Origin of the sequence: Streptomyces sp. 142MFCol3.1 (assembly GCF_000424945.1) — a bacterium.
Taxonomy (GTDB): domain Bacteria; phylum Actinomycetota; class Actinomycetes; order Streptomycetales; family Streptomycetaceae; genus Streptomyces; species Streptomyces siamensis.
This window is the reverse complement of record NZ_AUKV01000003.1, coordinates 114067-171737: the sequence shown is the minus strand read 5'-3', so window position 1 is coordinate 171737 and position 57671 is coordinate 114067. Positions and strand designations below refer to the sequence as shown.

The 57671-nt window shown below is 71.9% G+C and carries 46 protein-coding genes and 2 pseudogenes (2 of these 48 only partly in view); 26 read left to right on the top strand and 22 right to left on the bottom strand.

The features are described 5' to 3' along the window. A protein-coding gene (locus H305_RS0105380; RefSeq protein WP_028799514.1) for a 5-dehydro-4-deoxyglucarate dehydratase crosses the window boundary here: on the bottom strand, positions 1 to 624 show its 5' portion. 339 nt of this gene lie to the left of the window's left edge; the window shows 624 of its 963 coding nt (coding positions 1-624); it begins with the start codon at positions 622 to 624; its stop codon lies off the left edge, out of view. Between the two features lie 103 nt (positions 625 to 727). On the opposite strand from H305_RS0105380, the gene H305_RS0105375 reads away from it, so the two are divergent. After that, positions 728 to 1516 carry an IclR family transcriptional regulator gene (locus H305_RS0105375; RefSeq protein WP_028799513.1) on the top strand — a complete coding sequence of 263 codons (789 nt, stop codon included), beginning with the start codon at positions 728 to 730 and terminating at the stop codon, positions 1514 to 1516. Positions 1517 to 1576: 60 nt separating this feature from the next. On the opposite strand, the gene H305_RS0105370 is transcribed toward H305_RS0105375, so the two are convergent. After that, positions 1577 to 3694: a sulfatase gene (locus H305_RS0105370; RefSeq protein WP_028799512.1), complete on the bottom strand. Its 2118-nt coding sequence runs from the start codon at positions 3692 to 3694 to the stop codon at positions 1577 to 1579. Between the two features lie 142 nt (positions 3695 to 3836). After that, positions 3837 to 5456, bottom strand: coding sequence for an acyl-CoA synthetase (locus tag H305_RS0105365; protein WP_028799511.1), 1620 nt, complete (start codon positions 5454 to 5456; stop codon positions 3837 to 3839). A gap of 175 nt (positions 5457 to 5631) precedes the next feature. Between H305_RS0105365 and H305_RS0105360 the strand changes: the two genes are divergently transcribed. From H305_RS0105360 to H305_RS0105320, 9 genes are all read left to right on the top strand, one after another. Next, complete coding sequence (locus tag H305_RS0105360; protein ID WP_028799510.1) at positions 5632 to 6432, top strand: crotonase/enoyl-CoA hydratase family protein; 801 nt, start codon at positions 5632 to 5634, stop codon at positions 6430 to 6432. A 227-nt stretch (positions 6433 to 6659) separates the two neighbouring features. After that, on the top strand, positions 6660 to 7607 hold the full coding sequence (locus H305_RS0105355) for a Zn-ribbon domain-containing OB-fold protein (protein ID WP_028799509.1): 948 nt from the start codon (positions 6660 to 6662) through the stop codon (positions 7605 to 7607). Next, positions 7608 to 8663 (top strand): thiolase domain-containing protein, encoded by a 1056-nt coding sequence (locus H305_RS0105350; RefSeq protein WP_037762498.1) that lies wholly within the window; start codon positions 7608 to 7610, stop codon positions 8661 to 8663. It abuts the gene before it with no gap. Then, positions 8660 to 9826, top strand: a complete 1167-nt coding sequence (locus H305_RS0105345) for a thiolase domain-containing protein (protein ID WP_028799507.1) — start codon at positions 8660 to 8662, stop codon at positions 9824 to 9826. The genes H305_RS0105350 and H305_RS0105345 overlap by 4 nt, the downstream gene beginning before the upstream one ends. 83 nt (positions 9827 to 9909) lie before the next feature. After that, complete coding sequence (locus H305_RS0105340; protein ID WP_028799506.1) at positions 9910 to 10152, top strand: DUF397 domain-containing protein; 243 nt, start codon at positions 9910 to 9912, stop codon at positions 10150 to 10152. A gap of 147 nt (positions 10153 to 10299) precedes the next feature. Continuing rightward, a complete protein-coding gene (locus tag H305_RS0105335) occupies positions 10300 to 11205 on the top strand; it encodes a universal stress protein (RefSeq protein ID WP_028799505.1) in 906 nt (301 codons plus the stop codon). 519 nt (positions 11206 to 11724) lie between these two features. Continuing rightward, positions 11725 to 12324, top strand: a complete 600-nt coding sequence (locus H305_RS0105330) for a CGNR zinc finger domain-containing protein (protein WP_028799504.1) — start codon at positions 11725 to 11727, stop codon at positions 12322 to 12324. Positions 12325 to 12502: 178 nt separating this feature from the next. Next, complete coding sequence (locus H305_RS0105325; protein WP_028799503.1) at positions 12503 to 15406, top strand: ATP-binding protein; 2904 nt, start codon at positions 12503 to 12505, stop codon at positions 15404 to 15406. A gap of 170 nt (positions 15407 to 15576) precedes the next feature. Continuing rightward, the gene (locus H305_RS0105320; RefSeq protein WP_028799502.1) at positions 15577 to 16074 is read left to right on the top strand and encodes a hypothetical protein; all 498 of its coding nucleotides are present in this window, start codon (positions 15577 to 15579) and stop codon (positions 16072 to 16074) included. Positions 16075 to 16164: 90 nt separating this feature from the next. On the opposite strand, the gene H305_RS0105315 is transcribed toward H305_RS0105320, so the two are convergent. Beyond that, the gene (locus tag H305_RS0105315; protein ID WP_028799501.1) at positions 16165 to 18144 is read right to left on the bottom strand and encodes an N-acetylmuramoyl-L-alanine amidase; all 1980 of its coding nucleotides are present in this window, start codon (positions 18142 to 18144) and stop codon (positions 16165 to 16167) included. A 266-nt stretch (positions 18145 to 18410) separates the two neighbouring features. Beyond that, positions 18411 to 19547 (bottom strand): aminoglycoside phosphotransferase family protein, encoded by a 1137-nt coding sequence (locus H305_RS0105310; RefSeq protein WP_028799500.1) that lies wholly within the window; start codon positions 19545 to 19547, stop codon positions 18411 to 18413. A gap of 233 nt (positions 19548 to 19780) precedes the next feature. On the opposite strand from H305_RS0105310, the gene H305_RS0105305 reads away from it, so the two are divergent. Beyond that, positions 19781 to 21283, top strand: coding sequence for a hypothetical protein (locus H305_RS0105305; protein WP_028799499.1), 1503 nt, complete (start codon positions 19781 to 19783; stop codon positions 21281 to 21283). A 129-nt stretch (positions 21284 to 21412) separates the two neighbouring features. On the opposite strand, the gene H305_RS0105300 is transcribed toward H305_RS0105305, so the two are convergent. Both H305_RS0105300 and H305_RS53225 read right to left on the bottom strand, forming a co-directional pair. Continuing rightward, on the bottom strand, positions 21413 to 22882 hold the full coding sequence (locus tag H305_RS0105300; RefSeq protein ID WP_028799498.1) for a PP2C family protein-serine/threonine phosphatase: 1470 nt from the start codon (positions 22880 to 22882) through the stop codon (positions 21413 to 21415). 236 nt (positions 22883 to 23118) lie between these two features. Next, positions 23119 to 23943, bottom strand: a complete 825-nt coding sequence (locus tag H305_RS53225) for a TetR/AcrR family transcriptional regulator (RefSeq protein WP_051370376.1) — start codon at positions 23941 to 23943, stop codon at positions 23119 to 23121. Positions 23944 to 24070: 127 nt separating this feature from the next. Here H305_RS53225 and H305_RS0105290 point away from each other — a divergent pair, with 127 nt between their 5' ends. Continuing rightward, positions 24071 to 25198: a medium chain dehydrogenase/reductase family protein gene (locus H305_RS0105290; protein ID WP_234020626.1), complete on the top strand. Its 1128-nt coding sequence runs from the start codon at positions 24071 to 24073 to the stop codon at positions 25196 to 25198. A gap of 345 nt (positions 25199 to 25543) precedes the next feature. Here H305_RS0105290 and H305_RS0105280 read toward each other — a convergent pair whose 3' ends face one another. Beyond that, positions 25544 to 26557 (bottom strand): Gfo/Idh/MocA family protein, encoded by a 1014-nt coding sequence (locus H305_RS0105280; protein ID WP_028799496.1) that lies wholly within the window; start codon positions 26555 to 26557, stop codon positions 25544 to 25546. A gap of 57 nt (positions 26558 to 26614) precedes the next feature. Beyond that, entirely contained in the window at positions 26615 to 27709 is a 1095-nt protein-coding gene (locus H305_RS0105275; protein ID WP_028799495.1) for a chemotaxis protein, read from the bottom strand. A 128-nt stretch (positions 27710 to 27837) separates the two neighbouring features. Between H305_RS0105275 and H305_RS50150 the strand changes: the two are divergent. Next, positions 27838 to 28206, top strand: a pseudogene (locus H305_RS50150) (amino acid permease); the annotation flags it as partial. After that, positions 28196 to 28450 (top strand): annotated as a pseudogene (locus H305_RS50145) (arginine deiminase family protein); the annotation flags it as partial. The pseudogenes H305_RS50150 and H305_RS50145, both read left to right, overlap by 11 nt. 20 nt (positions 28451 to 28470) lie before the next feature. Here the strand turns inward: H305_RS50145 and H305_RS0105265 are convergent. The 3 genes from H305_RS0105265 to H305_RS0105255 all read right to left on the bottom strand — a co-directional run bounded on the left by H305_RS0105265 (position 28471) and on the right by H305_RS0105255 (position 32393). Then, positions 28471 to 30021, bottom strand: coding sequence for an FMN-binding glutamate synthase family protein (locus H305_RS0105265; protein WP_199791344.1), 1551 nt, complete (start codon positions 30019 to 30021; stop codon positions 28471 to 28473). Between the two features lie 113 nt (positions 30022 to 30134). After that, the gene (locus tag H305_RS0105260) at positions 30135 to 30656 is read right to left on the bottom strand and encodes a DUF4232 domain-containing protein (protein ID WP_028799493.1); all 522 of its coding nucleotides are present in this window, start codon (positions 30654 to 30656) and stop codon (positions 30135 to 30137) included. A gap of 162 nt (positions 30657 to 30818) precedes the next feature. Then, complete coding sequence (locus H305_RS0105255; RefSeq protein ID WP_028799492.1) at positions 30819 to 32393, bottom strand: alpha/beta hydrolase; 1575 nt, start codon at positions 32391 to 32393, stop codon at positions 30819 to 30821. A gap of 278 nt (positions 32394 to 32671) precedes the next feature. Here H305_RS0105255 and H305_RS55965 point away from each other — a divergent pair, with 278 nt between their 5' ends. Further along, positions 32672 to 33328, top strand: coding sequence for a chaplin (locus tag H305_RS55965; RefSeq protein WP_028799491.1), 657 nt, complete (start codon positions 32672 to 32674; stop codon positions 33326 to 33328). 439 nt (positions 33329 to 33767) lie between these two features. On the opposite strand, the gene H305_RS44525 is transcribed toward H305_RS55965, so the two are convergent. Continuing rightward, positions 33768 to 34355, bottom strand: a complete 588-nt coding sequence (locus H305_RS44525; RefSeq protein WP_078628884.1) for a GNAT family N-acetyltransferase — start codon at positions 34353 to 34355, stop codon at positions 33768 to 33770. A gap of 212 nt (positions 34356 to 34567) precedes the next feature. Here H305_RS44525 and H305_RS0105240 point away from each other — a divergent pair, with 212 nt between their 5' ends. Continuing rightward, a complete protein-coding gene (locus H305_RS0105240; protein ID WP_028799490.1) occupies positions 34568 to 35425 on the top strand; it encodes a GNAT family N-acetyltransferase in 858 nt (285 codons plus the stop codon). A 29-nt stretch (positions 35426 to 35454) separates the two neighbouring features. On the opposite strand, the gene H305_RS0105235 is transcribed toward H305_RS0105240, so the two are convergent. Next, positions 35455 to 36204, bottom strand: coding sequence for an MBL fold metallo-hydrolase (locus H305_RS0105235; protein ID WP_028799489.1), 750 nt, complete (start codon positions 36202 to 36204; stop codon positions 35455 to 35457). Positions 36205 to 36996: 792 nt separating this feature from the next. Between H305_RS0105235 and fusA the strand changes: the two genes are divergently transcribed. Then, entirely contained in the window at positions 36997 to 39096 is a 2100-nt protein-coding gene (gene fusA, locus H305_RS0105225; RefSeq protein WP_028799488.1) for an elongation factor G, read from the top strand. On the opposite strand, the gene H305_RS55960 is transcribed toward fusA, so the two are convergent. After that, positions 39029 to 39418 (bottom strand): hypothetical protein, encoded by a 390-nt coding sequence (locus H305_RS55960; RefSeq protein WP_158690476.1) that lies wholly within the window; start codon positions 39416 to 39418, stop codon positions 39029 to 39031. The genes fusA and H305_RS55960 overlap by 68 nt on opposite strands. Positions 39419 to 39592: 174 nt before the next feature. Between H305_RS55960 and H305_RS0105215 the strand changes: the two genes are divergently transcribed. Both H305_RS0105215 and H305_RS0105210 read left to right on the top strand, forming a co-directional pair. Continuing rightward, a complete protein-coding gene (locus H305_RS0105215; RefSeq protein WP_028799486.1) occupies positions 39593 to 40369 on the top strand; it encodes a GNAT family N-acetyltransferase in 777 nt (258 codons plus the stop codon). Positions 40370 to 40479: 110 nt separating this feature from the next. Continuing rightward, positions 40480 to 41394: an NAD-dependent epimerase/dehydratase family protein gene (locus tag H305_RS0105210; protein WP_028799485.1), complete on the top strand. Its 915-nt coding sequence runs from the start codon at positions 40480 to 40482 to the stop codon at positions 41392 to 41394. Between the two features lie 110 nt (positions 41395 to 41504). On the opposite strand, the gene H305_RS0105205 is transcribed toward H305_RS0105210, so the two are convergent. Both H305_RS0105205 and H305_RS0105200 read right to left on the bottom strand, forming a co-directional pair. Continuing rightward, positions 41505 to 42395, bottom strand: coding sequence for a GNAT family N-acetyltransferase (locus tag H305_RS0105205; RefSeq protein ID WP_028799484.1), 891 nt, complete (start codon positions 42393 to 42395; stop codon positions 41505 to 41507). A 126-nt stretch (positions 42396 to 42521) separates the two neighbouring features. Beyond that, positions 42522 to 42785 carry a GlsB/YeaQ/YmgE family stress response membrane protein gene (locus tag H305_RS0105200; RefSeq protein ID WP_028799483.1) on the bottom strand — a complete coding sequence of 88 codons (264 nt, stop codon included), beginning with the start codon at positions 42783 to 42785 and terminating at the stop codon, positions 42522 to 42524. Positions 42786 to 43018: 233 nt separating this feature from the next. Between H305_RS0105200 and H305_RS0105195 the strand changes: the two genes are divergently transcribed. Continuing rightward, positions 43019 to 44458, top strand: coding sequence for a hypothetical protein (locus tag H305_RS0105195; RefSeq protein ID WP_028799482.1), 1440 nt, complete (start codon positions 43019 to 43021; stop codon positions 44456 to 44458). Between the two features lie 101 nt (positions 44459 to 44559). Here the strand turns inward: H305_RS0105195 and H305_RS0105190 are convergent, their stop codons facing one another. Both H305_RS0105190 and H305_RS0105185 read right to left on the bottom strand, forming a co-directional pair. Next, on the bottom strand, positions 44560 to 47289 hold the full coding sequence (locus tag H305_RS0105190) for a glycoside hydrolase family 2 protein (RefSeq protein WP_028799481.1): 2730 nt from the start codon (positions 47287 to 47289) through the stop codon (positions 44560 to 44562). A 409-nt stretch (positions 47290 to 47698) separates the two neighbouring features. Next, positions 47699 to 48880 (bottom strand): ROK family protein, encoded by a 1182-nt coding sequence (locus tag H305_RS0105185; protein ID WP_028799480.1) that lies wholly within the window; start codon positions 48878 to 48880, stop codon positions 47699 to 47701. Positions 48881 to 49110: 230 nt separating this feature from the next. Here H305_RS0105185 and H305_RS0105180 point away from each other — a divergent pair, with 230 nt between their 5' ends. After that, positions 49111 to 50565, top strand: a complete 1455-nt coding sequence (locus tag H305_RS0105180; RefSeq protein ID WP_028799479.1) for an APC family permease — start codon at positions 49111 to 49113, stop codon at positions 50563 to 50565. 254 nt (positions 50566 to 50819) lie between these two features. On the opposite strand, the gene H305_RS0105175 is transcribed toward H305_RS0105180, so the two are convergent. Beyond that, positions 50820 to 51398, bottom strand: a complete 579-nt coding sequence (locus H305_RS0105175; RefSeq protein ID WP_028799478.1) for a GNAT family N-acetyltransferase — start codon at positions 51396 to 51398, stop codon at positions 50820 to 50822. A 179-nt stretch (positions 51399 to 51577) separates the two neighbouring features. On the opposite strand from H305_RS0105175, the gene H305_RS0105170 reads away from it, so the two are divergent. After that, positions 51578 to 52345, top strand: coding sequence for an ArsR/SmtB family transcription factor (locus tag H305_RS0105170; RefSeq protein WP_028799477.1), 768 nt, complete (start codon positions 51578 to 51580; stop codon positions 52343 to 52345). A 173-nt stretch (positions 52346 to 52518) separates the two neighbouring features. Here the strand turns inward: H305_RS0105170 and H305_RS0105165 are convergent, their stop codons facing one another. Next, complete coding sequence (locus H305_RS0105165) at positions 52519 to 52956, bottom strand: SPW repeat protein (protein WP_028799476.1); 438 nt, start codon at positions 52954 to 52956, stop codon at positions 52519 to 52521. A gap of 176 nt (positions 52957 to 53132) precedes the next feature. Beyond that, positions 53133 to 53735, bottom strand: coding sequence for a TetR/AcrR family transcriptional regulator (locus tag H305_RS0105160; protein ID WP_028799475.1), 603 nt, complete (start codon positions 53733 to 53735; stop codon positions 53133 to 53135). Positions 53736 to 53872: 137 nt separating this feature from the next. Between H305_RS0105160 and H305_RS0105155 the strand changes: the two genes are divergently transcribed. From H305_RS0105155 to H305_RS0105140, 4 genes are all read left to right on the top strand, one after another. Next, positions 53873 to 54685, top strand: coding sequence for an MBL fold metallo-hydrolase (locus tag H305_RS0105155; RefSeq protein ID WP_028799474.1), 813 nt, complete (start codon positions 53873 to 53875; stop codon positions 54683 to 54685). A 187-nt stretch (positions 54686 to 54872) separates the two neighbouring features. Further along, entirely contained in the window at positions 54873 to 56141 is a 1269-nt protein-coding gene (locus H305_RS0105150; RefSeq protein WP_037762573.1) for an NAD(P)/FAD-dependent oxidoreductase, read from the top strand. After that, the gene (locus H305_RS0105145) at positions 56138 to 56866 is read left to right on the top strand and encodes a DUF1365 domain-containing protein (RefSeq protein WP_199791343.1); all 729 of its coding nucleotides are present in this window, start codon (positions 56138 to 56140) and stop codon (positions 56864 to 56866) included. The genes H305_RS0105150 and H305_RS0105145 overlap by 4 nt, the downstream gene beginning before the upstream one ends. Then, positions 56863 to 57671, top strand: partial view of an SAM-dependent methyltransferase gene (locus H305_RS0105140; protein ID WP_028799472.1) — the 5' portion only. Its footprint extends 460 nt past the window's final position; the window shows 809 of its 1269 coding nt (coding positions 1-809); it begins with the start codon at positions 56863 to 56865; the stop codon falls past the right edge of the window. Before H305_RS0105145 ends, H305_RS0105140 begins: the two co-directional genes overlap by 4 nt.

Here is a 57671-nt window from a genome sequence, read left to right as displayed (position 1 = left end):
GGCCTGGATCTCGGCGGTGGCGGCGCCGTTGAAGAAGAGGAAGCCGTCGGGGGCGGCGAGCGTCAGTCGCTGCAGCCGGTCGAGGTCGCAGTGCCCGTCCTTCAGGCCGATGACCGTCGGGATTCCGGCGATCCGGCGCAGGCCTTCGGGTGTGAAGGCGACCGGGCCGCGCTGGTACGCGATGAGTGGCAGCCGGGTGCCGGCGGCGATCCGGCGCAGCTGCTCGACCAGGCCGTCCTGCGGGGCCTCGACCAGGTAGTGCGGGAGCACGAGCGCGGCGTCCGCGCCGGCCTCCTCGGCGATGCGGGCGAACCGCCGTGCCTGGGCCCACCCGTAGCCGATGCCGGCGACGACGGGGAGCCGGCCGTCGGCGACCTCGACAGTTGTCTCGACGACCGTGCGGTACTCGTCCTCGTCCAGCGCGCCGAACTCACCGGTCCCGCAGGCGGGGAACACCGCGCCCGGTCCGGTGGCCAACTGGTCCGTCAGATAGGCCCGGTACGCCTCCGGGTCGAGGTCGCCGTCCTCCCGGAAGCTCGTGAGCGGGAAGGACAGCACCCCGCCCGCCATGCCGTCCCGCAGTCGCTGCGCCACGGCTTCGGCCTCCACGCTGAACCCTGTCATCTCTCATCCTCGTATGCAGATGGTGTCCATGTATGAGAATGGAGGCTAGATTCGTGAACCGTGAAGGTCAATGGGTGCGGCGACGCGGATCTACGATGGGCCCATGCCGGAGAGCTCAGGGGTCCGCGGCGTGAAGTCGGCGGCCCGAACGGTCGCGTTGCTGGAGCTGCTGGCAGACCGTGGCGACCACCCCTCACGCTTGGACGAGCTGGCCGAGGAACTGGGGGTGCCGCGCAGCAGCATGTACCAGCTGCTCCGGACACTCGTCGACTGCGGCTGGGTGCGCACGGACTCCACGGGATCCCTCTACGGCATCGGGATCCGGGCTCTGCTCACGGGCACCAGCTATCTCGACAGCGACCGCCGCGTGCGCATGGTCCGCCCGTACCTCGACGAGGCCTCGGACGCCCTCGGAGAAACCGTCCACATGGCGCGGCTCGACGGATCCGACGTCGTCTACCTCGCGACCCGCGAGTCCCATGAGTACCCGCGCACCATCAGCCGCGTCGGCCGGCGGATCCCCGCCCACGCCAACGCCCTCGGCAAGGCGCTGCTCGCCGAACGCCCGGACGACGCGCTCCCCTTGCCCACCGGACCGCTGGCGGCCCTCACCGAGAACACCCGCACGGAGCGCACCACGCTGCTCGCCGATCTGGCGGCGGTACGCGAGCGCGGCCACTCCGTCGACCGGGAGGAGACCGTCACCGGCATCGCGGGCTTCGGCTTCGCCCTGCGCTACGACACCCCGGCCGTCGACGCCGTCAGCTGCTCCGTCCCTCTGGACCGGCTGACCGCGGACCACGAGCTCCTCGTCGTCTCCGTCATGGGGGAGATCCGATCGAGGATCGAAGCACTGGTGCCGCCCGCTTCGGGGGCTCCGGACTGGCGGTGACCGGGCAGCTGCGGGCCCGGTCACCGATCGGCGCGCTCCCGCCGGGCGGCGGATCGTGCGTCAGCGTGCGGAGGCCGCCCCGGATGTGCCGGGACGCGAGCCGTACGCCGTCATGAAGCGGTCGCGGAAGGTGTCCATGCGCCACTCCGGGGCGTTCTTCGCCGGCTTGAGGCCGTCCGTCCAGCCCCAGTCGGATATCCGGTCCAGGATCTTGGAGTCGTGCGCGACGATGGTGACGGGCACGTCGCGGCTCGTACTGCCGGCCGTGACGGTGGGGACGGGCTGGTGGTCGCCGAGGAAGACCAGCACGGTGTTCTTGTCGCCGTACCGCTCCACGTACTCGATGAGACTGTGCAGCGAGTACTCGATGGCGTGCCGGTACTCGGTGCGCACGCTCTCGTGGTTCTTCCAGACCTCCTTGGGGTCCTTGCCCTCCTTCTTGATCTGCTCGAAGACCGATCCGTCACCGAGGGCGTTCCAGTCGATCATGTGGGCGACCGGAGCCCAGGGGTTGTGGCTCGACGCCAGGATGATCTCCGCCATCATCGGCTTGCGGTCCTTCTTGCCGTGCTCCAGGCGCTCGAAGGCCTCCAGGCTGAACTGGTCCGGCACGGGCGTCCAGCTGAAGTACGGGCCGTGGTAGCCGAGATGCTCGGAGTCGTAGATGTGGTCGAGGCCGAAGAACTTGCCCTCGGGCCACGCGCGGCGGACACCCGGCACGATGCCGACCGTGCGCCAGGCCCCGGACTTCTGGAAGTAGCTCGTCAGGGTGTGCCGGTCGCTGGTGGTCAGACTCCGGTAGCGCTGCTGGTTCTTGATCCACAGGCCGGACAGGAAGGTGGAGTGCGCGAGCCAGCTCCCGGCGCCCGTGACCGGGGAGCGGAGCCAGGCGCTGCGGGAGGCGAACCCGGCCGCCTTCAGCGACTTCGTCCCTTCGGACAGCACCGAGCCGACCTGGCCGGCCATCGCGGGGTCGTCGATCGCCGTGCGGCCGTAGCTCTCGATGAAGGTGAACAGGACGTCCTTGCCTCGCAGGCCCGTCAGCAACTGGTCGGGCGGTGTGTCCGCGAACGCGTCGACGGACGCCTGCTCGGCGAACACCTTCCCGTCGCGCAGGCCCGCCCGCACCTGGTGCACGCGGTTCTTCACCAGCTCCGCGTTGATCTGCGAGGCCACGGGTACGTCGGTGAACTGCACGCCGACCGTCACGCAGGTGATCCACGCGGTACCGAGGACGAGCACGGTGCGCGTGGCGACGGGGCGGTGACGGGCCATGAGATCGCTCAGGCGCACGACGGCGAGGGTCATGAGGGCGAGCAGGACGACGACCAGTGCGAGGACCGCGATCACGGCGACCACCTCGCCGGTCTTCCCGAAGGACTCCTTGACCCACTCGGCGGCGTCGTCGAACAGGATCCAGTCCAGGACGAGGTCGAAGGGCCTCGCCAGCACCGAGTAGAAGCCCATGTCGACGAACTTCAGGATGGTCACCAGGCCGAGGAGCAGCCCGACCACGACCGCCGCGATCCGCCGGGGCCGCGGTGGCAGCACCAGCAGCAGACCGGCGAGCAGGACTCCCTCGACGGGGATCCGCAGGAAGGCGTCGGGCGCGAGGCGGTCGAGCTGGTTCGGCACGAGCAGGGCGAAGAGCACCAGGACTCCGGCCAGGGCCGTGGTGCCGACGGTCACGGCGCGCGCCGCCCGCGGGTACCTGAACCGCCAGCCCCACCAGCCCGGCCGTCCTGACGGCCCGTCGGCCTGCACGGCAAAGGCGTCGGCTTCCGTGGGCGCCTCCGGCTCCTCGTCGATCGCTGCGGGCGCCTCGGGCTCGTCGTCGGTCGAGGTGTCCGTGCCCGGCTCCGGTGCCGTGTCCGGCTCCGTGACCACGTCCGGCTCCGGTGTCGTGTCCGCCTCCGGCCTCGTATCCGGCTCCGACTCCGTCTCCCGCTCCGAAGTGCCGTCCGCGTACTTCTCGGTGGCCGTGTCCGCGTCCGCGCCGGCGTTCGCGTCCGAGCCGGAGGTCCCGTCCGCGTCTGCGCGCACACCGGCGTCCACGTCCGCGCCGGAAGCCCCGTCGCCGTCCGTGCGCGCCGCGACCCCCGTACCGGCGTCCGTATCCGGTTCCGGTTCCGTGTCCGGCCGTTGCGGCAGCTGACGAGTGCGCGTGGAGTGCGACACCGAAGGTCCTTCCGTGCGAAGCCCGGCGTCGACGCGGCAGACCGGGCTCGGGGCAGATCAGAGGCCGCGATCATGCGTACGTCCGGGGTTCACCTGGTGTTCAAGCGGAAGGTCAATGCCGTGCAAAGACTGCGGAGTGAGGTCAGTGGGCCGCCTCCACGACGACCGACCGGGCCCAGCGGTAGTCCGCCTTGCCGCTGGGGGAGCGCTGGATGATGTCCGCGAGCACGAGCTGCCGGGGGATCTTGTAGCCCGCCAGGCGGGTGCGGCAGTGCGTCTGGATGTCCTCCAGGGACGGTCGCGGCGCGCCCTCGCGGAGCTGGACGACGGCGGCCACGTGGCTGCCCCACTTCTCGTCGGGAACGCCGGCGACCAGGGCGTCGTACACGTCCGGATGCGACTTGAGCGCCTGCTCGACCTCCTCCGGATAGACCTTCTCGCCACCGGTGTTGATGCACTGCGAACCGCGGCCGAGGACGGTGACGATGCCCTCCTCGTCGACCGTGGCCATGTCGCCGAGCAGCACCCAGCGCTCGTCGCCCCGCCGGAAGAAGGTCTCGGCGGTCTTCTTGGGGTCGTTGTAGTAGCCGAGGGGCACATGGCCGCGCTGGGCGATACGGCCCGGCTCGCCGACGGCGACCGGCTCGTGCGTGACCGGGTCCACCACCTGCGTACGGGAGTTGACCTGCACGCGGAAGCCGCGCCGCGGGCCGGAGTCCGCCGTGGCGGTGCCGTTGAAGCCGGATTCCGAGGAGCCGAAGTTGTTGAGCAGCATCACGTTCGGGACGAGTGCCTGGAACTGTTCGCGCACCGTGTCCGACATGATCGCGCCGGAGGAGGAGACACTGAACAGGGCGGAGCAGTCGGTGTCCTTCATGGGCCCGCTCAGCGCGTCGACGAGGGGCCGCAGCATCGCGTCGCCGACCAGGGACATGCTGGTCACCCTCTCCTTCTCGACGGTCCGCAGGACTTCCTCGGGCACGAACTTGCGGTGGAGCACCACGCGCTGGCCGAAGTTGAAGCCGATGAACGCGGTGAGCGTCGATGTCCCGTGCATCAGCGGAGGGGTGGGGAAGAAGGTGATCCCCTCGCCTCCGGCCGCGACCCGCTCGGCGAGTTCCTCCGGCCTCCTGACCGGCTCGCCCGTCGGGGCGCCGCCGCCGAGCCCGGCGAAGAACAGGTCCTCCTGCCGCCACATCACGCCCTTGGGCATGCCGGTGGTGCCGCCGGTGTAGATGATGAACTGGTCGTCCGCCGAGCGCGCCGGGAAGCCCCGGCCGGGGGAGGCCGCGGCCTCGGCGTCCTCGAACGCCACGGCGTCGAGCACGGCCGCCCCGGGCGCAGCGTCCCCCACGCGCACGAGGTGCCGCAGCGCCGGGGCGTGCGGCAGGGCGGCCGCCACCCGGTCGGTGAACTCCGCGTCGAAGACCAGGGCCGTCAGGCCGGCGTCCTGGTAGAGGTAGGCCAGCTCCTCCTCCACATAGCGGTAGTTGACGTTGACGGGGACGACCCGCGCCTTCAGGCAGCCGAGCACGGTCTGGATGTACTCGACACCGTTGTAGAGGTGGAGGCCGAGATGCTCACCCGGGCGTACGCCGCTGTCGGCGAGATGGTGGGCGATCCGGTTCGCCGCCTCGTCCAGCCGCGCGTAGGTCAGCCGGCGCTCCGCGCCCGTGCCCGGGTGGTCGACGTAGACGAGCGCCTCACGGTCCGGGACGACGTCGACGACCGACTCGAACAGGTCGGCAAGGTTGTACTCCACCGCTCCTCCTGACGCCGAACGTCCGTGGCTGCCCCCGGCTCGACGGTCATCAGAGCAAAGCCCGACCCAACTGTGAAGGGTCCTGGCGAAGAAATCTGACTGTCTGTCAGAAAACTCTTGTACTGACTCCACGCCTACTGCAACCTGTTCTCGTTCCTGAGACGGGAGGACGGCAATGGGTGGGACGGAACACCTCACCGTGCAGCGCGAAGGCGCCACACTGGTGCTCACGCTCAACAGGCCCGAGGCCAAGAACGCGCTCTCGCTGCCGATGCTGGTCGGCCTGTACGACGGCTGGCTCGAGGCCGACGCGGACGACGCGATCCGCTCGGTCGTGCTCACCGGGGCGGGTGGTGCCTTCTGCGCCGGCATGGACCTCAAGGCGCTGGCGGGCAGGGGGATGGAGGGCCAGGAGTACCGGGACCGGCTCAAGGCCGACCCCGATCTGCACTGGAAGGCGATGCTGCGTCACCACCGTCCCCGCAAGCCGGTGATCGCCGCCGTCGAAGGACACTGCGTCGCGGGCGGCACGGAGATCCTCCAGGGCACCGACATCCGCGTCGCGGGGGAGTCCGCGACCTTCGGCCTCTTCGAGGTCAGACGCGGTCTGTTCCCGATCGGCGGCTCGACGGTCCGGCTGCAACGCCAGATCCCACGCACGCACGCCCTGGAGATGCTGCTCACCGGTCGCGCCTACCCGGCGCGCGAGGCCGTCGCCATCGGCCTGATCGGGCACGTCGTCCCCGACGGCACGGCTCTCGACAAGGCCCTGGAGATCGCCGAACTCGTCAACGCCTGTGGTCCGCTCGCCGTCGAAGCCGTCAAGGCGGCGGTCTACGAGACCGCCGAGATGACCGAGACCGACGGTCTGGCCGCCGAACTCAAGCGCGGCTGGCCGGTGTTCGACACCGCCGACGCCAAGGAGGGCGCACGCGCCTTCGCCGAGAAACGTCCGCCCGTCTACCGGCGCGCCTGAACCCGCGGCTCCCGTCCGCGCGCCGCCCCGAGGAACGGCACGGACGGGCACGACAGAGCCCGCACTCGGGCCCGAGGCCCGGCATCGGGGCACACCGCCCCGAGCGCCGGGGCCGCCCGGACCCGACTCCCCTCACCGGCGCGCCCCGGTCCTCGAAGTCCGTCACCGGGTTCGCCCGGCCCGGCCCACGCGGCCGGCACGCCCGACCTCCGAAGGAGACATCCGGGATGCCCGAAGTCCTCAAAGCCCCCCTCGTCGTCGAATTCCCCTTCACCCGCTCGCTCGGCCCCGTGCAGAGCGCCTTCCTCACCGGCCTGCGCGAGCGCGTCGTGCTCGGTGTACGGACGGCCGACGGCCGCACACTGGTCCCGCCCGTCGAGTACGACCCCGTCACGGCCGAGGAGATCGGCGACCTCGTCGAGGTCGCCCCCACCGGCACGGTCACCACCTGGGCCTGGAACCACGAGCCCCGCCGTGGCCAGCCCCTCGACACACCCTTCGCCTGGGTGCTGGTCAGGCTCGACGGCGCCGACACCGCCCTGCTGCACGCCCTCGACGCCCCCGGCCCCGACGCCGTACGCACCGGCATGCGCGTCCGAGTCCGCTGGGCCGCCGAACGCTCCGGTGCCATCACCGACATCGCCTGCTTCGAACCGTACGACGGCAGTGCCACGGGCGAGGAACCCGCCGCCCACAGCGGTGAGTTCGCGGACAAGGTGACCGGCATCGTCGCCCGGGCCCGCCTCGACTACGTCTACTCTCCCGGCCGGGCCCAGACCGGCTACATCCACGCCCTGTCCGGCCGGCGGACCGTCGGCGAACGATGCCCGTCGTGCCGCAAGGTCTACGTGCCGCCCCGGGGAGCGTGCCCCACCTGCGGAGTCGCCACCGGCGAACAGGTCGAGGTGGGCCCCCGCGGCACCGTGACCACGTACTGCATCGTCAACATCAAGGCCAAGAACCTCGACATCGAAGTGCCCTACGTCTACGCGCACATCGCCCTCGACGGCGCCGACCTCGCCCTGCACGGCCGCATCGGCGGCATCGCCTACGACCAGGTGCGCATGGGCCTGCGTGTGGAGCCGGTGTGGACGCCGGGCGCCCGTTACCCCGACCACTACCGGCCCACCGGCGAACCGGACGCGGACTACGAGACGTACAAGGAGCTGTTGTAGATGCGGCCCATCAGGGACATTGCCGTCGTCGCGTTCGCCCAGACCGACCACCGGCGCACCAGCGACGAGCTCTCCGAGGTGGAGATGCTCCTTCCGGTCCTGCACCAGGTGCTCGACGCGACGGGCCTGAAAGCGGGCGACATCGGCTTCACCTGCTCCGGGTCCTCCGACTACCTCGCGGGCCGTGCCTTCTCCTTCACCATGGCGCTCGACGGGGTCGGCGCCTGGCCCCCCATCTCCGAGTCGCACGTCGAGATGGACGGCGCCTGGGCCCTCTACGAGGCGTGGACGAAACTCCTCACCGGCGACGCCGACACCGCGCTCGTCTACGGGTACGGCAAATCCTCCCCCGGCTCCGTGCGGGACGTCCTCACGCGGCAGCTCGACCCGTACTACCTGGCCCCGCTGTGGCCTGACTCCGTGGCCCTCGCCGCCCTCCAGGCGCAGGCACTCATCGACGCGGGCGAGACCGACGAGCCCTCGCTCGCAGGCATCGCCGCACGCAGCCGTGCCTCGGCCTCCGCCAACCCCCATGCCCAGCTGAGCGGTCCGGTGGACCATGGCGACCACCTCGTACGCCCCCTGCGCACCGGCGACTGCCCGCCGATCGGCGACGGGGCCGCCGCCGTGATCCTCGCGGCCGGCGAACGTGCCCGTGAACTGTGCGAGCGTCCCGCCTGGATCCGGGGCATCGACCACCGCATCGAGGCGCACGGCCTCGGCGTCCGCGATCTGACCGACTCGCCGTCCACGCGGCTGGCCGCCGAGCGGGCCGGCGCGTTCGAACGGCCCGTCGACACGGCCGAGCTGCACGCCCCCTTCACCTCCCAGGAGGTGGTCCTGCGCAAGGCGCTGCGCCTCGACGACAGCGTCGACGTCAACCCGTCCGGGGGCGCACTCGCAGCCAACCCCGTCATGGCGGCCGGACTCGTCCGCATCGGCGAGGCAGCCGCCCGTATCCACCGCGGCGCCTCCGACCGGGCACTCGCCCACGCCACCTCAGGTCCCTGCCTCCAGCAGAACCTGGTCGCCGTACTCGAAGGGGACGCCCGATGAGCAAGGAGCCCGTGGCCGTCGTAGGCATCGGCCAGACCAAGCACGTGGCGGCCCGCAGGGACGTCTCCATCGCGGGCCTGGTCCGCGAGGCCGCCCGGCGGGCACTCGACGACGCCGGACTGACGTGGGCCGACATCGACGCCGTCGTCATCGGCAAGGCCCCCGACTTCTTCGAGGGCGTCATGATGCCCGAGCTCTACCTCGCCGACGCGCTCGGCGCGGTGGGCAAACCCATGCTCCGGGTGCATACCGCCGGCTCCGTCGGCGGTTCGACGGCTCTGGTCGCCGCCAACCTCGTAGCCGGACGCGTCCACGGCACCGTCCTGACCCTCGCCTTCGAAAAACAGTCCGAGTCCAACGCGATGTGGGGCCTGTCCCTGCCCATCCCCTTCCAGCAGCCGCTGCTCGCCGGGGCGGGCGGCTTCTTCGCGCCGCACGTGCGCGCCTACATGCGGCGCACCGGCGCACCCGACACGGTCGGCTCCCTCGTCGCCTACAAGGACCGCCGCAACGCGCTCAAGAACCCCTACGCCCACCTCCACGAGCACGACATCACCCTGGAGAAGGTCCAGGCCTCGCCCATGCTGTGGGACCCGATCCGCTACTCGGAGACATGCCCCTCCTCCGACGGCGCCTGCGCGATGGTCCTCACCGACCGGGCGGGCGCGGAACGCTCCCCGACGCCGCCCGCGTGGGTGCACGGCGGCGCGATGCGCAGCGAACCCACCCTCTTCGCGGGCAAGGACTTCGTCTCGCCGCAGGCCGGCAAGGACTGCGCGGCGGACGTCTACCGGCAGGCGGGCATCGCGGATCCACGCCGTGACATCGACGCCGTGGAGATGTACGTGCCGTTCTCCTGGTACGAGCCCATGTGGCTGGAGAACCTCGGTTTCGCCGAGGAGGGCGAGGGCTGGAAGCTCACCGAGTCCGGGGTGACCGAACTCGACGGAGACCTGCCCGTCAACATGTCGGGCGGCGTCCTCTCCACCAATCCGATCGGTGCCTCCGGCATGATCCGGTTCGCCGAGGCCGCCCTCCAGGTGCGCGGACAGGCCGGAGAACACCAGGTCGACGGCGCTCGCAGGGCCCTCGGGCACGCCTACGGGGGCGGTTCCCAGTTCTTCTCCATGTGGCTGGTCGGCTCCGCACCCCCCGCCTCCTGATTCCGGCCCCCTCACGTGGCCTGTCCGCCGCCCGGACCGATCGCTAGGCTGGCGGCGGACGACGAACCGGGAGGAGCACGGACGTGGCCGAAAGCACCATCGAGCAGCACCCGCTCGCGGGCTGGGACAAGCCGGAACTGGACCTCAGCAACGCCGAGTGGCAGTCCAGCAGCCGAGGGCGGGGAGACGTCCAGATCGCCTTTGTCGAGGGCTTCATCGCGATGCGCAACAGTGGCCGCCCGCAGAGCCCTTCGTTGATCTTCACGCCCGCGGAGTGGGGAGCGTTCGTTTCGGGAGCGCGCGAGGGGGAGTTCGACCTGACGTGAGCCGGCGCGTCACTCCGGGGTGACGCGCCCGAAGGTGAATCCTTCTCCTTTTTCCGGACACTCGGCCCACGAGCCCTTCCTGGGGATCGGGCCTGCGTCAGGCTGGCCCCAGGAAGATCGGAAGTCTGTGCCGGAGGCGAGGATTCCATGAGTACCCTGCCGGTCATCGCGGCGGTCGACGGATCGGACGACAGTCTGCGCGCCCTGGAACTGGCGTTCGCCGCGGCCCGGACCCGCGAGGCGCCCCTGCGCGTGGTCCACGTGCGGCAGTACGCGCCCTGGGGGCAGCCCGACGTGCTGGTCGCGGGCCCGCCGGACCCCGCCGACGACCCGGTGCTCGGCCAGGTGAGCGCCCACCTGGCCGACCGGACCGGGCCGCCCGGCCCGGAATACGTCGCCCTGGAGGGCGCCCCGACCGCCGTGCTGCCCGAACTCGGCGCAGAAGCCCAGCTGTTGGTGCTCGGCTCGCGGGGCAGGGGCGGTTTCGCGAGCCTGCTGCTCGGCTCCACCTCCATGGCCGTGGCCACCGACGCGGCATGCCCCGTCGTCGTGGTGCCGCGCCCCGGACGCGAGGTGCCCGACGCGCCCGCCGCCGAACCCGGGCCGCGTGTCGTCGTCGGTCTCCACGTCGACGGTCCGGACGAGGCCACCCTCGCCTTCGCGTTCGAGGAGGCGGGCCTGAGCGGGGCCCGCGTCCAGGTGATCGCCGCCTATCCCTGGCCGGTCCAGATCTGGTCCGCACCCGGCGACTTCGTGCCCGCCGCTCCCGACCGGGACGTCATCGAGGGCGAGACCCGCACCCTGGCCGACGGCTTCGTCGCCCCGCACCGGAAACGGCACCCCGGCGTCCAAGTCGATCTGACCGTGGCGCCGGGCGACGCGGCCGGCCACCTCGTCGCCGCCTCCAAGGACGCGGACCTCGTCGTCGTGGGCCGGCACCGGCGCCGCCTGCTCGCACCCGCACGGATGATGGGCTCGGTCACCCGGGCCGTCCTGCTGCACGCGGCGAGCCCGGTGGCGGTGGTGCCGCCGAGCGGGGCCGACGAGAGCTGAGGCCGCGGTGGTGCCGCGGCCCGGCGTGAAAGAGCCGGTGCGGGACTGGGGCGCGCCGGGGCGCGGGCCGGCGGGGCGGCAGCGACCGCCGTGGCGCGCCGGCGGCCCCGCCGACGTCTCTGCGCGCCGGCGGCGTGGCCGAGGTCTCTGCGTGCGTGCGGTGTCGTCGAGGCCTCTGCGCGCGAGCGGTGTCGGTGAAGCCTCTGCGTGCCTGCGGTGTCGCCGAAGCCTCTGCCCGCTCGCGGTGTCGCCGAAGCCTCTGCGTTCTGCGGTGCCGCCGAAGCCTCTGCGTTCTGCGGTGCCGCCGAAGTCGCTGCGCACCTGGCGAATCCCCTGCGTACCCGTGGCGCCGCCGAATCCCCTGCGTACCCGTGGCGCCGCCGAAGCCCCTGCGCGCTCGTGGCGCCGCCGAAGCCCCGGTGACAGAGACCGGGCCGGGCACGCCGGTGACGGTGTCGCCGTCCGGACCGGGACGACCGCCAGGTGCTAATGGAATCCGGCCGACCTATCATTAGTGACATGGACGACTCGATCAGCGGCGACGCACGGCTCGCCCTCGACCTCGCCCTGACCGTGCGGCACGACGGGAACGGCGGAGTCGCGGACGACCTGGCCGCACCCGCCGGGCTCACCGCCTGGGTCAGGGACCACCCCGGACTGCTGCCGGACACTCGGACGTACGTCGCCGACGATCGCGCGCTGAGCGCGGTGCGTGAGCTGCGCGCGGCGGTCCGGGCGCTGTTCGCCCGCGCCGTACGCCCCGGCGAGCCCAGCCCCGCGGACGCCGCCCGCCTGCTGCCCCTGCCCGAGGCGGTCGAGCGGCTCAACACGGCCGCCGCCCGCACCCCGACCGTCCCCGTCCTGTCCTGGGCCGACGGCGCCGACCCCGTCGTACGACAGGAGTCTCCGGACGGCCGGACGGAGCTCACCGCGACGCTGGCCCACGCCGTCCTCGCCTTCCTCGCGGGCCCCGAGCGGCAGCGGCTGCGTGCCTGCCACGCGCCGCGCTGCGTGCGGTACTTCATCAAGGAGCACCCGCGACAGGAGTGGTGCAAACCGTCCTGCGGCAACCGGGCACGGGTCGCCCGCCACCACGCGCGACACCGCACGAGCGCCTGATGAGTGACCCCTCGGTGCCGGAACGCGCGCCGGGTCACCGGATGTCGTCCCGCGTTCGTGGTCAGTCCTGCTCCAACGACCCCATCGGAGAAGATCCGGGCGTACGCTGAGGTGCCTGAACGTCACGGTGCGCACCCGCTCCCCGCGCCGGCTGCATCACCGTGGCAGGGGGTGGATCATGACACAGCGCGCCGTCCGCAGCCGTCGGACCATGTTCGAGCGCGAGAACGAACTCGCCGCCGTCGAAGAGGCGTTGAGCGAGCTCACCGGCCTGCGCAGGGACGGAGGTGAGCCGCCGGACCGCCCGCGCGGCGCACTCCTCGCCTTCGCCGGACGAGCCGGGATCGGCAAGACCACCCTCCTCGCGGAAGTACGCCGCCGCGCCGCCGCCAAAGGATGCACGGTGCTGTCCGCGCGCGGCGGCGAACAGGAACAGCACGTCGCCTTCCACGTGGCCCGCCAGCTCCTCCAGCCCCAGCTCGCCGGCGCCGCCGAGTCCGAACTCCGCAGCTCGCTGGGGAGTTGGTACGCGATCGTCGGACCGGCGCTCGGGCTGTGCGCGCCCTCCGAGGGTGCCCCGCCCGACCAGCAGGGCCTGCGCGACGGACTCGACTGGGTGCTCACCCACCTCGCGGTGCAGCGCGCCCCGATGGTCCTCGTCCTCGACGACGCGCACTGGGCCGACGCCGAATCGCTGAGCTGGCTCGCCGCTTTCGCGCCCCGCGCCGAGCAGCTCCCGCTGCTCCTCGTCGTCGGCTACCGGCCCGACGAACTCCCCGACCACGCCGAGGCGTTCAGAGGACTGCCCGGCCGCGCCGGCCAGCGCCCCCTCGGCCTCGAACCGCTCAGCGCCGCGGCCGTCGCCAGCCTCGTGCGCGAGGACCTCGGTGACCAGGCCGACGACGCCTTCTGCCGCGAGTGCTGGGCCGTCACCGCGGGCAACCCCTTCGAGGCGGTCGAACTGACCGCGAAGGTCCGTGACCGGGGACTGACCCCGACCGAGGACGGCGCACACCTGCTGCGCGACCTCGCCGCCGCGGTCAAGGGCAGTGGCCTCATCGCCCGCCTAGAACGCCTCGGCACCTCCACCGTCCGCTTCGCCTGGGCCTGCGCCGTGCTCGGCACCGAGATCCACCCCACGCTCGCCGCCGCAGTCGCCGGACTCGGCCCCGAGGAAGCCGCCGACGCCGCGGACGCCCTGCGCGGCGCCCGCATCCTCACCGGCGCACTGAACGCCGCGGGCACGCTCGAATTCGTCCACCCCCTCATCGCCACCGCCGTCTACCGCGCCATCCCCGGCGGTGTCCGCGTCGCCCTGCACGGCCAGGCCGCCTGGTGCATCGTCGACGAGGGACTCGGCCCGTCGGCCGCCGCCCGCCACCTCATGGAGACCCACCCCGACGGAGACACCTGGATCGTCCAGCAGCTGCGTGCCGCCGCCCGCGAGACCCAGCGCGCCGGAGCCCCCGACGCCGCACGCCGCTACCTCGCCCGCGCCCTGCGCGAACCGCCGCCCTTCGAGGACCGGGCCGCCGTCCTGTACGAACTGGGCTGCGCCTCCCTGCTCACCGAACCGGCGACCACCGTCAACCATCTGCGGGCCGCACTCGAAGAACCCATCGCCGACCCCGAGCTGCGCCACAACACCGTCTACCGCCTCTCCCAGGTCCTCGCCCACAGCGACCGCCTCGCCGAGGCCTCGGCGACCCTCGCCCACGAGATCCGCCAGACGGGTGACGCCCGGGTACGCCTCCGCATGCAGTCCGAGCAGTTCATGTGGGACGCGTTCCGTGCCGACGAACCCGACTCGCCCGCCCGCTCCCGCCGTCTGGCCCGCCTCGCCGACCGGCTCACCGGACGCGACCTCACCGAGCGGTACGTCATCGGCCTGCGCGCCTGGGACGCCACCCTGCGCGGCGAGCCCGCCCACGTCGCCCTTCACCACGCCGAACGCGCCCTGGCCGGCGGATTCGGCTGGGCCGAGGCCGACCGCGGCTTCGAGGTACCCGTCCTGGTCGCCCTCACCTTCATGTACGCCGACCGCCCGGGCCGCACCGAGGAACTGTTCGCCACCGGGATCGCCGACTTCGAGGCCCAGGGCTGGCACGGCGCCCACCTCTCCTTCGGCTACACCCTGCTCGCCTACCTGCGCTACCGCCGGGGCCGGCTCGCCGAGGCCGAGGACTTCGTGCGGGCGGGTCTGCGGCTCGCCGAACGGGTCGGGCCCCGGGTCCCGGCGCTCTGGTACGCGGTGGGCGTCCTCATCGAGGTCCTGCTGGCCCGTGGCCGGGTCGCCGAGGCAGCGCGCACCGCCGAGGACTACGCCTTCGGCGCGCCGTTCCCCGCCGCCGTCGTCTTCCCCGACGCCCAGACAGTGCACGGCGAACTGCTCCTCGCCCGCGGCCTTCTCAAGGAGGCCTCCGCCGAGCTGACCTCCGCCGGGCGCCGCCTCGACCCGCGCGGCATCCGCAACCCCGCCTGGTGCCCCTGGCAGCTCCACCTCGCCCGGGCCGAGAGCCACGACGCACCGGAACGCGCCGTCACCACTGCACTCGAAGCGGTGAACCGTGCCCGCCAGTACGGAGCGCCCTCAGGGATCGGCCAGGCGCTGCGCGCCGCCGCCGACGTCTCCACCGGTTCGCACCGCGTGAAACTCCTCGAAGAGGCCGTCTGGCACCTGGAGCGCTCACCGGCCGCCTACGAACTGGCCTGCGCCCTGGTCGCGCTCGGCACCGAACTGCGGCGCGCCGGGCGCCCCGAGGAAGCCGCCGAACACCTCTACCGAGGCCTCGACGCCGCCGTCCAGTGCGGGGCCGACGGCCTCGTCGAGGAGGCACGCGACGAACTCACCGCCGCCGGACTGCGCCCACGCCGCCTGCACGGCACCGAGACGGACACGCTCACGGCCCGCGAGCGGACCGCCGCCGCGCTCACCGTACGGGGCCGGACCACGGCGCAGGTCGCCGAGGAACTGCGCACCGAGGAGCCCACCGTCGTACGTCTGCTGTCGGCCGTCTACCGCAAGGTCGGCACGGACCTGACGGGGCTGCCCGCCGCCCTGGGAGAAGCGACGGAACGCTGACCCGGACGGCCGACCCGGGGATCCGGACGGCAGTCGGCGTGCCCCGGCCGACAGCCGTCCCGTCACCGGCGGCGACACCCCAGCCCACACCTCGGGACCGGGCCCCTTCGCACCGGTCCGCGTCGAGCGCCCCGAGGCCCGACACCCGCCCGTGCACGTACCATTGCGGCATGTCCTTCCTCCGCCGCCGCAGCGCCACGCCCGCCGGGCCCGACTTCGACGTCCTGGCCATGGACCCGGGCGACTGGCCGGGCAACCTCGGCGCGGGCCTGCTGCCCGCCCCCGACGGCAGCTGCCAGGGCGTCTTCCTGCGCTACGACCTGTTCGGCGGCCGCGGCCCCGCGATGATCATCGGCAATCTGCCCGAGGGCTCACCGGCCCGCGACGTCGCCGAGGGCGAGGTCCCCTTCGAGGTGGCCCAACTGCTGCTCGCCCTGGAGAACGACGAAGAGGTCACCGTCACCGGAACCGAGGACATGCCGGTGATGCAGGGCGACAACCTGATGATCGTGCGGCGCCTGAAGCTCTCCGAGACGCGCATCTCGTGCGTCCAGTTCGACCGCAGCGACAACGTCCTGGTGACCATCGCCGCCTGGGACCGCCCCATCACGGACGACCTGTACGCCCTCCTGAAGCCGCTGCCGGCGGAGCTTTTCCAGCAGGGCTGACCGCCGGGCGCCCGGCGACCGAACGGGGGTGACCGTGGCCCCCGGCCCATGGACGGCCGGGCCCGCTTTTGGCGGGCCCGGCCGCTCGTCTCACGAGTGTGACGGGAGCACGGTCACGTCCACGGCCCGGACGAACGCCACCCGGTGCCCGAACTGGATCTCGTAGTACATGTCCGAGCCGATCACGACCTTGTGCGGAGCCGTGTCGAAGGTCGGCGAGTAGAAGTACTCGCCCGGCACCTTGTCGCCCACCGCGTACCGCTGGCCCTGGAGCAGCTTGTACGGCAGCGGCGACACCGCCTGGACGGGCACACCCGCCGGGTACGCCTCCTTCTCCGGGTAGGCACGCCCGTACACCGGGATCTCCGCCTGGCCGGCCTTGGGCGTGACGACCAGCCCGGACGCGTTCACCGCCGTCGGCTTGTTCGCCGGGTTCTTGAACCAGGCCTTCTGCCCCAGGTACCAGATCGCCGTCCAGTCGCCGTCGCGTTCCGCGACCGCGTACTGCTGACCCGTGGAAACGCGGGAGGCGATGTCGTTCACGTCGATGGTCGAGTCGGCGCCGCTCGGATACAGGCCGATGTCCTTGACCAGCGGCGCGTTCTCGTCGGGCTGCGTGTGCAGCCGCACCTCACCGGAGCCGTGCGCCGCGCAGGGCTCTCCCTTGGTCACGCAGCCCGTGTACTCGGGACGGTTCTCGTCGAAGTCCGGCAGCACGGTCACCAGCCCGCCGCCCTGCTTCACGGTCCGGTGCAAGGGGTGCCCGAGCAGGGTGAAGTAGTGCTGCCAGTCCCAGTACGGACCCGGGTCCGTGTGCATCCCCGGGATGGTGGAGGCCGTCGGGCCCGGCACGTTCTCGTGCCCGAGGATGTGCTGCCGGTCCAGTGGAACGGAGTACTTCTTCGCCAGGTACTTCACCAGCCGCGCCGAGGCACGGTACATCTCCTCCGTGTACCAGGCGTCCGGCGAGGCGAGGAAGCCCTCGTGCTCCAGGCCGATCGACTTGGCGTTGATGTACCAGTTGCCCGCGTGCCAGGCCACGTCCTTGGCCTTCACGTGCTGGGCGATGTGACCGTCGGTCGAACGCAGTGTGTAGTTCCACGACACGTACGTGGGGTCCTGCACCAGGTTCAGCACACCGTCCCAGGTGCCTTCGGTGTCATGGACGACGATGTACTTGATGCTTTGCGCCCCCGGCCGGTCGCCGAGGTCGTGGTTGCCGTAGTCGCCGTCCCCGAACTCCTCGTACGGAGCCGGGATCCATTCGCAGGACACCTCCGCGGGACACTCCGTGCCCTCGGCGGAGGCTGTCCGCAGTCCGGCCGGCCGCAGTGTCGCCGTGTCGGGGCTGAGCGCCGGCTGGGCGGCGAGCTCGACGCGCTGACCGGAGTCCGTGGTGCGCTCCGCGCCTTCGCGCATCACCTCGTAGACGTCCTGTGCGTACGTCGCCGCCGTCGAACTGTCGTCAGCGCCCGAGAAGCGCGCGACGGCGCCGTACCAGTCGGCCGCATCGGCGCTGAGCGGCTCGCCGAGGTCCCGCTGTGCCGCGGCGAGGAGCGCGGCACCGCCCTCCACGTTCGCCGCCGCGTCCGTCCGCAGCGCCTCGGCAGGCAGACCGGTCAGCCCGGCCGCCTTCGGCAACGTCTCCAGGCGGTCGGGGATTTCGGAACTCTCCGGCAGCTTCGCGGTGGGGACGCGGGCCGGGCGCGAGCTGTCGCCGCGGGCGTCCTCCGTCCCGTCGCTGTGGTGCGGGACCCGCGCGATCGCCGTCCGGGCGTCGGTCAGGTGCATCGGGCCGTAGCCGCCGGTGACGCTCGGCGCACCGTCGTGCCCGTCCCAGCGGGACTGGAGATAGGAGACGGCGAGCAGCACGCTCTGCGGCACGTGGTACTCCGCGGCCGCGGCCGCGAAGGCGCGCTGGAGCCGCGCCGAGGACTCCGCCTCGGCCTGACCGGACGGGGCGGCACCGAGCAACGGCAGCAGCAGCGCCGCGGAGGCGACGGCGCCCGCCGTCCTGCGCGTGCGTCTGCGCCTGTTGGGGGCCTGGGGAGCGGTGGCGGACCTGGGCAATGCAGCCTCCTGGGACGGTCGGGCGCGGTGGGGCGTGCGGGGCCGAACTGCGTCAGTGCTACCGGCTCTCCGACGATCCGTCAATCATGCCCATTGGCAGGCGATTTCCCATGTCAGCGCAGGTTGTGAACGTTTTCGTGGCGGAGGTGACGCGGCCTGCGCGGCGTCAGTGGCGTGGACCAATGGACCGAACGGGTGAGGTCGCGACACGACAGAGGTCCGCGGCGCGCCCCTGTCCCTGGCGCGACCGCGGACCTCCGTCCCCGTCAGCGAGTGCCGACCGCCGCTCGTACGGCCCGGCGGGCCATCTGGCAGTCGTCGTGCAGCCGCCTCAGCAGCAACCGCTGTTCCTCGCCCGACGGCGCGGCACCCGGGTGAGCCGGACCGGGCGCCGCCGGGGCCGTGCCGTGCATCGAACGCTGCACGGCCGTCTCGTAGGTGCGGATCTCTCGTGTCAGCACGAGCATCAGATTCACCAGGAAGGCGTCGCGCGCGGCGGGCCCCGCCGACTGGGCGAGCTGGCTGATCTGCCGCCGCGCCACCGGCGCGTCACCGAGGACCGCCCACAAGGTCGCCAGGTCGTACCCCGGCAGATACCAGCCCGCGTGCTCCCAGTCCACCAGCACTGGACCGGCCGGTGAGAGCAGGATGTTCGACAGGAGGGCATCACCGTGGCAGAACTGCCCCATGCCCTGACGGCCCGCCGAATGGGCGATGCCGTGCACCAGCTTCTGCAGATCGCCCATGTCCCGGTCCGTGAGCAGACCCAGCTCGTGGAATCGGGAGATCCGCTCCGCGTAGTCCAGCGGGGCGTCGAACGTGCCCGCCGGCGGCCGCCAGGCGTTCAGCCGGCAGATCGCGCCCAGTGCCGCCCGGATGTCCGCGCGGGGCGGGGCCTCGGCGGGATGCCGCTGGAGCGCGGCGACCCGGCCCGGCATCCGCTCGATGACCAGGGTGCCGTTGTCCGGGTCCGCCGCGATCAGCCGCGGCACCCGGACCGGCGGCCGGTGCCGGACGAACGAGCGGTAGGCAGCTATTTCGTGCCGGATCCGGTCGGCCCACATCGGTGACTGGTCGAGTAAACACTTGGCGACGGCCGTGCTGCGCCCCGTCGTGCCCACGAGGAGCACGGAACGTCCGCTGCGGCGCAGCACCTGTACCGGAGCGAACTCCGGACAGATCCGGTGCACCGACGCGATCGCCGTGCGCAGCTGCGCGCCCTGAGGGCCGGACAAGTCGATTCTCCCGCTGAGCGGCTGGGTGCCGAGCCCCGGGACGCGTCGCGTCCGGCCGGCACCGAGCACGGGTGCCTGGCGAGCGGGGTCGAGGTAGGGGCCGCTGCCCGCCGGGCGGGTGTGCAACGACCGGGGCGGAGCGGACACGGAGGACGATGCTGCGTACATGGGCGATACAGATCCCTTCGTGTGCCTGCGAGTTGCCGCGCTACCCTCCCCGGCCGCGCCGGAACACCCTGGGGAGTGTCCCTGCGGCAACCGGGTCGGGGTGGCGCGTTCCTACCTGACACCCGATGTCCACTGGCACACCATCTGGCGCACCCTGGCGAACCCTGGCGAATAGTCGCTCAGCAACTGACAGGCGGTTACTGTCAAATCAGCCGAGAACCTGGGGGCTTGACGTGAACGGACAACCCAACACCCGCCTGTCGGACCTGTTCGGCCTGGCCGGCTGGTCCAAGGGCGAACTCGCGAGGATGGTCAACCGGCAGGCGGCGGCCATGGGCCACCCCCAACTGGCGACCGACACCTCGCGGGTGCGGCGTTGGATCGACATGGGAGAGATCCCGCGCGATCCGGTGCCGCGGGTGCTGGCGGCCCTGTTCACCGAGCGTCTCGGCCGTGTCGTGACCATCGAGGACCTCGGTCTGGTCCGGCACGGGCGTACGGGAAAGCGGCAGAGCGGCGGGAGTGCGGAACATCCCGACGGAGTGCCGTGGGCGCCCGAACGGACCGCCGCGGTCCTCACCGAATTCACGGGAATGGACCTCATGCTCAACCGACGCGGCTTGGTGGGCGCGGGTGCCGCGCTCGCCGCAGGATCCGCACTCAGCACGGCCATGCACGACTGGCTCCACACCGATCCGGCCCTCACGGCCGACGCTCCCCGATTCGAAGATCCCCTGCACGCCGACCCCGCTGGGTTCGACCGGTACGAGGCCGCCCCCATCGGGTCGCAGGAGATCGAGGAACTGGAGCGCTCGGTCGAGGTGTTCCGGGCCTGGGACGCGGCTCGCGGCGGCGGGCTGCAACGCAAGGCCGTGGTGGGCCAGCTGAACGAGGTGGGAGGCATGCTCTCCTACCGGCACCCCGACCATCTGCAGCGACGCCTCTGGGGTGTCGCCGCCAACCTCGCCGTCCTCGCGGGCTGGATGTCGCACGACGTCGGCCTCGAGCCCACGGCTCAGAAGTACTTCATCATCGCCGCACACGCGGCCAGAGAAGGCGGTGACCGGCCCCGCGCCGGCGAGGCGCTCTCGCGAGCGGCTCGTCAGATGGTGCATCTGGGCCGGCCCGACGACGCACTCGACCTCATGAAGCTGGCGAAGTCGGGTTCCGGCGAGGAGGTGCTGCCCCGCACCCGGGCCATGCTCCACACCATCGAGGCCTGGGCGCAGGCCTCCATGGGCAAGGGGCAGGCGATGCGGCGCACCCTCGGCCAGGCGGAGGACCTGTTCGTCTCCGACCGGGGCGATGTCCCTCCGCCGAGCTGGATGCAGCTGTTCGACGAGGCCGACATGCACGGCATGCAGGCTCTCGCGTACCGCACCCTCGCCGAGCACGAGCCGTCGGCGGCGGCCACGGCTCAGCGCCATGCGAAGGAGGCGCTGAAGCTGCGCGAGTCGGGCCGGGACCGGTCGAAGATCTTCGACCACATCTCCCTGGCGTCGGCCTGCTTCATCGCCGACGATCCCGAACAGGCCGACCGGTACGCGCGACTCGCCCTGACCTCGATGGGGGCCAACTCCTCCCATCGGACCTGGGACCGGCTGCGCGAGATGTACCGGCTCACCGGGCAGTACTCCAGCTATCCGAAGATCCACGACCTGCGTGAGGAGATCAAACTGGCCCTGCCCAGCGGTTCGTTGAAGCCGAGGGGCGGCGGAAACAGCGCGCGGGCGTAAGGAGCCCGTCCCGACGACACGGGGCGGCGGGCGGGTCGGGGTGCGGCTCCGGTCCCTCGGCAAGAACAGGGTAGATTCCGGTCCTTGGCGCCGTCGGTGGGCGCGGTGTGATCCCCGTTCGCGAAGCCGTCAGGAACCGACCCGGGCGATGAGTACGCACGCGTCGTCCGCGCGCTCGGATCCGCCGAATTCCTCGACCGCCATCCGTACACAGTCCTGAGCGGCACGGGCTCCGTCGAAACGTGGGGCCAGGCCGAGCAGACCTTGTACGGCGGCCGTTCCTGCCTCGCTCCCGGCCTCGGCCCGGCGAGGGGACCCCCACTGCCGCGGCACCAGTCCGTCGGTGTGCAGGAGCAGCAGGTCGCCTTCTTCGAGAGTCTCTTCGGCCTGCCCGTAGACGGCTCCCGAAGTCGCCCCGAGCAGCACGCCCTCCGGTGCGGTCAGTGCGCGCCCCGTCCCCTCGCGGAACAGCAGGGGGGCGGGGTGGCCTGCCTGCGCCCAGGTGAGGGTGCGGGTCTCGGGCCGGTATCGGCAGCAGACGGCGCTGCCGAGGGCGGGCTGGACGGTGGTGTCGAGCAACTGGTTGAGCCAGGACATGAGTTGCCCCGGCTCGGTGCCGGCCATGGCCATCCCGCGCAGTGCGCCGAGCAGCATCGCCATGCCCGAGGTCACGGTGACCCCGTGGCCGGTGAGGTCGCCGACGCTCAACAGCATGTCTCCGTCGGGGAGTTCGAGTACGTCGTACCAGTCGCCGCCGATCAGCGCGCCGGTCGAGGACGGCAGATAGCGCGCGGCCAGATCCAGGGTTCCGGGGCCGCGATGCGGGGACCGCAGGGAACCGCGCCAGGGCGGCAGCACGGACTCCTGCAGCTCGACCGCGATGCGCCGCTCCGTCTGCGCGAGGTGCCGCTGGTGTTGCAGCGAGTCACGGCGCTCGCTCACCGTCCGCTGGCTGCGCCGTAGTTCACTGACGTCACGGAGCACGGCCCACATCGAGGTGGTGCTGCCGTCGGCGTCGAGCACGGGCTCGGCCATCATGTGGACGGCCCGCACCTTGCCGTCGGGGCGCACTATGCGGAACTCCCCGTCGATCGGTTTGGCGTCGATGAGGCAGTCCGTGACCATTGCGGTCAGTTTCGCCCGGTCCTCGTCGAACACCAGGGAGGGGAGCTCGTCCAGGGTGAGCGGGGGAGCGGCGGGGTCGCGGCCCAGGATCTGGTAGAGCTCGCCCGACCAGCCGGCCTCGTCCGTCAGCAGATTCCACTCGGCGCTGCCGACCCTGCTCAGCAGTGAGCCGTGCCTGGATGCGGCGGGCACGGCGTCAGTGGTGGCCGGCGCGGCCGCGGGTGGGGCGGGGAAGGGTGGTGGCCCGTCCCGTAGCTGCGCCAAGTGCGCGTCGAGGTCGTTGAGTTGATGCATGGCCAGGTTGCACAGAGCACGCTGCCAGCGTCCCTGCGGATCCGTGCGATCCGGGGGTGCCTCACGGCGTACGGCATCCACCTCGCCCCGCAGCTGCCGCGTCTGCGAGATCAGCGCGTCGACCGAGCCGCGCCGGGGCGGCTGGGCGGCGGAGCGGTCCGCAGAGAGATGGGAGGGCATGACGTACTCCGATGCGGGGACGGTACGACCTGTGTGACGGAAGGACCGTTACGACTGTTGCACAGCCCGCGACGCGCTGTAAGGGATTTGGCAACACCCGATACGGTGGTGCATCTGGCATATGCCGCAGTCCTCACGGGCCGGTCGCCCGGGCCGGATGCGGTACGCGTGCGGCTGGTCAAGTCGTAGGTGGCGTACGTGACTTGACGGGTCGGTGCGGGGTTGCGGCCCGTCGTTCATTCTCCCGTTCGAGGAGCATATGTGCGAGTGCTCGTGAAGTCCTTCATCTCGGCGTCGTACAGGGTCGCGGGGTCGATGCCCATCGAGGCGAAATTGCCCTCGATCTCCAGGCTGACCAAGCCGTGCAGGCGGGCCCACAGGATGGTGGCTCGCGCGGCGACCGCCTCCGGGACGCCCTCGATCCCGTGGCGTTCCATCCACTGCCGGAACTGTGCCGCCGGACCCTCCGGAGCCGGCGAGTCCGGCTGTGTCAGGCCGTTCACCGCGTCCAGTACGACGTTCATGGCGGGCTGGGATGCCTCGACCAGGCTGGTCGACTGGGCGTCGTAACCCTGGAGCGGCGCCCGGAAGAGGAGCCGGTAGCGGTGCGGCTCGGCCAGTGCCCAGGCGCGGTAGGCGCGCGCGATCGCCGCCAGGCGGGCGACGGCGTCCGAGTCCTTGGCGCCGCTCGTGCCCGTGCCGGTCGTGCGGCCCGCGTCGGTCGCGCCGTCCAGGCGGGTCGTGCCGGTCGTGCGGCCCGCGCCGGTGTCGTGCGGGCCGCTGCCGGGGCCCTTCGCCTCGTGACCGGCCGCCCGGGACAGTGCGACCGCCAGATCCCCGTAGGCGTCGACGACCAGCTCGGTGAGCAGGCTGTCCCGGTTGGCGAAGTAGCGGTACAGCGCGGGCCCCGTCATGCCCAGCTGCTTGGCCACCGCGTTGAGCGACAGGGCCTCCGGACCGCCTTCGGCCAGCTGCGCGAGTGCCGCCGTCTTGACCTCCTGTCGTACCTGCGCGCGGAACCGATCGCGCGGGCCCGTACCGGTCCGGCTTCCTGTGGCCACGTCATCGCCTCTTCGTCTGATGGGGGTGCGGTGGTGACCGCTCTTGACCAACAGAATATAGAGGAGCAAGCTTTAGTTAGAACCTCTCACGCAAGTGTGAGCCGATAACGAAGGAGCTCTGTCCGTCATGAACCCGGAGGCCGTCATGGAGAGTCACCCCGTCGAGAACGGCGACCCCGCCGAGCGTGGCGACACCGGCGGGGGAACGGTGACCGAGGTCGTCCTCCCGGGTGTCGTGGAACCCTCCGGCCTGGAGATCCGCGTCCGTCCCGCGCCGCGGGCCGCCGCGGGCGAGGTCGTCCTCGCCCTGGAGGCCTCCGGGGTGTCCTTCGCCGAGCAGCAGATGCGCCGCGGCAAGTACTACGACCAGCCGCCGTTCCCCTTCGTGCCCGGGTACGACATGGTCGGCGTCGTCGTCCGGGCCGGCGAGGGCGTGGACGCCTCCCTGATCGGCCGGCGCTTCGCCGCGCTGACCAAGGTTGGCGGCTGGGCCGGCCTCGTCGCTCTCCCCGTCGCCGGTCTCGTCGAGGTCCCGGGCGGACTCGACCCCGCCGAGGCCGAGACGGTGGTCGTCAACGGCATCACGGCCTGGCAGATGCTGCACCGCGTCGCCCGGGTCCGGGCCGGTCAGACCGTTCTGGTGCACGGGGCGAACGGCGGAGTGGGTTCCACCCTCGTACAGCTGGCCAGGCACGCCGGCGTCCGGGTCATCGGAACGGCCTCGCCCCGGCACCACGAGGCGGTGCGCGCGCTCGGCGCGACACCGCTCGACTACCGCGCCGCCGATCTCCCCGGCCGGGTCCGGGAGTTGGCGCCGGACGGAGTCGACGCCGTCTTCGACCACGTGGGCGGCGACGGCATCGTGGACTCCTTCGGTCTGCTGGCGAAGGGCGGCACGCTCGTCTCGTACGGCACCGCGGCCACCCGGGACGTCGCAGGCTCCTCCAAGCTGCCCGTGCTCCTGCTCATCGGCCGGCTGCTCCTGTGGAAACTGCTGCCCAACGGCCGGCGCACGCACTTCTACAACATCTGGGCGGGCAAGCGCCGTTCAGCCGCCTTCCACGAGCGGCTGCGTACCGACCTCGGCCAGGTGCTCGCCCTGCTCGCCGACGGCGCGATCACCGCGCAGGTGGCGGCGCGCGTCCCGCTCAGCCGCGCGGCGGAGGCCGTACGGCTGGCCGAGTCCGGCACCGTCACCGGCAAGGTAATCCTCGTCCCGGACCCGGCGGACGGCGCGGCGCCCGGCCCTAGGTGACGCCCGCCGGGCAGCCCGGCCCGCGCGACATGCCGTCCGCGGACCGACGGCGCGCAGGTGCCTGTCCCCGCCGACTCGCGGGGATCCGGCCGCTGTTCACCCGGGCCTCACCGCACGCCGTGGACCCTGACCGTCACCGCATGCACGCCGGCGCGCGGTGTGCCGCAGGGGCACCCCTCCGACGAAAGCGGGGTCGCGTGCCAGAACGGCTGGTACGACTTCACGACCGCCGTGGACTCCGCCGCGAGCTGACGGGGGAGGTTCACCGGGCACGTCGAGACGGGCGCGGCGAGCGTCAGCGGCTGAGGGCACGCGGCGGCGGGCCCGGGAACCCGACGCCCTCGTTCACGCGTACAGGTCCGGGCGCGGGGCCAGCTCGACGGTCACCCGGCCGCCCTCCTCCAGGGCCCGGACGCCCGCCTCGGCGACGGCGGAGGCCGCGTACCCGTCCCAGGCGCCGGGGCCGGTGACGCGGCCCTGCCGGGTGGCGTCCACCCAGGACTGCACCTCACGGTCGTAGGCGTCGGCGAACCGCACGAGATAATCCTGCGCCACCTCCGCGTGCGCACCGCCCGCCGACGTCACCACCATCGTGTGCTCGTCACCGATCCGGGCGCTGCCCGACTCGCAGACCGCCTCGCACCGCACCTGGTATCCGAAGCCGCAGTTGACGAAGACCTCGACGTCGACCACGGCACCGTCCGCGGTCTCGAACAGCACGAACTGAGGGTCCAGCAGGCCTTCCGGGGCGTGCGAGGAGGGCCGGGGCCGGAGCACGGTCACGGCCGTGAGCTCCTGGTCCAGCAGCCAGCGCGCGGCGTCGATCTCGTGCGAGACGGAGCTGTTGACCAGCATCGCCGAGGTGAAGTGGGGCGGCGACGACACGTTGCGGTGGGTGCAGTGCAGCATCAAGGGCCTGCCCAGCCGGCCGCTGTCCAGCAGGGACTTCAGGCGCAGGTACTCCGCGTCGTAGCGGCGCATGAAGCCGATCTGGGCGAGCCGGCGGCCGAGCCGCGCCTCCGCCTCCACCACCCGCAGCGCGCCGGCGGACTCCGGCACCATCGGCTTCTCGCAGAGCACCGGCAGCCCGCGTGCGAAGGCGGCGAGGAGAGCGTCCTCGTGCGCCGGGCCGGGGGAGGCGATCAACACCGCCTGCACGCCCGGCGCGTCGAGGGCGGCGACGGCCTCGGCGTGCACCGAGACGTTCTCGATGCCGGCCACGGCGTCCTTCGCGCGGTCGGTCTCGGGGTCCGCCACGGCGGCGACCCGGGCGCCGCTCACCAGCCGGTCGATCCGCCGTATGTGGTCGGCTCCCATGTGTCCGGCACCCAGGACTGCGACACCCAACAGGTCGTTCACGCGTTCCGTACCTCTCCGCCGACGTTCGGTTCTCTGTCCGATTGTCGGTCGGAGTGATCAGTAACGCAGCACCCCGGCGATGCCTTTCGCGTCCCTGAGGCTCCCGTCGGGGACGAAGCGGACCTCGGCGCCCGTCTCCAGGCACTGTTCGACGATCTCGTCGACGATGTCCTCGCGGGAGTCCAGATCACCGCTTTCCGCCGGGACGAGGTGGTCGCCGTCGTCGCGGACCGTCACCCGGTAGTTCTCCTCGACGGCGAGCAGCCGGACGCGGCCCTCGGTCGCGTTCTGCCACACCTCGTCGACGCCGGCGGCGAACTCCTTGCGGCCGAGGGCGGTTTCGAGCTCGCGGGTGACCTCGTCGGCGCCCTTGCGTTCCTCGGCGTTGATCAGCGGGCGGATCGCCTGCCACACGGCTTCGGCGGAGCCGTGCGCCAGCCCGCCGTGCGGGATGTGCGTGGCGTCCTTGGTCACGGTGCCGAGCTCGTCCAGGAGGGAGAGCGCGGCGGTCTCACCGGTGACGTACAGCGGTCGCGGGTTCTCCCGCAGTACCGAGGCCAGGACGGTGTCCGCGTCGCGCAGGAACCGGCGGGTGCCCTCGTCGCGGAAGGTGCTCGGCATGTCGCCGATCTGCTCCTGACGTTCCGCGTCGAAGTTCTCGCGGTCCCTGACCAGCGGGAAGCCTCCCGTGTGGTCCTCGACGACATGGCCTGCGCCGCCGTTCCACAGCGTGACCCGGTCGGCGGCGACGGACAGGACCCAGAACGGGCGCTCGGAGGCCTGTGCGGCGACGAGGTTGCGGGTCAGGAAGGTGTCCGAGAGCACGACGCGCTCGGGCACGGTGCGTGCCAGGGACCAGACCTGGTGTTCGCCGGGTGCCGCGAAGATCACCAGACCGTCCTCGGTATGCGCCAGGTCGACCTCGGACACGGCCCGGTCGAGCTGCTGGAGGACATCGGTGCGCCGCTCGCGGGTGACGGCGGGATCGGCCTCCAGCTGCTTCTTGGCTTCGGCCATCACATTGCGCAGCCGGACCGGATCCTGGGCGTTGTCGGGCTCGCGGCGGTGTGTCGGCGTCAGCACCGACACCGCCGGGTAGGGCCGCGGCCTGCGCAGCTCGGAGAGGGTAGCGGGGCTGAGTGCGTGCTCCATAACAGCACCATAGGACCAATTCCCCTGTCGGGCATTTGGTGCAATTCGTTGCTAGGGTCGCTGCGTCGCCAGATGACGAGGTCCGCATCGTGGTCGCACACGACGATGCCCTTCCCGGCAGGACGCCCATGACGCAGGTGGATACGGCCGCGCAGGCGCCTCCGGCCGCGAAGCTGACCCTGCCGACCCTCACCATGATGGTCGTCGGCTCGATGGTCGGAGCCGGAGTCTTCTCCCTGCCGAGCCGGTTCGCCGAGGAGACGGGCGTCGCCGGCGCCCTCATCGCCTGGGCCGTCGCCGGCACCGGCATGCTGATGCTCGCCTTCGTCTTCCAGCGTCTGGCGATCCGCAGACCCGACCTCGACGCGGGCGTCTACGCCTACGCGAAGGCGGGCTTCGGCGAATACCTCGGCTTCTTCTCGGCGTTCGGCTACTGGGCCAGCGCCTGCTTCGGCAACGTGACGTACTGGGTGCTGATCATGTCGCCTGTCCGAGCTGCGGGTCGTCGAGACCGGCGGAGACGTCTACGCCTCCGAGCGCCAGCAGTGGGACAGCGGCAACAACGCCGTCGCGCTGGAGCCGGGCGTGGTGTTCACCTACGACCGCAACACCCAGACCAACACCCTGCTGCGCAAGGCCGGAATCGAGGTCATCACCATCGTCGGAGCCGAGCTCGGGCGGGGGAGGGGCGGCGGCCACTGCATGACCTGTCCCGTCGTCCGCGACCCGGTGGACTTCTGAGCCCGTCGAAACGGGGGCGTTCAGAACACGTCCGGGTCCGCCGCCCGCCAGTCCGCCCGCCACGACGCGGGCGGCTCGGCCCGCAGCACACCGGGCTCCAGCCACTCGTAGAGCTCCGCGTACGAGCGCACGGTCGCCGCGTCGGTGCGCCGCAGCAGGAGACGGGGCACGAGGCCGGCCGGGTCCCGCACCCCCGCTGCCGCCATGATCCGGCACGCGCTGCGTACGGTCGCCCGCTGATATCGGTGGACCCGCTCGGCCTTGTCGGCGATGTCCAGGGCACGCACCCGACGAGGGTCCTGCGTGGCGATTCCCGTCGGGCAGGTGCCGGAGTGGCAGCGACGGACCTGGAGACAGCCGAGGGCGAGCATCATCGCGCGCGCGGCGTTGGTGTAGTCCGCTCCCTGCGCCAGCCGCCCGACGATGTCCGCGCCGGTGGCGACGCCACCGCTCGCACCGATCCGGACGCGGTCGCGCAGCCCGGCGCCGACCAGCGCGTTGTGCACCGTGAGGAGGCCCTCCGTGAGCGGCGTCCCCACGGCGCCGGGGAACTCCGCCGGAGCGGCGCCCGTACCGCCCTCCGCGCCGTCGACGACGATGAAGTCCGGGGTGACCCCCTCGGCGAGCATCGCCTTGCAGACGGCGAGGAACTGACGGCGCGAACCCACGCACAGCTTGAACCCGGTGGGTTTGCCGCCCGCCAGCTCCCGCATGCGGGCCAGGAAGCACACCATCTCCCGCGGAGTGGAGAACTCCCGGTGGCACGGAGGTGACGCCACGGCCTCGCCCTCCGGAACGCCGCGTGCCCGGGCCACCTCGGCACCGACCTTCACACCCGGCAGGATCGCGCCGGCCCCCGGATGAGCGCCCTGCGAGAGCTTCAGCGACACGCACTTGACCTCGGGCAGCGCCGCCTTGTCCGCGAACTCCCGTGCCTCGAATCGCCCTTCGGCGGTGCGGCAGCCGAAATACCCGGTGCCGATCTCCCAGATGAGGTCCCCGCCGCCACGCAGATGGTGGTCGGACAGGCCGCCCTCCCCGGTGTCCTGCGCGAAACCGCCCTTCGCCGCGCCCCTGTTCAGCGCCAGGACGGCATGCGAGGACAGTGCGCCGAAACTCATCGCGGACACGTTGAGCAGTGCCATGTCGTACGGCTTGGTGCAGTCGGGGCCGCCGACGCGGACCACGGGCGGCTCGGCGGGCACCTCGGCCGGACACATAGACGGTTCCAGGAACTCGTGCCCGCCGGCGTACACGTCCCGTCGGGTGCCGAACGGCTCGGGCGCCTCGGCACCCGCGGCACGCTCGCGCACGAGGGCCACCACCCCGGGGCCGTACGGTCGCCCGTCGTCGGCCCGTCCGGTGGAGCGCCGTCCCGCCACGACGCGCCGGAAGCGGCCGAGCAGGGGGTGGTTCCGCAGCACCGCACGCCCGCGCTGCGTCAGGTCATGCACGGCGAGCGCGGAAAGGGCCAGCAGGACGCCCGCCGCGCACCACCACCACGCCGACACGGCGCATGCCAGGACCAGCGCCCCGGCCGCGCCGAGGGCGACGAACAGCGGCAAGAGCATCCGGCGCACACCACGAGTCAAACCCACCTCGCGGCGCGGGGCGAAAGCTGAGCTGCCGCTCGGGTTGTCCGCGGTCCGGCGACGGCACGCGCCAGGTGGCTGCCGGGAGCCGCTCAGTCCAGGCCGAGAGCCTTGTCCGCGGCCGCCACGGACGGCTTCCACCACGTCGTCACCGGCTCCCACACCAGCACGGCGTCCCCCGCACCCAGTTGCTCCGCGGTGAACGAACGCCCGAACAGGGACGGGTCGGCGGACACGGTGATGGAGTCCAGCCTGCGGGCCTCGGGGTCGGCAAGGTCGGCGATCGTCCGGACGGCCGCGTACGCCGTCCTGCCCGGGCCCAGGCGGTACGGGCCGCTCTCTCCCCCGGGCGTCGGCAGGGCGGCGCCGTCCAGGTCCCCGAAGGTGACGGTGGGAATGCGGTCGACCGTGCAGGTACGGGGGGAACGGTTCGTGACACCGATGTGCGCGACGCGGGCGTCCGCGGTCTGCTCGGCCCGCAGCTGGAGGACCTTCCCCGCACACTTCGCGATCCGGCCGACGGTCTGCTGCGGGGTGGCCGAGCCGCTCTGGGGCACCGCGAGGAGCACAGCGGTGGCGGCGGCCGAGAGGGTGAGGAGGGTTCGGATGCGCATCGGCGGTTCCCCCCTTGAGTCGTCACGAACGTGCGCCGTACCCGGTCCGGGCGGCGCCCTGCCCAGTGTGACCACCGCGGAGTACGAGAGGTTGTAGTCAGCTCGTCCCTGTCACCCGGCCGTGTCAGCGTCACCCGGCCGTGTCAGCGCCGGACCGAGCCGTCAGCGTGCCTCGTCGTCGTCGGACCCGCAGGAACTGCCGCTGCCCGGGAGGGAGCCGTACAGCAGGAAGTCGTCGACCTTCTGGTGCACGCACTTCGACGACGTGTAACCGGTGTGCCCCTCGCCCTTGTTGTCGAGCACGACGGCCGACGGCCCCAGCCGCGCGGCCGTCTCGACGGTCCACCGGTAAGGGGTCGCGGGGTCACCGCGGGTGCCGACGAGCAGCATCTTCGGGGTGTGGACATCGCGCACATGGTCGCGGATGAAGTCGGTGCCCTTGGGCCGGCCGTAGCACAGCATCACCTGGTTGAGCCGGAACGGGCCGAAGACGGGGGAGGCCTCCTCGAAGGTGGCGCGCAGCCGGCTCATGTCCTTCGTGAGCTGGGCGGCGGTGGGCCGGTCGGGGTCGTCCGCGCAGTTGATCGCCATCAGGGCGGCGAGGAGATTGTCGACGGGGACGTCCTCGTCGCCGACGAGGCCGCCGTCCGTGCGGCCCGCCGCGGGTACGCCGGGCAGCGTGATGCCGCCCGACAGCTGGGACAGGGCGTGCGTGTCGCCGTCCTGGATCAGGGCGGCGAGGGCCTGTTCGAGCGCGGGCCACAGCGACTCGCTGTAGAGCGCCTGACTGATCGCGCCCACCAGGTCCTGGCCGGTGAACCGGTCCCCGAAGGCCGACGTGACCGGGTCCCGGTCGAGCGAGTCGACGAGCTGGACGACCTGCTTCCGCGCACCGCGCGCGTCCTGGCCGAAGGGGCAGGCCACGTCCTTGACGCACCAGGTCAGGAAGTCGTCCAGCGCGGTCTGCTGACCCTGCGCGCTCACCAGGGACTGCTCCGTGAGCGGTTCGGTGAGCGTGTCCACTCCGTCGAGCGTCATCCGGCCGGTCTTGTCGGGGAACTGCGCCGCGTACACCGCGCCCAGCCGGGAGCCGTAGGAGAAGCCGAGGTAGTTGAGCTTCTCGTCGCCGAGCGCCTGGCGTATGACGTCCATGTCCCGGGAGGCGTTGATCGTGCCGATGTGACGGAGCACCGGGCCGGAGTGCTTGACGCACTGCTTGGCGTACTGCTCAACCGTCCTGAGCGCGGCCTTGGGGTCGCCCGCTTCGACGGTGGGGTCCGTGGTGGCGGAGATGTCCTGGGCCCCCGCGCCGCAGCTCACGGGCGAGGACCGGCCGACGCCCCGGGGATCGAAGGTCACCACGTCGTAGCCGTTGGTGAGCCCCATGAAATCCTTGCTGTCGGCGGCGAGCTGGGATATCCCGGCACTCCCCGGGCCGCCGAAATTCAGCACGACCGACCCGCGCGACGCACCGGTCGCCCGATATCGGGCGAGTGCCACGTCGAGAGTGCCGTCACCGGGCCGCGCGTAGTCCAGCGGCACGGTCACCTTGCCGCACTGCATGTCGTGGGGCACGCCGGAGCCCGTGCAGGCGGCCCACTTGACCTTCTGCTGGTAGAAACGCGACAGGTCGGGCTGGTCCGCGGCAGCGGCCACCGTGGGGAGGCTCGCCGCGAGCAGCGCGAGCGTCGCGGTCGCGGCTCCGGCGACGGTGCCTCGTTGGTGCACGGACAGCATGCATGCCTCCAGGCTCGCCCCGCGGTGGACCGGCGACACCCCCTCGATCACGATAAGCGGGGCCCCCGGGGCACGCCTCCCGGCGAGCGGCCCGGGCCGATGTGCCTTACCCTTCGCGACCGCTCCTGTCACAATCCGTCACGACCTGGCACGCGCGCGTTCGAAAACGGTGACGCTCGATGGAGTGAAAGACCGATAAGCCATAACTCGGATGGTTCTCCTGCGTTTTACGCGATGCGGGTGAGTGCCCGCGACGATGTCTGGAAGGCAGGAAACCTATGAAACGGGCTACCCGAAATGGGTTGATCGCCGCGGCTGCCGCCTCGGGTGCGCTCGCCGTGACGATGCCGGCGCACGCCGACTCCACGGCGGACGGCACCGCGGCCGGCTCGCCGGGGCTGATCTCCGGCAACACCGTCCAGCTCCCGGTCCACGTTCCCGTGAACGCGTGCGGGAACACCGTGAACGTGGTCGGACTGCTCAATCCTGCGGCGGGCAACAGCTGCGCCACCAGGAGCGAGGGGGGAGCGGCGACGGAGACGGGGGCGAGCTCGACACACGGCGGCGCGGTCGCCGAGGGCGGCGCAAAGGATTCGCCGGGGCTGCTGTCGGGCAACGGTGTGCAGCTCCCGGTGGACCTGCCCGTGAACGTCAGCGGCAATTCCGTGAACGTCGTCGGGGCGGGCAACGCGGCCGTGGGCAACGAGTCGACGAACACCTCCGGCGGCCGTCCCGAGCAGCCGGCCACGCCGACGCCGCCCCCGCCCAAGGCGCACCCCCGCCCCGTGGTGCCCCAGCAGGTCCCGGGGCAGCCGGTGCCCGCCCTCGCCAGCACCGGCGCGGACCAGACCGTACCCGCGATCGCCGCGGGCGCCGCACTGCTGTTGGGCGGAGCCGTCCTGTACCGGCGCTTCCGGCCCGTCGCGGTGCGCTGATCCACGGACACCGACAGAAGGCCCCACCGGATCCGTGACCGGTGGGGCCCGAGCGGAGTCCGGCGGACGGGAGACCCCGGGTGCCTCAGAGTGAGGCGTACAACAGTTCGAACGCCCTCGGCTGCCGGTCCGCCTCGGCCCGGCCCTGTGGCCCGGTCCGGCGCAGACCGTACCGGCCGAGAGCATCGCGGTCCCCGCGGAACGCGGCGCCCGCCTGCCTGCGCGGACAGACGGTGTACGGATGGTCGGGCGGCGACGCGAGCCTGCTCGGGCCACCATGTGGCCGCCCTTGAAAGAGGGGCCGTCCGCCCCGCGGTCCCCGCTTTCGCACGGTTCCCGCAGTAACCCGTCCGCGGTGTTGGGCTCGGGGGACGCGGTGGCGTCGCGTCCGCGATCTGCCGCGCCGCGCTCGGGCTCGCGCCGTCACCGGTCGCGCGGTTCAGTTCGCTCCCGGAAGCCGGTCTCGTGACGTGACCGCGTCAATGGAGCGGGTGGCGGACCGGCCGCCGGGTGCGACTTCCTCGCGGAGGATGCTGTACCGGACCCCGTCACGCCACCGTCCGTCGCGGAACACGACACTGCGAAGCACCCCCTCGCGGGTGAATCCCGCCTTCTCCAGGGCGCGTTGCTCGGCGATGTTCTCCGACTCGGTGTCGGCCTCGATGCGCTTCACGAGCGTGTGGGCGAAGAGGTAGCGGACGAGCTGCCGCTGGGCCTCGGTCCCCACGCCCTTGCCGCGAGCGTCCGGCAGCAGGGCGATGCCCATGTTCCAGTAGTGCGTGGTCCGGCTGGAGGCGATCTTCCGCCAGGCGACGAATCCCAGCCGCTCGGAATCCCGCACCACCATGAGATGGCCCGCGTCCTCGGTGATGAGGCCGGTGTCCGCCCACTGCCGCCGCCAGCGCCGGATGTCCCACCAGCCGAACCACTGGAAAGGGGTCGACACCTCGGGCTCCGTCAGGAACCGCTCCAGGACGGGCAGGTCGTCCTCGGTCACCGGGCGCAGGGCCACGTCTTCGACACTCATGACGGCAAGCCTAGGCCGCCCGTGGGGCAACACCCGTGAGAACAGCATGGGTTGGCGCCGTCGCCCGCGCCCTTGGGTCTCGTTCGCCGGACTGGCCGAATCTCTCCCGGTGCCGGACGGTCGCGCTGCGACCGGTACGGAGATCGGGAAGGATGCTGCGCGTGCGGCAGACCACCGCACCGAAGCGACCCCGTACGGAATGGAGCGCCCACATGACCTCTCCGGGACCGGAGCACCTCGTCGTCGCCCAGGCCTCGATCGACGACTGGAAGGTGGTCGGCGAGTGGGCGGCGGACGAGGGGTGGAATCCCGGGCTGTCGGACAGCGCCAGCTTCTTCGCCCAGGATCCCGAGGGCTTCTTCATCGGACGCATCGGCGGCGAGCCCGTCTCGGCCGTCTCGGTCGTCAACTACGGCGCCGACTACGCATTCCTGGGCTTCTATCTGGTACGGCCCGACCTGCGCGGCCGCGGCTATGGCCTCGCGACGTGGACGACGGCCCTCGCGCACGCCGGCGGCCGTACCGTCGGCCTCGACGGCGTGGTGGCGCAGCAGGACAACTACCGTCAGTCCGGCTTCGAACTCGCCTACCGCACGGCCCGATTCGGCGGGATCGTCCCCGAGGGCGAGGCGCCCACGGGAGTCAGGGCCGCCACGGACGCGGACCGCGCGGCCATCACGGTGTACGACAGCGCCTGCTACCCGGCCGACCGTCCGGTGTTCCTCGACTCGTGGCTGACCGGTCCGGGCCACCGCACCTTCGTCCGCACCGCCGCGGACGGGCACCTCACGGGGTACGCCGTGATCCGTCCGGCCCGTGACTCCCTGCGGGTCGGCCCGCTGTTCGCCGACACCCCCGACGACGCCCGGGCTCTGATCGCCGCGCTGGCCGACGACGCCGCCGGCCGTCCGATCGCGGTGGACGTGCCCCGGACGAACACGACGGGTGTCGCTCTCGCGGAGGAACTCGGCCTGACGCCCTCCTTCGAGACGGCCCGCATGTACACCGGACCGGTCAGGCCGTTCGCCGCAGAGCGCGTCTATGGAGTGACCACGCTCGAACTCGGCTAGTCCGCCGCCGGATCCGCCGGGTCGGCCTCTCAGCCGGCGAGTTCGCGGGCGCGACGTGCCGCTTCGCCCACCGCGCCGCGGTGCACCGGTCCGTGGCCCGGCAGCAGGACGTCGGCGGAGAGGGACTCGATGCGCGCCAGGGAGGTGCGAGCGGCGTCGCGATCGGTGTCGAACATCGCGGGGAGCAGCTGCGGGCCACGCCCCCGTGCGGTGGGATGCGCGGTGACGAGGGCGTCACCGGAGATCACGATCCCGGCGTCCGGCAGATGGTAGACGCAGTGCCCCGGCGTGTGGCCCGGGGTGTGCACCGGAACCGGACGGCCGGGCAGATCCAGCGGTCCCTCCTGGGGGAACGCCTCGGGCTGCGTCATCCGTACGTCCGCCTTGCCGCCGGACCGCAGGGCGTGCACCGCCCACGGCAGTACCCCGGGGCGCCACCCCTGGCGCAGCACCTGTCCCACACTCACCTGGTGCAGGAACTCACGGCGCGCGTGCGGCACTTCCGCCTCGTGCATCAGGACCGGGACGCCGAAGGTGCGGTTGAGATGGTCGGCGGAGCCGAGATGGTCGTTGTGCGCGTGTGTGACGAGGACGGCACGGACGGCCTCGGGCGCGTGGCCGAGCGCTTCGAGGGACGCGAGGAGTTCCCCGCGGTCGCCGGGATATCCGGTGTCGATCAGGGTGGCTGAGTCGCCGTCGCTCAGAACCACCCAGTTCGTGTTGCTGCCGTGCACCAGGTGCACTCCCTGGGCAGCCTCGACGATCGTATTCTCGCGCATGACCATCCCGACGTGTGAGACCTGTGCGCGGCCCGAGCCGCAGTGCCGGGAAGACGCTATCGCGGCTGCTCACCAGCGCCGACAGGGGTGTGCGCGCCGTGTCCGGCACGGCGCCTGACCTGCGTCGATGCCGACAGGCGGGGCGCTGCCCGCGGCCGACACGGTGGCGAGCCGTGCGGATGCTGCCCCGCGGGGGTGAGGGGGCCGCTCGACCGGGCGGAGACCGGCACCTGGTGAGGCGGCCGTTCGGCACGGCAGGGACCGGCGGTGGAGCGGCGATCGCCGGTCGCCGGTCGGTCGGCGGTCCGTCGCCGGTCGGCGGTCGGCCGTCCGAGGATATTCCGGTGCGGGGCGGGGCCCCGCTTCCCTAGACTCCTCACACATTCGCGCACCGCCGCATCGGCGCCGCGCATCGTGACGAGTGAGGGGAGCCGGGCCGTGCGTGACCGCACCGCTGTCGTGGTTCCCCCGTCGCTGTACGAGGTGATCCTCGTGTCCTCGTGGGCCCGGTACCCGCTGCGCGGCCGGTACCGGAGGCCCGAGACGACCGTCTGATCTCCGCCCCTCGCCCTTCACGCCGACAGGTGTCACCGCCCGTCGGCCCCGCGCGTACGCGGCAGCCTTACGCCTGCCCAGGTGTACGCCCGCCGACGGCCCGGTCCGTCGGCGCCGAGGCGGCGGCATGCGCGCGCCGCGTCACGGCGCGGTGCGCAGATCTCCCGCGGCCCGAACCAGGGGCCGCCGTCCGGGAATCGCGCCGCCCGATCCGGACCACCCGAAAGGCCATGCGCCGTGCGCACCGACCTGCACCGTCACCTGACCAGCCCGCTGTCCACCGTCCGCAATCTGGGCATCCTCGCCCACGTCGACGCCGGCAAGACCACCGTCACCGAGCGGATCCTCTACGCCACGGGCACCACACACAAACGCGGAGAGGTGCACGACGGCACCACCGTCACCGACTTCGACTCCCAGGAACGCGATCGTGGCATCACCATCTTCGCCGCGGCCGTGAGCTGTGCCTGGGACGGCCACCGGATCAACCTGATCGACACACCCGGCCATGTCGACTTCTCCGACGAGGTGGAGCGCTCGCTCCGGGTCCTCGACGGCGCGATCGCGGTGTTCGACGCCGTGGCGGGTGTCGAGCCGCAGAGCGAGTCGGTGTGGCGGCGGGCCGCCCGGCACGGCGTCCCGCGGATCGCCTTCGTGAACAAGCTGGACCGCGCCGGGGCCGACCTCGACGCGGCCGTCGAGTCGATCCGGCAGCGGCTCCATCCGGCGCCGCTCGTCGTCCAGTTGCCGATCGGTACGGAGGACACCTTCACCGGAGTGGTGGACCTGCTGCGCATGCGTTCCCTCGTGTGGGCCGACGGCGTCGACACCGCCGAGGAGGGCCCGGTGCCGGAAGCCCTGCTGGACGAGGCACGGCGGCGCAGAAGGCTCCTCGAAGAGGCGGTGGCGGAACTCCACCCCGCCGCGCTGGAGGAGTTCTGCACCGACTCCACCGTGCGGGCCTCCACACTGGCCTCGGCGCTGCGCGACCTGACCCGGACCGGAGAGGGCGTCGTGGTGCTCTGCGGCTCGGCCTACCGCAACCGCGGTATCGAACCGCTGCTGGAGGCCGTCGTGGCGTATCTGCCCTCGCCGCTGGACGTGCCCGCCGTACGCGGCACCGGCGCCTACGCGGGGCAGGAGCGGGCCGCCGACCCCGAGGAGCCGTTCGCCGCCCTGGTGTTCAAGGTCAACGCGACGGCGACCGGCAGGCTGACGTACGCGCGGGTGTACTCGGGAACGATCCGGAAGGGAGGGACCGTGGTGGACGTGGGCGCACGGCGCACCGAACGGGTCAGCCGCATCCTGCGGGTCCGGGCCGACCGGTACGCGGAGCTGGACACGGCCGTCGCCGGCGACATCGTCGCGCTGATCGGGCCGAAGTCCGCGCACGCGGGGGCGACTCTGTGCGTCCCGTCGGCTCCGCTGCTCCTCGAACCGCCCGCGGTCGCCGAACCCGTGGTGTCGGTCGCGGTCGAGGCGCGCCGGGCCGTCGACACCGACCGTCTGGTGTCCGCGCTCGCGCGGCTCGCGGAGGAGGACCCCTCGCTCGTCGTCCGTACCGACCCGGAGACCGGTCAGACGACGCTGTCGGGCGTGGGGGAACTGCACCTGGAGGTCGCGGTGGAGAAGATCCGGCGGGCCCACGGCCTCGAGGTCGCCGTCGGCCGCCCCAAGGTGGCCTACCGGGAGACCGTCGTGCGCGGGGTGTCCGGGCTGGTCTACCGGCACGTCAAACAGGACGGCGGTGCCGGCCAGTTCGCCCATGTCGTGCTCGACGTGGAACCGCTGGAGGCCGCGCCGGGCGACGGCGGCCACAGCGCGGCGGGCTTCGAGTTCCGTTCGACGGTCGTGGGCGGCCGTGTGCCGCGCGAGTACGAGCGCGCGGTGGAGGCCGGCTGCCGGGACGCCCTGACGGAGGGGCCGCTGGGCGGTCATCCCGTGACCGGGCTGCGGGTCACCCTGTCCGACGGGGCGACCCACTCCAAGGACTCCTCGGAGATGGCGTTCCGCACGGCCGGCCGTCTCGGGCTGCGCGAGGCGCTCCGGGCCGCCACCATGGCGCTCCTGGAACCGGTGGCCGAGGTCACCGTCACCGTGCCCGACGAGGCGGTGGGCGGCGTGCTCGGTGATCTCGCCGCACGGCGCGGACGGGTCTCGGGTTCGCTGACACGGGCGGACGCGACGGTGATCACCGCCACCGTGCCGCTGGCCGAACTCTTCGGCTACGCGACCCGGTTGCGCAGCCGCACCCAGGGCCGCGGCGTGTTCACCGCCCGGCCCACCGGCCACGCGCCCGCACCGGGCACGGCGTCCGTCGAGACGCCGGCCCGGTGACACGGGCGGAGCGGTCCTGCCCCGACGCGGGGTCCAGGACCGCTCCGCCTCGGACGTCCTGGCGCGGGGCGTCGTGACGCCCCGCGCCGCGTCCGCGACGCCCCTGGGACCGGGTCCCGCGCGGCGGCCGGACGAAGTGGAGCTCCAGCGCGGCCGGCGGCTCGGCGACGCCGGGCCCTCCGGCCGTCGCCCAGCCGATCAGCTCCTCGGCGCAGTCCTCGTCCAGGGCGAGTCCGATCCAGGCGGCCCGGCCTCCGCCGCGCCGCCCCGCGGCCGGCGGCCGCACCACGACCACGTTCGCCTGATTGTTGACGATCTTCACGAGCGGCACCCTGCAGGTACTGACCGCCACCGGCTGACCGGAGGGGGCGGGGGAGCGCGCCCGGGCGGGGTCGCGCGGCCCCGGCCGGGCGCATACGTGCCTCGGGCCGGGGCGGCCGCCCACAAGGTGAAATCCCCGTTGCCCCGGGCGGCTCCCGGGTGCTGGAGTGAGCCCATGGATCACGCTGCGGTACTGGCCCTGTTCGACCGGGACATGCGGGAAGGGGCGCGGCCCGACGCGCCGGGCGCGCGGGTCGAACGCGCCGGCAAGGTGGTGCGCCAGACCGGCGCCGAGCACGGCTGGAACGGAGTGGTCTGGTCGGACCTGGACGAGACGACGGCCGACGCGGCGATCGCCGACCAGATCCGCCACTTCACCGGACTTCGGCGGGAGTTCGAGTGGAAGCTGTACGGGCACGACAAGCCCGAGGACCTGGGGTCCCGGCTGCGCGCCGCAGGCTTCACCGCGGAACCCGAGGAGACTCTGATGGTCGCCGGACTGGGCGACCTGGCGCTGGACGCCGAACCGCCGGAGGGCGTACGCCTGCTGCCCGTCACCGACCGGGCGGGCGTCGACCTCGTGGCCGAGGTCCACGAACAGGCCTTCGGCACGGACGGCACACGGCTGCGCCACCAACTGCTCGCCCAGCTCACCGGCGAGGCGGACACGGTCGTCGCCGTCGTGGCGCTCGCCGGCGACGTGCCGGTCAGCGCGGCCCGCATGGAGCTGCTGCGCGGAACCCGGTTCGCCGGACTGTGGGGCGGCGGCACCGTCCAGGCCTGGCGCGGCCGGGGCATCTACCGGGCGCTCGTCGCCCACCGCGCCCGGGTGGCGGCCGACCGCGGCTACCGCTACGTCCAGGTCGACGCCTCCGGCCAGAGCCGCCCCGTCCTCGCCCGGCTGGGCTTCCAGCCGCTGACCACCACCACGCCGTACGTGTACGCGCTCTGAGGTGCTCCGGGCATGGACGCTCCGTGCCCGGAGGGTGACGCCCGAGGCCCGTGCGGGTGAGCCGCCGCGAGCGATGTCACGTTCCGGCAGCCGCCCTCCGTCGTACGGGCATGACGACGAACCAGAGCATCCTCCTGGCCGGCGCGAGCGGCGTTCTCGGCCGGCACATCACCAGGGCCCTGACCGAAGCGGGCCACCACGTCACCGGTCTCGGCCGGGGCACCGGCAACGGCGTCCGCGCCGACCTGATGGACCGCGACGCGCTGCTGCGAGCCGTCGACGGCCGGCACTTCGACACGGTCGTCCACGCCGCGACCGCCCTGCGCAAGGCACCCCTGCGGCACCGGGACATGTACGCGACCGACGCGCTGCGCACGGAAGGCACCGCACATCTCGTCGAGGCCGCGCGCGCGACCGGCGCACGGCGGTTCGTCACCGAGTCGATGATCTTCGGGTACGGATACGGGGACCACGGCGACCAGATCGTCACCGAGGACGTCCCCTTCGGACCGCCCGGCGCCACCGCGCAACTGGAACGGCACATCGCGGCGATGCGCACCAAGGAACGGCTCACGTTCGAGGCCGAGGGACTGGAGGGCATCGCGCTGCGCTTCGGTCTCTTCTACGGTCCCGGCGGCACCGACGGCATCGTCTCGATGCTGCGCAAGCGGCAGCTTCCCGTCGCCGACGACCGGGGCCGCGTCCTGCCGTGGATCGACCTCGTGGACGCGGCGGGCGCGGTCGTCGCGGCCGTCGAGCGCGGGCGCCCCGGCGAGGCCTACAACATCGCCGACCGCACCCCGCTGGGCTTCGCCGCCCATGTCCGGGCCGTCGCCGCACGGTTCGGCCTGCCCGCGCCGATGACCGTGCCGCGCTGGGTGATGAGGCCGATGTCGTACGCGCACACGATGACGGGGACGTCGATGCGGGTCTCCTCCGAGAAGGCGGAACGGGAACTGGGCTGGACCCCGGCCCATCCGTCCAGCCAGGAGGGCCTCGCCGCGCTGGAGGACCTTGCAGCGTAGGCCGCCGGACCGGCGCCGCCGCACGGCAGGCGCCGCTCCGGCGGGCGGTCGGGCGGGGCGCCGCGGATCGGGCACCCCGCCGCCGGCCGCGCGCCAAGGGCGCGCCCGGATCAGAGGTCGAGCTGGTACTCCACCGCACTGTGCGTGGGCAGATAGCCGAGTGCGTCGTTGATGCGGCGCATGGGCGCGTTGCTGTCAGCGGTGTCGGTGAGCAGTCCGCCGAGTTCGGGGTGGTGCCGACGGGCCAGGCGGATCGACTCGGCCTTCATCCAGAGCCCGAGGCCGTGGCCCCGGTGCTCGGGGAGCACACCCGTGCCGTAGTGCTGGGCATCGCCGCGGCCGTCGCCGGGCACGACGAGTTCGCAGAAGCCGACGACCGAGCCGTCCGAGCCGTCCGAGCGGTCCAGCACCGCCACCGTGTGCAGCGTCTCGCCGCGCTTGGCGACCGCCTCGGCCGCCGACACGACCCGGTCCACGTCCCACACGACGGTTCCGTAGTCGGTGTCGTCCATCGGCATGTCGTCCATGGCGCGCCGCGAGTGTGCGAACGACAGCGCGAGGCCGGACGGCACGACGCCTTCCCAGTGGGTCAACGCGTAGTCGGGGTGCGGGCGTTCGGCGATCTCGGTGATGCTCGCGACGTCCGCGTCCGCCATCGGGAGCCGCGCGTACGTCAGCGCGAGCACCCGGCGGAATCCGCGCGCCGCCAGGAACAGGTCGCCGGGCGAGCCGGCCTCGGCCTGGGCGACGAGCGAGCGCCGCCCCTCCTCACGCGCCGCCGAGACGGCCGCGTCCAGCAGCCGGCCGCCCACTCCCTGCCGCCGCTCGGCGGGGTGCACGGCGATCTCCAGCTCGGCGAGGTGGGACTGTCCCTCCCTGGTGAACAGCCGGAGGAAGGCCGAGCCGACGGGGGCGCCGTCGGTGCCGGAGGCCAGCCACGCGAGGCGTCGGCTGGAGGGTGTGGTCTCGGGGTCGGTCAGCGGTGTGACGCGTGGCGGCAAGATCTCTCCGTGATGTCGGGCGTGCGGTGCGAAGCCCGCAGAAACTAGCCCTGCGGGTGCGCGCTCCGCAACGGAATTGAGCGCGCACCACGGCATGCGGCTCGTGCACTCGCAAGGCCTCGCCGGTCAGCGGCGTGCCCTCGACCGGTCCAGAGCCGCGACGCCCAGAGCCGCGAGCCCGATCTGGATGAGCCATTCGATCCAGTCGACGCCCTTGGTGTCGGCAACGTCGAAGGCGGCGGCGAGCGCCGAGCCGATCAATGCCGCCACAATGCCGACGACGATCGTCAGCAGAAGGCCGATGCGCTGGCGGCCCGGGACGACGAGCCGTCCCAGCACACCGATGATGATGCCGATGACTATGGCACTGATGATGCCTGAGATCTCCATCTCCGCCCCTCTATGTCGGTTCCCTGCGGTTATCTAGTGCCCCCTGGAAGCCGAGGCAGTCCCGCTCCGGTGCCGCCTGCCTCGGATCGGGTTCCGCCTCGGTTCCTGTTCGGCGACCGACTAGTCATGTACCGTTCAAAAATCTGTCGCGTGGTGGACGGCCACCCACCGTTCTACGCGCGCAGACTTGGCGCCCGCACCGCCTCTCCCCACCCCACTCGGAGGTTCGCCGGATGCTCGGACTCAGACGTTCCCGCCACAGAATCACCACGCCGCTGGCCGTGTTCGGACTCCTCGTCACGGGCGCCGCCGTCCAGACGGCCGGCGCCGCGCCCGCCCAGGCCGCCACCCCCCACCGCGTCCTGTTCGACAACGCCCACGCCGAGACGGCGGGCAACGCCGACTGGATCATCTCCACCGGCCAGCCCGACCCGCTCGGCCAGGACTCCTCCCCGTCCGCCGAGACGGACTGGACCGGCGCGCTGTCCTCATGGGGCGTGACACTGCAGAAGACGGGCGACTACAGCCTCAAGACACTGCCTTCGGGGGCGAGCCTCACCTACGGAGGCTCTGCCGCGACCGACCTGAAGAACTTCGACGAACTGGTGCTGCCCGAGCCCAACACGTTGTTCACCACGACGGAGAAGACCGCGATCATGACGTTCCTGAAGAACGGCGGCGGTCTGTTCATGATCTCCGACCACACGGGCGCGGACCGCAACAACGACGGCTACGACGCGGTCGAGATCTTCAACGACCTGATGACCACGAACAGCGTCGACAGCACCGACCCGTTCGGCTTCTCCGTCGACACGCTGAGCATCGGCTCCGACTATCCGAGCGCCGTCACCGACAGTACGAACGCCGTCCTGCACGGCTCGTTCGGCCCCGTCACCAAGAGCCTGATCGCGAGCGGTACCACCGCGACGCTGAGGCCCGCCGACAACCCCACCGTCAAGGGCCTGCTCTACCGCACCGGTTACTCCGGCAACACCGGCGCGTTCTTCGCGACGAGCACCTTCGGCAGCGGCCGGGTCGCGTTCTGGGGCGACAGCTCACCCATCGACGACGGCACCGGTCAGTCCGGCAACACGCTCTACGACGGCTGGAACGACTCCGGAGCCACCAACGCCGCGCTGGCCCTGAACGCCACCGAGTGGCTTGCGGGCGCGAGCGGCAGCGGCGGGGGCGGCGGCACCTGCACGGCCTCCCAGCTCCTCGCCGACCCCGGCTTCGAGTCCGGCGGCACGTCCTGGAGCGCGAGCAGCGGGGTGATCACCACGGACACCGGCGAGGCCGCCCGCACCGGCTCGTACAAGGCGTGGCTGAACGGCTACGGCTCGGCGCACACCGACACCCTCTCCCAGTCGGTCACCGTCCCGTCCGGCTGCTCGGCGACCCTGAGCTTCCACCTCCACGTGGACACGGCCGAGACGACCATCAGCACGGCGTACGACACCCTCAAGGCCCAGGTGCTGGACAGCGGCGGAACCGTGTTGTCGACCCTGGCCACGTACTCGAACCTGAACGCCGCCTCGGGCTACACGCAGCGCACCTTCGACCTCGGCACCGCGTACGCCGGGCAGACGGTCACGATCAAGTTCACCGGCACGGAAGGTTCCGTGCTCCAGACGTCGTTCGTCATCGACGACACGGCCCTGAACGTGAGCTGACCCGGAGCGGGCGAAAGGGCGGGCCCGCGGTATCGGGCCCGCCCTTCTCCTCCTCCTGCGTCCTTCCCTCTCCTCCTGGTGCTCCTCCTCGTGCTTCCCGTCTAGGCCGCTGGGACGGTGTTGTCAGGTGTGTTCCAGCCCGAGACGCGGATCCGCGGAGCCGAGCCCCGCAGATCGGCCTTCCGATAGGTCACCGTGAGTGTCGTGGACTCGCCTGGCCACAGGCTGACCTGGTTGTCGGACCACTCGGCCGGCAGCACCGGCCTGCCCTCGGCGTCCACCAGATGCACATCGGTGAGCAGCGAGGGGGTCTTTCCCGTCCCCGTGTTGCGCAGGGTCACCCTGGTTGTCGCGATGCCGTCGGACCCGGCGTCGGTGGACGCCGACGCGGAGACCGGCACTCGTGCCATCGAGCCGAGGCCCTTGAGGTCCGCGTAGCTCGTGGTCGGCGTGTAGTACCAGTCGGTGCCGGCCCAGTCGAGGGTGTCCGGTTTCGTCGACAGCCAGTAGACGTTGCGGCTGACCTCCTTGCCCCGGGAGTCGGTCAGGACCAGTCGGGCGAGATACGTCGCGGACAGTCCGCTCACCGAGGACGGCACCGTGAGAGCGGTGCTGTGCGCCCCGTCGCCGGCCACGTCCACACCGGTCGCCGTCCGGTCGTACTTCTGTGTGCCGTCGGTGTTGAAGAGCGTGACCCGGGCCGTCAGCCCGGACGCCGGCTCGTGCCGGTTGTTCACCACGACGACGGAGCGGTCGTCGTACGAGTACTGGACGTGCAGCGGCTCATTGGCCTTCTTCGCGCCGAAGTAGGCGCCGCCCTGGTCCAGGTAACGGTCCATCAGCTGCCAGTGCAGTGACGTCCACCCGCTGTTGAGCATCCAGTACACGACGCCGGTCGAGGGCTTCGAGGCGTCCGTGGCGTTGCGTCCGTACGCCTCGAACTGGGCCCGCACGTTCTCGTACTGGGCGAGCTGCGCCTTGCGCACGTAGTCGGTCAGGCCGGTGGGGGCGCCGTAGCGTCCGGCCAGGGCCTTGTCGTAGATCTTCAGGGTGGCGAAGGTCGACGACGGCGAGCGGTGGTACTGCTTGGCGCCCGGGTCCTTCCAGAGCGTGTCCAGTTCGGCGGGCGACATCATGCGCCGCAAGGTGTCCAGGGTCGGGATGTCGGGGCCGGCGCCGGTCTCGGAGTTGAAGCCGGTGGCTCCGCCCTCGCGCTTGGCGTACCAGTAGTTCGGCGGGATCCAGTCGTAGGGCCCGGTCATCTTCATGCCCGAACTGCCGGTGACGGGGGAGGACTTGTCGCTGGCCGCGGGGACCACGGGCGTCGGCCAGTCGGCCGCGTGGAGCGCGTCCAGGTAGTTCTTCTCGATCGTGGCGTCCGGCGCGGCGTCGCTGCCGATGAGGAAGGAGATCACGCTCGGATGGGAACGCAGCCGTGCGGCCTCGGCGGCCATCGACGCCTTGGCGACGGGATAGTCGGCGGCCGTCCAGGGCTCCCCGGCCTCGCCGCTGTCGGCGTTGCCCTCCCACTTGGTGCAGCACTCCCAGCCGGGCAGCGTGAGGACGCCGTACTTGTCGGCGAGGTCGAAGAACTCGTCCGGCTCGATGTGCCCTTCCAGCCGGACCGTGTTGAGCCCCAGATCGAGCACGTACTTCAGCCGGTCCTCGACGTAGGTCCGGTCCCAGCGCAGGAACTCGTCCGGCGACCAGCCGCCGCCCTTGATCAGCAGTCTGCGGCCGTTGATGCTGTACTGCCGTGCTCCGTCGCGGTTCAAGGGAGCCTTGACCTCGCGGATGCCGAAGTCCTCGTGCGCGCGGTCGGAGCGCTCGCCCGCGACAAAGACGCTCAGATCGAGTCCGTACAGGGGCTGTCCGCCCATGCCCGCCGGCCACCACACCTTCGGTGCCTTCAGGTGCAGGCCTGGGGAGTCGGCCGGGGTGAAGGTGACCGTCCTCGTCTCGTGCGGGCCGAGCGGGACGGTCCGGGCGAAGACCGCGGGGCCGATGCTGCCGGAGACGGTGGCGGTCACGGCCTTGTCCGTCTCGTTGCGTGCCCGCGCCTTCACGGTCAGGTCCGCGGAGGCGAGCGAGGGCACGTCCAGCCTGGTGACCACGTGCGCGTCGCGCAGTGCGACCGGCCCGCCGCGGCGGACCAGGACGTCCCGGACGATGCCCATGTTCTGGTCGGGCGGCGGTTGCAGCCAGTCGAGCCAGCCCATGGTGAGCATCTTGGTGGGGTCGTTGGGCTGGATCCGGAAGGCGACGGTGTTGGTGCCGGCCCGCACCAGCGAGGTGATGTCGAGCTCGTGGTGCGTGTAAGCGCCCTTCACGTCGGAGGTCCTGGCGACCTGCCGGCCGTTGACGTACACGTCGGCCGCGGAGATCACACCGCTGAAGTCCAGATAGCTGCGCTCGGAGGTGTCGTCGACCGTGAAGTCCGAGCGGTACCACCAGGGCAAGGCGAAGTCGGACTTCGGGATCTTCCGAAGATTCGTGGAGTGGAACGGATCGGCGTACTTCCCGTCGGCGAGCAGAGCCGCGAGCACCGTCGAGCGCGGGCCGGCGGGTACCCAGCCGCGCGCCTGATAGCCGGGGCTGGACACCTTCGCCGGTGAGTCGGTGACCTGGGCGCTGGACCGGATCGCGTAGCCGCCGAGCGCGGTGGCGCTGCCGGGGGAGGAGGCCACCTTCGTCACGGGGGACCGCTGCGCCGGGCGCACGGTCGCCGGCCTGTCGCCCTCGGCCCACGCGCACGTGGACAGGGCGCACAGGGCGCACAGGGTGACAGTGGCCGTGGCGAGACGCCGTCTTGCGGCACGGCGGTGGAACACGGTGGTCTCCTTGGGGGTGGGGGAGCATCCGCGCTGCGACACTGCGAGAGTCAGCTCAAGTTAGGAAACTTTACTAACTGCGCCCACAAGCTAGGCCGGTGAGTAATTCATGTCAATCACCGCGAGGTCCGGTGCCGTCCGGGCGGCGGAGCACGGCTCGGTTGCCGTATCGGCGCTGCCGGTGCCGGTGAGTGCCCGTCAGCAGGGCTGCCACCTGCGGGAAATGCACCTGGCGCGATATGCGGGTCGCTGTCGGGAAGCGGGCGCGACGAGGGGAAGGCACCACCTCCACCGGGACGTGATTCGTCGTCAGGAACCGCGGCTCGTGCGGGGAGAGCGTCGTCCACAGGAGACGAGGATCCGTCAGGAAGCCCGCCGCCGGGCGGAGTGCGCGGAGGGACGATCTCGCTCAGGAAGCGGAACGACGCTCGAACACCACGTCGCGCGCGGTGCCCAGTGCGGTCGCCACGGCCCCCAGCAGCACCGCATCCTCGCCCAGCCGTCCGGGCACGATCCGCGGGCGCAGCGGTGTCAGCGTGCGCAGCGTCTCGCGTATGGGGCGCAGCAGGAGGTCGACGCTGTGGCCCACCCCGCCGCCCAGCACCACCAGATCGGGATCGAGCACCGCCGCCGCGGCCGCCACCGTGTGGGCGATCCGCTCGCCCTCCAGCCGGACCGCGTCGACCGCGGCGGGAACGCCCGCGCGCGCCGCGTCGAAGACCGCCTTCGCGGTGAGCTGCCCGGTCATGCCGAAGTGCCGGGCGGCCTCGACCACGGCCACGCCGGAGACCGCGTCCTCCAGCGTCTCCGGCTTCTGCCGGCCCGGCCAGGGCAGGAAGCCGATCTCCCCGGCTCCGCCGTGCGCCCCGGTGAACAGCCGCCCCTCGTTCACGACACCCATCCCGAGACCCGTCCCGATCATGATGTACGCGAACAGCCGGCTGCCCGCGCCCACCCCGTAGGTGTACTCGCCCAGGGCCGCGAGGTTGGCGTCGTTGTGCACCTCCAGCGGAATGCCCAGCGCCTCGCGCATCCGGTCGAACAGACCGGCGCGTCCCCACCCGGGCAGGTGCATCGCGTAGCGCACCCGCCGCTGCGTCTCGTCGTACACGCCGGGCGTGCCCATCACCGCGTGGGCCACCTCGTCCGCGCCGACGCCCGAGCCCGCGACGACCTGGTGGGCGGTGGCGACCACCAGGTCGGCCAGTGCGCCGGAGGTGCGGGCCCGGTTGCGTACGTCGGTCCGTGCGATCACGGCGCCGTCCAGGTCGGCGACCGCGACGCGCAGCCACCCGCGCCCGATGTCGATGCCGAGGGCGTGACCGGCCGAGGGGTCGGGGGCGTAGAGGACGGCCACCCGGCCGCGCTCGGGTGCGTGGGTGCCGACCTCGTGGACCAGGCCCGCCCCGGCGAGGGCCGCGAGCGCGCTGGAGACCGTCGGCTTGGACAGGCCGGTCTCGCGGGCGAGCTGGGCGCGTGAGGCGGCGCCGCGCGTGCGCAGCCGGTCCAGCAGCAACCGCTCGTTGGTGCTGCGCAACCGCCTGCGGTTCCAAGGCTGTTCCGGCTGCTCTGCGACGTCACGGGCGGGCATCGCACCATTCTCACGCATGCGGGTCACCCTCTTGACGCATCTAGTAAGGCTCCTTAACTTTATCGCCCAGTCAGCCTCGCCGGGCGAGCCGGTGGGAGAACCGGCGCCGGCCGGTGACCCGCCCGTCGTTCCGCCCCTCGATCCGACGCCCTTGATCCGCTCTGATCCGTCGGCCGCCGACGAGGAGGCCGCTCCCGTCTCTCTCCCCGCGCCTCGTCTGAGGAGGACCCATGTCCGGTAGCCCCCCGCCGAGCGGCGGATTCGTCCGCCGCGTCGGCCTGTTCCAGGCCACGGCCATCAACATGAGTCAGATGTGCGGCATCGGGCCGTTCGTGACGATCCCGTTGATGGTCGCCGCGTTCGGCGGTCCGCAGGCGGTCATCGGGTTCGTCGCCGGAGCACTGCTGGCCCTGGCGGACGGTCTCGTCTGGGCCGAGCTGGGCGCCTCGATGCCCGGCTCCGGCGGCAGTTACGTCTATCTGCGCCAGGCCTTCCAGTACCGCACGGGCCGCCTGATGCCGTTCCTGTTCGTGTGGACGGCGATGCTCTTCATCCCGCTGATCATGTCCACAGGTGTGGTCGGCTTCGTCCAGTACCTGGGCTATCTGGCCCCCGGCATGGGGCAGACCACCGGTGACCTCGTCGGCCTGTGCGTCGTCGCGCTCGTCGTGCTCCTGCTGTGGCGGGGGATCGAGCACATCGCCCGGATCACCGCCGTCATGTGGGCCGTGATGATCACCTCGGTGGTCCTGGTGATCCTCGCCGCGGCCACCGACTTCAGCGCGCACCTCGCGTTCACCTACCCGGCCCACGCCTTCGAACTGACCAGCAGTCACTTCTGGCTCGGCTTCGCCGCGGGCCTGACCATCGGCATCTACGACTACCTGGGCTACAACACGACCGCGTACATGGGCGCCGAGATCAAGGACCCGGGCCGCGTCCTGCCGCGCTCGATCGTCTTCTCGATCCTCGGCATCATGGCGATCTACCTGCTGCTCCAGATCGGCACGCTGGGTGTCATCGACTGGCACCGGATGACCGACCCCTCAGACATCGCCTCCACGTCCGTGGCCTCGGCGGTGCTGGAGAAGACCTGGGGCAAGGGCGCCGCCGACACGGTCACCGTCCTCATCCTCGTCACGGCGTTCGCCTCGGTCTTCACCGGACTGCTCGGCGGCTCGCGCGTGCCCTACGACGCCGCCCGCGACGGGGTGTTCTTCCGCCCCTACGCCAAGCTGCACCGCGAGCACCGCTTCCCGATGCTCGGCCTCGCGACCATGGGCGTCGTCACCGCGATCGGCTTCCTCTTCGGCCGGCACACGGACCTGGCCACCCTCATCCAGTTGCTGACCACGGTGATGGTGATCGTCCAGGCGCTGGCCCAGGTGGTCGCCCTCTCGGTGCTGCGCAAGCGGCAGCCCGACCTGCGCCGGCCGTACCGGATGTGGCTCTATCCGGTGCCGAGTTTCGTCGCTCTCGTGGGCTGGCTCACCATCTACGGCTACGCGGACAAGAACTCGCCGGGCCGCCACCCGATCGAATGGTCCCTGGCCTGGGTGGCGCTGGGCTGTGTCGCGTTCGTCGTGTGGGCGCGACGGGAGAAGGTGTGGCCCTTCGGCCCGAAGGAGACCAGCGAGGAGTACCTGGCCGCGCCCGCACCCGACGCGGAACCCGCCGGCGCGTGACCCGCGGCGTGTCTGCCGTCGTGCGATCCAGGGTGCCTGTGGGCGCGTGACGCAAGGCGCGCCTGTCGGTGCGTGAAGAAGGGCGCGCCCGTCGGCATGTGACGCACGGGGGCCGTCGGAGCGAGAGCCGCGACGGTCCCCGTCACCGCGGTGCCTGCGTTCACCCTCGGCCTCTCGGCGAGCCCGCTCCCTCGCGGGTGAGGCCCTCGGGTCCTCTCGGCTGCCGGGACCCGGGGCGCGCGTCGCGGACCGGATCAGGAGCTCGCGTTCCCGGAGGTGTCGCTCGCGTCGTGGCTCCAGGTCCTCAGGACGACCTCGCGTCCCTTGGCCTCCCGGACCACGGGCCGGTCGTTCGTCAGCGAGAAGCCGGCCGCCCTGGCGACGCCCTCGCTCGCCGTGTTCCCGTTCTCGATGCACAGCACCACGCGCCGCGGCCCGACCCGGCGTCCGGCGAAGTCCACCGCGAGTCGCACCGCACGAGTCGCGATGCCCCTGCCGCGGTGGGCGGGCCCCACCCCGTAGGCGAGTTCGAGGTCCCGCTCGTCGACCGCGTTGCGGAACAGCAGGATCTCGCCCTGCGCCGGCCCGCCGTCTGTCGTGATGGCGAGCTGCACCGTCCGCCCCTCGACACCCTTCTGCTCGGCGGCGGCCAGATAGGCGCTCGCGGCCACCGCGTCGAAAGGTGACGGGACCGGCGTCCACCGGTCGATCTCGGGATCGTCGTAGATCGCGACGAGGTCCGCCACGTCGTCGTCGGACCATTCGCGCAGCTGAAGCCCCAGCCCGTCGATCAGCAGCGGCCTGGGGAAGTCGAAGGCAGGTCGGTTGTCCATCGGGTGATCGTGCCGCGCCGGGCGGGGCGCAGCCAAGAGACCTCGCGCGGCGGCGGTGCTCCGGATGTCGCACACCGTGGTCAGGAGGCTGCCCGCAGGGCGGGCGAATCAGGACGCAGATTGACATGCAAGTGATTGCCTGCGTAACGTTGAGTGTGCGATCAGAGAGGGACTCCGGAATGGATCAGGTCTTCAAGGCGCTGGCCGACGGGACCCGGCGGCGACTGCTCGACCGGCTCCACGAGCACAGCGGTCAGACGCTCGGGGAGCTGTGCGAGCACATCGACATGACGCGTCAGTCGGTGACGCAGCACCTCGCCGTCCTGGAGGCCGCCAACCTCGTCAGCACCGTGCGGCGGGGGCGGGAGAAGCTCCACTACCTCAATCCGGTGCCGCTCCACGACATCCAGGAGCGGTGGATCGACAAGTTCGAGCGCCCGCGCCTTAGCGCACTGAGCGCCCTCAGACGAAAGGCCGAGGAAGCCATGACCGACAAGCCCGACTTCGTGTACGTCATCTACATCCGGAGCACGCCGGAGAAGGTCTGGGAAGCACTCACCGATGCCGACCTGACCGCCCGGTACTGGGGCCACAGCAACGTCTCGGACTGGCGGCGGGGATCCCGCTGGGAACACCGCCGCACCGACGGCTCAGGGGTCGCCGACGTGATCGGCACCGTTGTGGAGAGCGACCGCCCGACACGCCTCGTGACCACCTGGGCCGCACCCGAGGACGAGGGCGACGCGGACCGGTACTCCCGGGTCACCTTCGACATCCAGCCGCACGCCGACATCGTGCGGCTCACGGTGACCCACGAGGACCTCGCCGACGAGTCCGAGCTGCGCGACGCCGCCTCGGGCTGGGCGGCGGTGCTGTCCAACCTCAAGTCCCTGCTGGAGACCGGCAGTCCGCTGCCGCAGGAGCCGTGGCTGGTGCCCGGCCGCTGACCGGCGCGGACGCGGAGGGGCCGGCCCGCGCGGTGCGGGCCGGCCCGCGATCGTCCGTGGTCGACCTCCGTTCCTGTCCCGTCGCCGGGTCGCGTCCGGGAACGTGGCGTCGTCGGGTCATGCCCGGGAGGGTGCCGTCGCCGGGGCGAGCCCGGGATCGCGCAACTGCCGGGTCACGCCCTGGTGCTTCTGGTGGCCGTCGCGGCGCACACGGCGCCCAGCACCACGGCCAGCGCGCCCATGATGATGCTGTTGATGACCACTCCGGCGTCCGGGCTGGTGCCGACCACCCACGGGGAGATGATCAGCCATGCGCCCATCGCGCAGATGGCCCAGCTCAGGCCGTACATCCTTTCCGGCACCATGGTGAACCCGAGGGCCAGCGCGGCGATCGCGATCCCCAGGATCAGGTTGTGGGCCGCCAGCGCCGGCTGGTTCGTCGTGTAGTGGAGTATCCACGGGGACACCGCGCAGTACAGGCCGAGCAGGAACACCGGCCCGTCCACGAGCGCCACATCGCGACCACCGAGTACGCGGTCGTACCGAGCCCGCATTTCGGATACGTCGGGGTGGCTGGTGATGTCACCCCTGGTATGCGAGACGTTGGCCATGACTCGTCTCCTTCGATCTCTCTCGATCTCCGCGGCCCGACCGCGTCCGGTGCACATGCGGTAAGTGCCGCTTATGCCCATTCTGCGCTTATTTTCTCTTTATGTGTAGAGCTCGCGGGTCGGAAGGTCGTGAGTGATGCCCTCGGTCCCCTCCTCGGGCGGGGAGGGGGCCCGTCTCAGGGGGCGATGAGCAGGCGCGCGACGGCGCGTCGGGCCCGCGTGGGCGCCTGCGGATCGCGGTGCAGCTGGATCGACTGGTTCGCGGCCAGGGCCACGCCGTTGAGCTCGAAGGCGAGCTGCTCCACATCGGTGCGCTCGGGCAGTTCGCGGTTCTCGACCGCCGTGTCCAGTTCCGCCTTCACATACGCCGACCAGGCGTCGAGCGCGTCGAGTACGCGGTCGCGGACCGCGCCGGGGCGGCCGTCGTACTCGACGGCCGCCGAGGTGAGGAAGCAGCCCCCGTGTCCCTCGTCCTGTGACATGTAGTCGATCCACTCGTCGAAGGCGCGCGTCAGTCGCTCCGTGCCGGGCCGTGCGCCGCGGGCGCGGGCCGGAACCCGCAGCCGGAAGCGCTCCGTCGCGGCGTCCAGCACGGCGAGCTGGAGGCCCTCCTTGCTGCCGAAGTGGCCGATTACGCCCGCCTTGCTCATCTCCAGCTCGGTCGCGAGGTGCCCGATGGTGAGGCCTTCGAGCCCTTCGGCCGAGGCCAGGGCCAAGGCGCTCTCGATGATCCGGTCACGGGTGGCGGCTGTCTCGGCGACGGACTTGCGCGGGCTCATGGGATCACTTTAACCTAACGACCGTTCGCTATTAGCTTACGACCGTTCGTTATCCAATTCTTGTCGCCCCGTGACGCCCGCGGCGTCCCGACGCCGTTCGTGCAAGACCGTGTCCAGGGCGGCCGAAAGGACTCATCGTGAAGGTCCACCACTTGAACTGCGGCTCCATGCGGACGATCGACACCGACGACGGGAGCCTGCCCGCGGTGTGCCACTGCCTGCTCGTCGAAACCGACCGCGACGGTCTCGTCCTGGTCGACACCGGCATCGGCACCGCCGACGTGGCGCGGCCCGAGGAGAATCTCGGCGCCGACTTCCTCGGCCGCGCCCAGCCCGTCCTGGACCCCGCCGAGACCGCGGTCCGCCAGGTCGCCGCGCTCGGCTTCCGCCCCGAGGACGTCCGGCACATCGTGCTCAGCCATCTCGACCTCGACCACGCGGGCGGCCTGCCCGACTTCCCCTGGGCGAAAGTCCACCTCTCCGAGGACGAACACCGGGCGGCCATGGCGGCGCCCGGCACGCACCCCGAGGACCGCGTCCGCTACCGCCCGGCCCAGTGGGCCCACCGGCCGCACTGGGTGACGTACGCGCAGACCTCGGGCGACCCCTGGTTCGGATTCGACGCGGTGCGGCCGCTGGCCGGACTGGACGCGGACATCATCCTCGTGCCGCTCGGCGGTCACACTCGCGGCCACTGCGCGATCGCCGTGGAGGGCGCCGGCCGCCGGCTCCTGCACTGCGGCGACGCGTACTACTTCCACCGCGAGATCGACCCCGACGCCCCGCAGGGGCACCCCGGCATGGACATCCTCCAGCAGATCACCGAGGTGGACCGGCCGCTGCGTCTCGCCAACCACGCCCGGCTCCGCGAACTGGTACGGCTGCACGGCGACGAGGTCGACGTCTTCAGCGCCCACGATCCCTGGGAACTGGCCCGCCGCACGGGCTGACGGCGACGTCCGTCGCCCGGCTCGTCGTCATCCCGTCGGAAGAAGGTCGCGTTCGGGCAATCCGAAAGTGCCGTAGCTCCGGAACAAGGGGTGAACGTTGATCGGAGCCGGGGAGGACACAGTGCGGCGAGCGTCGGAGAACGACCCTGACGTGGGCGGCGGAAGCGCGGAGCGGGGACGGCACGACATACGGCGACGTACGGCCGTGGTGGGTTCGGGCGTGGCCGGACTCACCGCCGCCCACGTACTGAGCCGGGTACGACGCGTGGCCCTCTACGAGGCGGACGACCGGCTCGGCGGCCACGCGCACACCCACGACCTCGTCTCGTCCGACGGGCGCGTGCACCGCGTCGACTCCGGCTTCATCGTGCACAACCGGCGCACGTACCCGAACCTGTTGCGGCTGCTGCGCGAACTCGACGTCGCCACCCAGGAATCCGAGATGAGCATGTCGGTGCGGTGCGAGGGGTGCGGCCTGGAGTACGCGGGCGCCCGCGGGCCCGCCGGGCTCCTCGCCCGCCCGCGCAGCGCACTGCACGGCTCCTACCTGCGCATGCTCGTCGAGGTGCCGGTCTTCCACCGGGCGGCCCGCCGCCTGCTCGCCGAGGGGACCGAGGGCGCCGGGGACACCCTCACCCTGGGCGGATTCCTGACCCGCGAGCGCTTCTCGCCCTACTTCGTCGGACACTTCATGACCCCGCTCGTGTCGGCGGTCTGGTCGTGCGACGCCACCACGGCGCTCGACTACCCGGCGGCGCATCTGTTCCGCTTCCTGGAGCACCACGGCATGCTCTCGATCGGCGACTCACAGGTCTGGCGCACGGTCACCGGCGGATCCCGCTCCTACGTCGACCGGCTGGCCAAACAGCTCGACACCGTGCACACCTCGGCCCCGGTCCGTGCGGTGCGCCGGCACGCCGACGGCGTCGAGATCACCACGGACGACGGCACCACCGCCTCGTACGACTCCGTCGTCGTCGCCGTCCATCCCGACCAGGCGCTGCGACTGCTCGCGGACCCGACCGAACGGGAGCGCGAGGTGCTCGGCGCCTTCCGCTACTCCCGCAACTCCACCCTCCTGCACACCGACACCACCCTGCTGCCGCGCGCCCGCCGCGCCCGCGCCTCCTGGAACTACCTGATGCCGTCCTGCGCCGCCGCCGCGGACCGGGTCCGGGTGAGCTACGACATGAACCGGCTCCAGCGCCTCGACGCCCCCGAGACGTACGTCGTCACCCTCGGCGGCGACGACCGCGTCGACCCGGATCGTGTTCTCGCGCGCATGGAGTACGAACACCCGGTCTTCACCCCGGAGTCCGTCGCCGCCCAACGGCAACTGCCCGCTCTGAACACCGCGGTGACCGCGTTCGCGGGCGCCTACCACGGCTGGGGCTTCCACGAGGACGGCTGCCGCTCCGGCGTGACCGCGGCCGCCGCGCTGGGGGTGGTCTGGTGATCCGGACCCCCGCGCTCTACCCGTGCACGGTCGTCCATGTCCGCACCGCGCCGATCCGCTACAGGCTGCGCCATCGCACCTACATGTGGCTGACGGATCCCGGACATCCCCCCGAACTCCCCTTCCCCCTGCGCCCGTTGGCCCGATTCGACCCCCGCGACCACTTCGACGGCGACCAGCCCACCATCCGCGCCGGCCTGGACCGCTTCCTCGCCGCCCACGGCATCGACCTGCACGGCGGGCCGGTGGCGATGCTCACCCACGCCCGCGTCCTCGGCCACGTCTTCAACCCGCTGACCCTGTACTGGTGTCACGACCCCGACAACACACCGCGCTGCGTGGTCGCCGAGGTCCACAACACCTACGGCGAACGGCACTGCTACCTGCTCCGCCCCGACGGCGACGGGATCGCGCACACGCGCAAGGAGTTCTACGTGTCGCCGTTCTTCCCCGTCGACGGCGACTACCGCATGCGCCTGCCCCCGCCCGGCCCGCGGCTCGATGTGACGGTCCGTCTGGAACGCGCCGGCGGAAGCCCCTTCACCGCGACGCTGCGCGGCACGCGACGCGAGGCGACGCCACGCGCGCTGTTCGGCCAGGCGCTTCGGCGCCCATGGTCCACCGTGGCCGTCTCGGCGGCGATCCGCCTCCACGGCATCCGGCTCTACCTGCGGGGACTGCCCATCCATCCCCGCCGCCACCGAGATCAGGAGAAAGCGACATGACGACAGCCGAGCCCCGTGCCCTCACCACGCGGCACGAGGACGCGGACCGTGGCGGCCACCCGGGCCCGGCGACGCCACCGGACGCCTCCCGGGCACGGATCGCACTGACGCGTGCCGTCCTGCGCGGAGCGCTCGGGCGCCTCCCGCTCCAGGTGCGGTGCGACGACGGGACGCGCCTGGGCACGGGTGGCCCCCGCGTCGAGATCCACGACACGGACGCCTTCCACCGCCGCATCGGCGTGCACGGCCTGGTCGGCTTCGGCGAGTCGTACATGGCGGGCGAATGGGACGCACCCGACCTGGTCGCGGCCCTCACCGTGCTCGCCGGCCACGCGGCCGACCTGATCCCGGCCCCGCTGCAACGGCTGCGCCGGCTGTGGGCCCTGAAGCAGCCCGACGCCCAGCGCAACACACCGGGCGGATCCCGCGACAACATCAGCCACCACTACGACCTGTCCAACGACCTGTTCGCCGTCTTCCTCGACGAGACCCTCACCTACTCCTCCGCCCTCTTCCGCGGCTTCCCCGCCACCTGGCCGACGCTGACCGCCGCACAACACCGCAAGATCGACCGGCTGCTGGACCTCGCGGGTGTCACCGACGGCACCCGGCTCCTGGAGATCGGCACCGGCTGGGGCGAGCTCGCCATACGCGCCGCCGCCCGCGGAGCCCACGTCACCACGCTCACCCTCTCCCACGAACAGCGCGACCTCGCCCTCGAACGCGTGGCACGGGCCGGCCTCACCGACCGGGTCGACATCCGGCTGTGCGACTACCGCGAGGCCGAGGGGACCTACGACGCCGT

What these genes read in the sequence shown, in the direction of transcription:
- H305_RS0105325 (WP_028799503.1), top strand. Translation starts at nt 12,503, where the DNA reads ATGACACAGCGCGCCGTCCGCAGCCGTCGGACCATGTTCGAGCGCGAG.
- H305_RS0105180 (WP_028799479.1), top strand. Translation starts at nt 49,111, where the DNA reads ATGTCCGGTAGCCCCCCGCCGAGCGGCGGATTCGTCCGCCGCGTCGGC.
- H305_RS0105260 (WP_028799493.1), bottom strand. Translation starts at nt 30,656, where the DNA reads ATGCGCATCCGAACCCTCCTCACCCTCTCGGCCGCCGCCACCGCTGTG.
- H305_RS0105275 (WP_028799495.1), bottom strand. Translation starts at nt 27,709, where the DNA reads ATGGAGCACGCACTCAGCCCCGCTACCCTCTCCGAGCTGCGCAGGCCG.
- H305_RS0105350 (WP_037762498.1), top strand. Translation starts at nt 7,608, where the DNA reads ATGCGGCCCATCAGGGACATTGCCGTCGTCGCGTTCGCCCAGACCGAC.
- H305_RS0105215 (WP_028799486.1), top strand. Translation starts at nt 39,593, where the DNA reads ATGGATCACGCTGCGGTACTGGCCCTGTTCGACCGGGACATGCGGGAA.
- H305_RS0105320 (WP_028799502.1), top strand. Translation starts at nt 15,577, where the DNA reads ATGTCCTTCCTCCGCCGCCGCAGCGCCACGCCCGCCGGGCCCGACTTC.
- H305_RS44525 (WP_078628884.1), bottom strand. Translation starts at nt 34,355, where the DNA reads ATGAGTGTCGAAGACGTGGCCCTGCGCCCGGTGACCGAGGACGACCTG.
- H305_RS0105265 (WP_199791344.1), bottom strand. Translation starts at nt 30,021, where the DNA reads ATGCTCTTGCCGCTGTTCGTCGCCCTCGGCGCGGCCGGGGCGCTGGTC.
- H305_RS0105255 (WP_028799492.1), bottom strand. Translation starts at nt 32,393, where the DNA reads ATGCTGTCCGTGCACCAACGAGGCACCGTCGCCGGAGCCGCGACCGCG.
- H305_RS55965 (WP_028799491.1), top strand. Translation starts at nt 32,672, where the DNA reads ATGAAACGGGCTACCCGAAATGGGTTGATCGCCGCGGCTGCCGCCTCG.
- H305_RS0105175 (WP_028799478.1), bottom strand. Translation starts at nt 51,398, where the DNA reads ATGGACAACCGACCTGCCTTCGACTTCCCCAGGCCGCTGCTGATCGAC.
- H305_RS0105290 (WP_234020626.1), top strand. Translation starts at nt 24,071, where the DNA reads ATGAACCCGGAGGCCGTCATGGAGAGTCACCCCGTCGAGAACGGCGAC.
- H305_RS0105165 (WP_028799476.1), bottom strand. Translation starts at nt 52,956, where the DNA reads ATGGCCAACGTCTCGCATACCAGGGGTGACATCACCAGCCACCCCGAC.
- H305_RS0105330 (WP_028799504.1), top strand. Translation starts at nt 11,725, where the DNA reads ATGGACGACTCGATCAGCGGCGACGCACGGCTCGCCCTCGACCTCGCC.
- H305_RS0105355 (WP_028799509.1), top strand. Translation starts at nt 6,660, where the DNA reads ATGCCCGAAGTCCTCAAAGCCCCCCTCGTCGTCGAATTCCCCTTCACC.
- H305_RS0105335 (WP_028799505.1), top strand. Translation starts at nt 10,300, where the DNA reads ATGAGTACCCTGCCGGTCATCGCGGCGGTCGACGGATCGGACGACAGT.
- H305_RS0105345 (WP_028799507.1), top strand. Translation starts at nt 8,660, where the DNA reads ATGAGCAAGGAGCCCGTGGCCGTCGTAGGCATCGGCCAGACCAAGCAC.
- H305_RS0105360 (WP_028799510.1), top strand. Translation starts at nt 5,632, where the DNA reads ATGGGTGGGACGGAACACCTCACCGTGCAGCGCGAAGGCGCCACACTG.
- H305_RS0105185 (WP_028799480.1), bottom strand. Translation starts at nt 48,880, where the DNA reads ATGCCCGCCCGTGACGTCGCAGAGCAGCCGGAACAGCCTTGGAACCGC.
- H305_RS0105240 (WP_028799490.1), top strand. Translation starts at nt 34,568, where the DNA reads ATGACCTCTCCGGGACCGGAGCACCTCGTCGTCGCCCAGGCCTCGATC.
- H305_RS0105375 (WP_028799513.1), top strand. Translation starts at nt 728, where the DNA reads ATGCCGGAGAGCTCAGGGGTCCGCGGCGTGAAGTCGGCGGCCCGAACG.
- H305_RS0105195 (WP_028799482.1), top strand. Translation starts at nt 43,019, where the DNA reads ATGCTCGGACTCAGACGTTCCCGCCACAGAATCACCACGCCGCTGGCC.
- H305_RS0105170 (WP_028799477.1), top strand. Translation starts at nt 51,578, where the DNA reads ATGGATCAGGTCTTCAAGGCGCTGGCCGACGGGACCCGGCGGCGACTG.
- H305_RS0105210 (WP_028799485.1), top strand. Translation starts at nt 40,480, where the DNA reads ATGACGACGAACCAGAGCATCCTCCTGGCCGGCGCGAGCGGCGTTCTC.
- H305_RS0105300 (WP_028799498.1), bottom strand. Translation starts at nt 22,882, where the DNA reads ATGCCCTCCCATCTCTCTGCGGACCGCTCCGCCGCCCAGCCGCCCCGG.
- H305_RS0105235 (WP_028799489.1), bottom strand. Translation starts at nt 36,204, where the DNA reads ATGCGCGAGAATACGATCGTCGAGGCTGCCCAGGGAGTGCACCTGGTG.
- H305_RS0105200 (WP_028799483.1), bottom strand. Translation starts at nt 42,785, where the DNA reads ATGGAGATCTCAGGCATCATCAGTGCCATAGTCATCGGCATCATCATC.
- H305_RS0105160 (WP_028799475.1), bottom strand. Translation starts at nt 53,735, where the DNA reads ATGAGCCCGCGCAAGTCCGTCGCCGAGACAGCCGCCACCCGTGACCGG.
- H305_RS0105310 (WP_028799500.1), bottom strand. Translation starts at nt 19,547, where the DNA reads ATGTACGCAGCATCGTCCTCCGTGTCCGCTCCGCCCCGGTCGTTGCAC.